The sequence below is a fragment of the Clostridium sp. genome, from assembly GCF_036642255.1.
In the GTDB taxonomy this organism is placed as follows: Bacteria; Bacillota; Clostridia; order Clostridiales; family Clostridiaceae; genus Clostridium_J.
Genome location: NZ_JAVWDJ010000016.1, coordinates 1 through 57,671, shown reverse-complemented (window position 1 = coordinate 57,671; position 57,671 = coordinate 1). Strand labels below are relative to the sequence as shown.

Annotated in this window: 64 protein-coding genes, 2 tRNA genes, 1 pseudogene and 1 riboswitch (1 of these 68 running past the window's edge); of the genes and pseudogenes, 57 read left to right on the top strand and 10 right to left on the bottom strand. The window is 30.9% G+C overall.

Features of this window, described 5'->3' with window-relative positions; translation table 11 throughout:
• Window positions 1–244, bottom strand: the 5' end (the start) of a protein-coding gene (locus RR409_RS10830) for a hypothetical protein (RefSeq protein WP_332557767.1). Its footprint begins 695 nt before the window's first position; only the first 244 of its 939 coding nucleotides appear in the window; it begins with the start codon at window positions 242–244; its stop codon lies off the left edge, out of view.
• A 405-nt stretch (window positions 245–649) separates the two neighbouring features.
• Here RR409_RS10830 and RR409_RS10825 point away from each other — a divergent pair, with 405 nt between their 5' ends.
• From RR409_RS10825 to RR409_RS10775, 11 genes are all read left to right on the top strand, one after another.
• The gene (locus RR409_RS10825; RefSeq protein WP_332557766.1) at window positions 650–1,045 is read left to right on the top strand and encodes a metalloregulator ArsR/SmtB family transcription factor; all 396 of its coding nucleotides are present in this window, start codon (window positions 650–652) and stop codon (window positions 1,043–1,045) included.
• A 50-nt stretch (window positions 1,046–1,095) separates the two neighbouring features.
• Complete coding sequence (locus RR409_RS10820) at window positions 1,096–1,509, top strand: arsenate reductase ArsC (RefSeq protein ID WP_332557765.1); 414 nt, start codon at window positions 1,096–1,098, stop codon at window positions 1,507–1,509.
• 35 nt (window positions 1,510–1,544) lie between these two features.
• Window positions 1,545–2,597, top strand: coding sequence for an ACR3 family arsenite efflux transporter (gene arsB / locus RR409_RS10815; protein WP_332557764.1), 1,053 nt, complete (start codon window positions 1,545–1,547; stop codon window positions 2,595–2,597).
• Window positions 2,598–2,849: 252 nt separating this feature from the next.
• Window positions 2,850–3,158, top strand: a complete 309-nt coding sequence (arsD, locus tag RR409_RS10810; protein ID WP_332557763.1) for an arsenite efflux transporter metallochaperone ArsD — start codon at window positions 2,850–2,852, stop codon at window positions 3,156–3,158.
• Window position 3,159: 1 nt separating this feature from the next.
• On the top strand, window positions 3,160–4,986 hold the full coding sequence (locus tag RR409_RS10805) for a TRC40/GET3/ArsA family transport-energizing ATPase (RefSeq protein WP_332557762.1): 1,827 nt from the start codon (window positions 3,160–3,162) through the stop codon (window positions 4,984–4,986).
• Window positions 4,987–5,264: 278 nt separating this feature from the next.
• Window positions 5,265–5,633, top strand: a complete 369-nt coding sequence (locus RR409_RS10800) for a metalloregulator ArsR/SmtB family transcription factor (RefSeq protein WP_332557761.1) — start codon at window positions 5,265–5,267, stop codon at window positions 5,631–5,633.
• Between the two features lie 28 nt (window positions 5,634–5,661).
• The gene (locus RR409_RS10795) at window positions 5,662–6,678 is read left to right on the top strand and encodes a permease (protein WP_332557760.1); all 1,017 of its coding nucleotides are present in this window, start codon (window positions 5,662–5,664) and stop codon (window positions 6,676–6,678) included.
• Between the two features lie 244 nt (window positions 6,679–6,922).
• Window positions 6,923–7,153 carry a thioredoxin family protein gene (locus RR409_RS10790; RefSeq protein WP_332557759.1) on the top strand — a complete coding sequence of 77 codons (231 nt, stop codon included), beginning with the start codon at window positions 6,923–6,925 and terminating at the stop codon, window positions 7,151–7,153.
• Window positions 7,154–7,306: 153 nt separating this feature from the next.
• Window positions 7,307–8,242: a CobW family GTP-binding protein gene (locus RR409_RS10785; protein WP_332557758.1), complete on the top strand. Its 936-nt coding sequence runs from the start codon at window positions 7,307–7,309 to the stop codon at window positions 8,240–8,242.
• Window positions 8,243–8,704: 462 nt separating this feature from the next.
• On the top strand, window positions 8,705–10,093 hold the full coding sequence (locus RR409_RS10780) for an MATE family efflux transporter (protein ID WP_332557757.1): 1,389 nt from the start codon (window positions 8,705–8,707) through the stop codon (window positions 10,091–10,093).
• Between the two features lie 56 nt (window positions 10,094–10,149).
• Complete coding sequence (locus RR409_RS10775) at window positions 10,150–10,353, top strand: DUF1450 domain-containing protein (RefSeq protein ID WP_332557756.1); 204 nt, start codon at window positions 10,150–10,152, stop codon at window positions 10,351–10,353.
• Window positions 10,354–10,454: 101 nt separating this feature from the next.
• Here RR409_RS10775 and RR409_RS10770 read toward each other — a convergent pair whose 3' ends face one another.
• Complete coding sequence (locus tag RR409_RS10770; RefSeq protein ID WP_332557755.1) at window positions 10,455–11,027, bottom strand: nitroreductase family protein; 573 nt, start codon at window positions 11,025–11,027, stop codon at window positions 10,455–10,457.
• 169 nt (window positions 11,028–11,196) lie between these two features.
• Here RR409_RS10770 and RR409_RS10765 point away from each other — a divergent pair, with 169 nt between their 5' ends.
• From RR409_RS10765 to RR409_RS10735, 7 genes are all read left to right on the top strand, one after another.
• The gene (locus RR409_RS10765; protein ID WP_332557754.1) at window positions 11,197–11,586 is read left to right on the top strand and encodes a hypothetical protein; all 390 of its coding nucleotides are present in this window, start codon (window positions 11,197–11,199) and stop codon (window positions 11,584–11,586) included.
• 122 nt (window positions 11,587–11,708) lie between these two features.
• Window positions 11,709–12,377 (top strand): NAD(P)/FAD-dependent oxidoreductase, encoded by a 669-nt coding sequence (locus tag RR409_RS10760; RefSeq protein ID WP_332557753.1) that lies wholly within the window; start codon window positions 11,709–11,711, stop codon window positions 12,375–12,377.
• 11 nt (window positions 12,378–12,388) lie between these two features.
• A complete protein-coding gene (locus tag RR409_RS10755) occupies window positions 12,389–12,622 on the top strand; it encodes a DUF2164 domain-containing protein (protein ID WP_332557752.1) in 234 nt (77 codons plus the stop codon).
• Between the two features lie 430 nt (window positions 12,623–13,052).
• A complete protein-coding gene (locus tag RR409_RS10750) occupies window positions 13,053–14,003 on the top strand; it encodes a DUF6263 family protein (RefSeq protein WP_332557751.1) in 951 nt (316 codons plus the stop codon).
• 121 nt (window positions 14,004–14,124) lie between these two features.
• On the top strand, window positions 14,125–16,041 hold the full coding sequence (gene cooS / locus RR409_RS10745) for an anaerobic carbon-monoxide dehydrogenase catalytic subunit (protein ID WP_332557750.1): 1,917 nt from the start codon (window positions 14,125–14,127) through the stop codon (window positions 16,039–16,041).
• A gap of 110 nt (window positions 16,042–16,151) precedes the next feature.
• Window positions 16,152–16,412 (top strand): cupin domain-containing protein, encoded by a 261-nt coding sequence (locus tag RR409_RS10740; RefSeq protein WP_332557749.1) that lies wholly within the window; start codon window positions 16,152–16,154, stop codon window positions 16,410–16,412.
• Window positions 16,413–16,863: 451 nt separating this feature from the next.
• Window positions 16,864–17,361 (top strand): protease complex subunit PrcB family protein, encoded by a 498-nt coding sequence (locus RR409_RS10735; protein ID WP_332557748.1) that lies wholly within the window; start codon window positions 16,864–16,866, stop codon window positions 17,359–17,361.
• Window positions 17,362–17,567: 206 nt separating this feature from the next.
• Here the strand turns inward: RR409_RS10735 and RR409_RS10730 are convergent.
• Window positions 17,568–17,990, bottom strand: a pseudogene (locus tag RR409_RS10730) (MBL fold metallo-hydrolase); the annotation flags it as partial.
• 69 nt (window positions 17,991–18,059) lie between these two features.
• Here RR409_RS10730 and RR409_RS10725 point away from each other — a divergent pair.
• The 30 genes from RR409_RS10725 (at window position 18,060) to RR409_RS10580 (ending at window position 45,633) form a co-directional block, all read left to right on the top strand.
• Window positions 18,060–18,254 carry a hypothetical protein gene (locus tag RR409_RS10725; RefSeq protein WP_332557747.1) on the top strand — a complete coding sequence of 65 codons (195 nt, stop codon included), beginning with the start codon at window positions 18,060–18,062 and terminating at the stop codon, window positions 18,252–18,254.
• Window positions 18,255–18,346: 92 nt separating this feature from the next.
• Window positions 18,347–19,345: an NADH:flavin oxidoreductase gene (locus RR409_RS10720; protein ID WP_332557746.1), complete on the top strand. Its 999-nt coding sequence runs from the start codon at window positions 18,347–18,349 to the stop codon at window positions 19,343–19,345.
• A gap of 602 nt (window positions 19,346–19,947) precedes the next feature.
• Window positions 19,948–20,742: a lipid II flippase Amj family protein gene (locus RR409_RS10715; protein ID WP_332557745.1), complete on the top strand. Its 795-nt coding sequence runs from the start codon at window positions 19,948–19,950 to the stop codon at window positions 20,740–20,742.
• A 385-nt stretch (window positions 20,743–21,127) separates the two neighbouring features.
• The gene (locus tag RR409_RS10710; RefSeq protein ID WP_332557744.1) at window positions 21,128–21,595 is read left to right on the top strand and encodes a protease complex subunit PrcB family protein; all 468 of its coding nucleotides are present in this window, start codon (window positions 21,128–21,130) and stop codon (window positions 21,593–21,595) included.
• A 579-nt stretch (window positions 21,596–22,174) separates the two neighbouring features.
• A complete protein-coding gene (locus tag RR409_RS10705) occupies window positions 22,175–23,017 on the top strand; it encodes a GNAT family N-acetyltransferase (protein ID WP_332557743.1) in 843 nt (280 codons plus the stop codon).
• Window positions 23,018–23,139: 122 nt separating this feature from the next.
• Window positions 23,140–24,492 (top strand): MATE family efflux transporter, encoded by a 1,353-nt coding sequence (locus tag RR409_RS10700; protein WP_332557742.1) that lies wholly within the window; start codon window positions 23,140–23,142, stop codon window positions 24,490–24,492.
• A gap of 1 nt (window position 24,493) precedes the next feature.
• Window positions 24,494–25,798 (top strand): GNAT family N-acetyltransferase, encoded by a 1,305-nt coding sequence (locus tag RR409_RS10695; RefSeq protein ID WP_332557741.1) that lies wholly within the window; start codon window positions 24,494–24,496, stop codon window positions 25,796–25,798.
• A 186-nt stretch (window positions 25,799–25,984) separates the two neighbouring features.
• The gene (locus RR409_RS10690; protein ID WP_332557740.1) at window positions 25,985–26,509 is read left to right on the top strand and encodes a GNAT family N-acetyltransferase; all 525 of its coding nucleotides are present in this window, start codon (window positions 25,985–25,987) and stop codon (window positions 26,507–26,509) included.
• Window positions 26,510–26,693: 184 nt separating this feature from the next.
• Window positions 26,694–27,323, top strand: a complete 630-nt coding sequence (locus RR409_RS10685; RefSeq protein ID WP_332557739.1) for an HD domain-containing protein — start codon at window positions 26,694–26,696, stop codon at window positions 27,321–27,323.
• A 72-nt stretch (window positions 27,324–27,395) separates the two neighbouring features.
• Complete coding sequence (locus RR409_RS10680; RefSeq protein ID WP_332557738.1) at window positions 27,396–27,911, top strand: AAA family ATPase; 516 nt, start codon at window positions 27,396–27,398, stop codon at window positions 27,909–27,911.
• Between the two features lie 136 nt (window positions 27,912–28,047).
• Window positions 28,048–28,764 carry a class I SAM-dependent methyltransferase gene (locus RR409_RS10675; RefSeq protein WP_332557737.1) on the top strand — a complete coding sequence of 239 codons (717 nt, stop codon included), beginning with the start codon at window positions 28,048–28,050 and terminating at the stop codon, window positions 28,762–28,764.
• A gap of 89 nt (window positions 28,765–28,853) precedes the next feature.
• Complete coding sequence (locus tag RR409_RS10670; protein ID WP_332557736.1) at window positions 28,854–29,375, top strand: nucleotidyltransferase domain-containing protein; 522 nt, start codon at window positions 28,854–28,856, stop codon at window positions 29,373–29,375.
• 3 nt (window positions 29,376–29,378) lie between these two features.
• Window positions 29,379–29,657: an aminoglycoside adenylyltransferase domain-containing protein gene (locus tag RR409_RS10665; RefSeq protein WP_332557783.1), complete on the top strand. Its 279-nt coding sequence runs from the start codon at window positions 29,379–29,381 to the stop codon at window positions 29,655–29,657.
• A 59-nt stretch (window positions 29,658–29,716) separates the two neighbouring features.
• Window positions 29,717–30,280 carry a nitroreductase family protein gene (locus RR409_RS10660; RefSeq protein ID WP_332557735.1) on the top strand — a complete coding sequence of 188 codons (564 nt, stop codon included), beginning with the start codon at window positions 29,717–29,719 and terminating at the stop codon, window positions 30,278–30,280.
• Window positions 30,281–30,302: 22 nt separating this feature from the next.
• The gene (locus tag RR409_RS10655) at window positions 30,303–30,782 is read left to right on the top strand and encodes an NUDIX hydrolase (RefSeq protein WP_332557734.1); all 480 of its coding nucleotides are present in this window, start codon (window positions 30,303–30,305) and stop codon (window positions 30,780–30,782) included.
• A 110-nt stretch (window positions 30,783–30,892) separates the two neighbouring features.
• A complete protein-coding gene (locus RR409_RS10650; protein ID WP_332557733.1) occupies window positions 30,893–31,429 on the top strand; it encodes an NUDIX hydrolase in 537 nt (178 codons plus the stop codon).
• A 1-nt stretch (window position 31,430) separates the two neighbouring features.
• The gene (locus tag RR409_RS10645) at window positions 31,431–31,913 is read left to right on the top strand and encodes an HIT family hydrolase (protein ID WP_332557732.1); all 483 of its coding nucleotides are present in this window, start codon (window positions 31,431–31,433) and stop codon (window positions 31,911–31,913) included.
• A 208-nt stretch (window positions 31,914–32,121) separates the two neighbouring features.
• Window positions 32,122–33,354, top strand: a complete 1,233-nt coding sequence (locus RR409_RS10640) for an ATP-binding protein (protein ID WP_332557731.1) — start codon at window positions 32,122–32,124, stop codon at window positions 33,352–33,354.
• Window positions 33,355–33,359: 5 nt separating this feature from the next.
• Complete coding sequence (locus RR409_RS10635; RefSeq protein ID WP_332557730.1) at window positions 33,360–34,235, top strand: DNA-binding domain-containing protein; 876 nt, start codon at window positions 33,360–33,362, stop codon at window positions 34,233–34,235.
• 419 nt (window positions 34,236–34,654) lie between these two features.
• A complete protein-coding gene (gltS, locus tag RR409_RS10630) occupies window positions 34,655–35,863 on the top strand; it encodes a sodium/glutamate symporter (RefSeq protein ID WP_332557729.1) in 1,209 nt (402 codons plus the stop codon).
• Between the two features lie 343 nt (window positions 35,864–36,206).
• The gene (locus tag RR409_RS10625) at window positions 36,207–36,695 is read left to right on the top strand and encodes a DUF4342 domain-containing protein (RefSeq protein ID WP_332557728.1); all 489 of its coding nucleotides are present in this window, start codon (window positions 36,207–36,209) and stop codon (window positions 36,693–36,695) included.
• A gap of 386 nt (window positions 36,696–37,081) precedes the next feature.
• Window positions 37,082–37,167, top strand: a riboswitch (cyclic di-GMP riboswitch).
• Between the two features lie 959 nt (window positions 37,168–38,126).
• Complete coding sequence (locus RR409_RS10620; protein WP_332557727.1) at window positions 38,127–38,990, top strand: DegV family protein; 864 nt, start codon at window positions 38,127–38,129, stop codon at window positions 38,988–38,990.
• Window positions 38,991–39,035: 45 nt separating this feature from the next.
• A complete protein-coding gene (locus RR409_RS10615; protein ID WP_332557726.1) occupies window positions 39,036–39,236 on the top strand; it encodes a hypothetical protein in 201 nt (66 codons plus the stop codon).
• 133 nt (window positions 39,237–39,369) lie between these two features.
• The gene (locus RR409_RS10610; RefSeq protein WP_332557725.1) at window positions 39,370–39,876 is read left to right on the top strand and encodes a DUF4342 domain-containing protein; all 507 of its coding nucleotides are present in this window, start codon (window positions 39,370–39,372) and stop codon (window positions 39,874–39,876) included.
• Window positions 39,877–40,364: 488 nt separating this feature from the next.
• Complete coding sequence (locus RR409_RS10605; protein WP_332557724.1) at window positions 40,365–40,946, top strand: RNA polymerase sigma factor; 582 nt, start codon at window positions 40,365–40,367, stop codon at window positions 40,944–40,946.
• On the top strand, window positions 40,936–42,213 hold the full coding sequence (locus tag RR409_RS10600; RefSeq protein ID WP_332557723.1) for a DUF4825 domain-containing protein: 1,278 nt from the start codon (window positions 40,936–40,938) through the stop codon (window positions 42,211–42,213). Before RR409_RS10605 ends, RR409_RS10600 begins: the two co-directional genes overlap by 11 nt.
• A gap of 195 nt (window positions 42,214–42,408) precedes the next feature.
• Window positions 42,409–42,897 (top strand): DUF4342 domain-containing protein, encoded by a 489-nt coding sequence (locus RR409_RS10595; protein WP_332557722.1) that lies wholly within the window; start codon window positions 42,409–42,411, stop codon window positions 42,895–42,897.
• Between the two features lie 381 nt (window positions 42,898–43,278).
• The gene (locus RR409_RS10590) at window positions 43,279–43,968 is read left to right on the top strand and encodes a response regulator transcription factor (RefSeq protein ID WP_332557721.1); all 690 of its coding nucleotides are present in this window, start codon (window positions 43,279–43,281) and stop codon (window positions 43,966–43,968) included.
• A complete protein-coding gene (locus tag RR409_RS10585; protein ID WP_332557720.1) occupies window positions 43,955–45,199 on the top strand; it encodes a HAMP domain-containing sensor histidine kinase in 1,245 nt (414 codons plus the stop codon). The genes RR409_RS10590 and RR409_RS10585 overlap by 14 nt, the downstream gene beginning before the upstream one ends.
• 230 nt (window positions 45,200–45,429) lie before the next feature.
• The gene (locus RR409_RS10580; RefSeq protein WP_332557719.1) at window positions 45,430–45,633 is read left to right on the top strand and encodes a heavy-metal-associated domain-containing protein; all 204 of its coding nucleotides are present in this window, start codon (window positions 45,430–45,432) and stop codon (window positions 45,631–45,633) included.
• Between the two features lie 211 nt (window positions 45,634–45,844).
• On the opposite strand, the gene RR409_RS10575 is transcribed toward RR409_RS10580, so the two are convergent.
• Both RR409_RS10575 and RR409_RS10570 read right to left on the bottom strand, forming a co-directional pair.
• Window positions 45,845–46,468 carry a DUF2278 family protein gene (locus RR409_RS10575; RefSeq protein ID WP_332557718.1) on the bottom strand — a complete coding sequence of 208 codons (624 nt, stop codon included), beginning with the start codon at window positions 46,466–46,468 and terminating at the stop codon, window positions 45,845–45,847.
• A gap of 305 nt (window positions 46,469–46,773) precedes the next feature.
• Window positions 46,774–47,214 carry a GNAT family N-acetyltransferase gene (locus RR409_RS10570; protein ID WP_332557717.1) on the bottom strand — a complete coding sequence of 147 codons (441 nt, stop codon included), beginning with the start codon at window positions 47,212–47,214 and terminating at the stop codon, window positions 46,774–46,776.
• A 361-nt stretch (window positions 47,215–47,575) separates the two neighbouring features.
• Here RR409_RS10570 and RR409_RS10565 point away from each other — a divergent pair, with 361 nt between their 5' ends.
• Window positions 47,576–48,187 carry a glycerol-3-phosphate acyltransferase gene (locus RR409_RS10565; RefSeq protein WP_332557716.1) on the top strand — a complete coding sequence of 204 codons (612 nt, stop codon included), beginning with the start codon at window positions 47,576–47,578 and terminating at the stop codon, window positions 48,185–48,187.
• Between the two features lie 201 nt (window positions 48,188–48,388).
• Here RR409_RS10565 and RR409_RS10560 read toward each other — a convergent pair whose 3' ends face one another.
• From RR409_RS10560 to RR409_RS10545, 4 genes are all read right to left on the bottom strand, one after another.
• On the bottom strand, window positions 48,389–48,724 hold the full coding sequence (locus RR409_RS10560; RefSeq protein WP_332557715.1) for a DUF2085 domain-containing protein: 336 nt from the start codon (window positions 48,722–48,724) through the stop codon (window positions 48,389–48,391).
• 30 nt (window positions 48,725–48,754) lie between these two features.
• The gene (locus RR409_RS10555) at window positions 48,755–49,123 is read right to left on the bottom strand and encodes a zinc ribbon domain-containing protein (RefSeq protein ID WP_332557714.1); all 369 of its coding nucleotides are present in this window, start codon (window positions 49,121–49,123) and stop codon (window positions 48,755–48,757) included.
• A 150-nt stretch (window positions 49,124–49,273) separates the two neighbouring features.
• Window positions 49,274–49,459 (bottom strand): hypothetical protein, encoded by a 186-nt coding sequence (locus RR409_RS10550; protein ID WP_332557713.1) that lies wholly within the window; start codon window positions 49,457–49,459, stop codon window positions 49,274–49,276.
• Between the two features lie 16 nt (window positions 49,460–49,475).
• Complete coding sequence (locus RR409_RS10545; RefSeq protein WP_332557712.1) at window positions 49,476–49,598, bottom strand: hypothetical protein; 123 nt, start codon at window positions 49,596–49,598, stop codon at window positions 49,476–49,478.
• A gap of 423 nt (window positions 49,599–50,021) precedes the next feature.
• On the opposite strand from RR409_RS10545, the gene RR409_RS10540 reads away from it, so the two are divergent.
• The 4 genes from RR409_RS10540 (at window position 50,022) to RR409_RS10525 (ending at window position 53,623) form a co-directional block, all read left to right on the top strand.
• On the top strand, window positions 50,022–50,462 hold the full coding sequence (locus RR409_RS10540; protein ID WP_332557711.1) for a MarR family transcriptional regulator: 441 nt from the start codon (window positions 50,022–50,024) through the stop codon (window positions 50,460–50,462).
• A gap of 73 nt (window positions 50,463–50,535) precedes the next feature.
• A complete protein-coding gene (locus RR409_RS10535) occupies window positions 50,536–51,705 on the top strand; it encodes a biotin/lipoyl-binding protein (protein ID WP_332557710.1) in 1,170 nt (389 codons plus the stop codon).
• 2 nt (window positions 51,706–51,707) lie between these two features.
• A complete protein-coding gene (locus RR409_RS10530; protein WP_332557709.1) occupies window positions 51,708–52,400 on the top strand; it encodes an ABC transporter ATP-binding protein in 693 nt (230 codons plus the stop codon).
• An 11-nt stretch (window positions 52,401–52,411) separates the two neighbouring features.
• Window positions 52,412–53,623: an ABC transporter permease gene (locus RR409_RS10525; protein WP_332557708.1), complete on the top strand. Its 1,212-nt coding sequence runs from the start codon at window positions 52,412–52,414 to the stop codon at window positions 53,621–53,623.
• 128 nt (window positions 53,624–53,751) lie between these two features.
• Here the strand turns inward: RR409_RS10525 and RR409_RS10520 are convergent, their stop codons facing one another.
• A complete protein-coding gene (locus RR409_RS10520) occupies window positions 53,752–54,357 on the bottom strand; it encodes a manganese efflux pump MntP family protein (RefSeq protein ID WP_332557707.1) in 606 nt (201 codons plus the stop codon).
• A 378-nt stretch (window positions 54,358–54,735) separates the two neighbouring features.
• Between RR409_RS10520 and RR409_RS10515 the strand changes: the two genes are divergently transcribed.
• The 4 genes from RR409_RS10515 (at window position 54,736) to crtI (ending at window position 57,442) form a co-directional block, all read left to right on the top strand.
• Window positions 54,736–54,811: transfer RNA gene (locus RR409_RS10515), tRNA-Lys, on the top strand.
• A gap of 8 nt (window positions 54,812–54,819) precedes the next feature.
• Window positions 54,820–54,895, top strand: a tRNA-Lys gene (locus RR409_RS10510).
• Between the two features lie 364 nt (window positions 54,896–55,259).
• Window positions 55,260–55,901 (top strand): undecaprenyl diphosphate synthase family protein, encoded by a 642-nt coding sequence (locus tag RR409_RS10505; protein ID WP_332557706.1) that lies wholly within the window; start codon window positions 55,260–55,262, stop codon window positions 55,899–55,901.
• 44 nt (window positions 55,902–55,945) lie between these two features.
• The gene (gene crtI / locus RR409_RS10500; RefSeq protein ID WP_332557705.1) at window positions 55,946–57,442 is read left to right on the top strand and encodes a phytoene desaturase family protein; all 1,497 of its coding nucleotides are present in this window, start codon (window positions 55,946–55,948) and stop codon (window positions 57,440–57,442) included.
• Window positions 57,443–57,671 lie beyond the last annotated feature (229 nt).

The window sequence follows — 57,671 nt, the reverse complement described above, 5'->3', positions numbered from 1 at the left end:
GTTTTTCCTTATTTAATTGCTCGTCTTTATTTCTAAGAATACTATGGAATAATGCAGTAACAGTCAACCCTTCTAATTTTTTTACGTCTAAGGCTTCTTTATCAAGTTGATTTTTTAAATCTTCAAGCTTTGAATTTTCTTTTCCTAAGTTTTCCTTTGTATTTTTCAACATAGTTTCAAGTCTTTCATATTGTCTTATTTTTTCTTTTGATTTAATGATTTCATTGGTAATCTCTGTAAACATATAAACCTCTCTTTTCTTAAGTAGATATAAACGTTACATCTATTTAAAAATTAATAAATATTTGGTAATTCCATATTAACTATTATAAATTATTATTTCTGTATTAGCTATTGAAAAGTTTAAGATTAACTAAGAGATAAAATTATAAAGATTTTCCTGTGATTTTATTAAATGCTTTAAAAATAAGGTGTTTTTATACCTACAATATGTGAAATGAATAAATAATTAAATAAATAAAAGTTATAAAAGGGTGAAGTTATAAATATTACTAAGATTATTTAATTTACCAATGTAAGTTAAACATTCTATTCTTTTTTCAAAATAATAGGTTTAATATTGAAAATTACTATAATTTCAGTTAACATATGATTATAAACGAATATGATAATATGAGAGGTGAAGAAATTGGACTTGTTACAAGTGATGAAAGCTTTATCTGATGAGACGCGGATGAGAATTCTCTACCTGCTAAAAGATGGTGATTTATGCGTTTGCGAGCTTGAATTATTGCTAGACATAAATCAATCAAATGCATCAAGGCACCTTAATAAATTAACAAATGCTAAGATATTAGAATATTATAAAGTTGCAAAGTATGTTTACTATAAAATGAATCCAGAAATAATAAATGAATTTCCATTTATAAAGGAAATTATAGATAACCATGGAAGTAAAATAAATCAGTGTAATTTAGATTATGAGAAACTTAAGAAATACAAGGAAAGTGGTCTAACTTGTGATGATTTAAAAGAAGGAAAAGTTAATTATGAATGTAATTGTGAAAACAATTGCCAGGTGTAAATAATAAAAGTAAAGATGCCATTAAAAAAACATTAAAATGGAGGGAAAACATGAAAACAAAAGTAGCTTTTATATGTGTACACAATTCTTGTAGATCACAAATGGCAGAAGCCTTAGGAAAACTATTTGCAGGAGAGGTGTTTGAAGCATATTCAGCAGGAACTGAAACAAAGCCACAGATAAATAAAGATGCAGTTAGAATAATAAAAGACTTATATAATGTTGATATGAATAAAACTCAAAAGTCAAAACTTTTAACTGATATACCAGAAGTTGATGTAGTAATAAAAATGGGCTGCAATGTAGTGTGTCCTATATTACCAGGAAAGCATATTGAGGATTGGGGTTTAGAAGATCCTACTGGTAAAAGCGATGAAGAGTTTATTAAAACAGCAAAAACTATTAAGGAAAAAATTAAGGACTTAGCTAAGAGAATTGAAAATAATGAGATATTGAATGATTAAATGCAATATTAGATAAATTTTTAGGAGGATTTTTTATGAGTAAAAAAGAAACCGCAGGAATTAGTTTTTTTGAAAAGTATCTAACAATTTGGGTAGCTGCCTGCATGATTATTGGAGTATTGATAGGAAAATTTTTACCTGCTATTCCTGAGGCTTTAAGTAAGTTCGAATATGCAAAAGTTTCTATTCCAGTTACGATTTTAATTTGGTTGATGATTTATCCCATGATGATAAAAATTGATTTTGGAAGTATTGTTCGTGTAATGAAAATGCCTAAGGGGTTAATAGTAACTTGCACAACAAACTGGCTTGTGTCACCTTTTAGTATGTATGCAATAATGTCATTATTTATGTTTGTGATTTATCGTAACATTATCCCTGGAGACTTAGCAAAAGAATATCTTGCTGGAGGAGTGTTACTAGCATCTGCCCCTTGTACTGCTATGGTATTTGTTTGGAGTACCTTATCAAAAGGTAATCCAGCATACACTTTAGTTCAAGTTGCTGTAAATGATATTATATTATTATTTGCCTTCACTCCAATTGTTGCATTCCTTTTAGGTATTAGTGGTATACAAATTCCTTGGGCTACACTTTTATTATCAGTAGTTTTATATGTTGTTTTACCATTAACAGCTGGTGCAATTACGAGAAGAACTGTGATAAAAAATAGAGATGAAGAGTATCTTAAAAATGTGTTTTTGAAGAAGTTTGATAATGTTACAATCACTGGTTTATTATTAACCTTAATTATTACAATTTCTTTCCAAGGGCAAACTATTCTTCAAAACCCACTTCATATATTCCTAATTGCAATACCAATGGTTATCCAAACTTTTTTAATATTCTTCATAGCTTATACTTGGAGCAGATTGTGGAAGTTACCACATAATATTGCTGCACCAGGTGGAATGATTGGTGCATCAAACTTCTTTGAACTTGCAATAGCTGTTGCAATTTCATTATTTGGTTTGAACTCAGGGGCAACATTAACAACTGTTGTTGGAGTATTGGTAGAAGTTCCAGTAATGCTCACTCTTGTTAAAATAGCAAACAATACAAAACATTGGTTTCCTAAGGAGAGTTAAGGAAACTTACATGGTTAATTAATAATTGTTATTTCCCAGTTGAAACTATGAAGGTTTCAACTGGGAAATTTGTATAAAATAAAAGTTATAGGGTTTAAATAGTATTACATAGATAAAGTTAATGGAAGTTTATCTATGTAGAGTTATTTGAATTTTATTAATCCATAAATAAAGTTTATTGCATAAGAGGTAATCTATAAAAACAATATATGTATTAGTATATAAATAAGATATTAAAAGGAGATATAAATTATGAAGTTAGAATTTTATGAAAAACCAATGTGTTGTCCTTCAGGAATCTGTGGGCCTTCCGTAGATGAAACTTTAGTGAAATTGCAAGAAAATATAAAAACATTACAAGAAAAGTATAGTGATTTACAAGTTGAAAGATATCAGCCACAGACTCATGGCCTTAAGTTTATGGTGGCAAGGGAAGTGTCTCAATTTGTTAAAGAAGAAAAGATGAAGGCACTTCCAATAACAATGGTAAATGGGAAAATAATAAAAAAAGGTGAGTACCCAACTTTAGAGGAAATTGAGAGTGCACTAAGGAGTGAATAAAATGAGCCCTAAGTTTATGTTTTTTTCTGGAAAAGGTGGAGTAGGTAAGACTTCTATGGCTTGTACTACATCAGTACATCATGCGGAAAAGGGACTTAAGACGCTGATTGTAACTACAGACCCAGCTTCAAATTTATCAGATGTGTTTGAACAGGAAATTGGGCATAAGGTAACTAAAATTAACAATATAGAAAACCTTTATGCTATGGAAATAGATCCTGATAAATCTACTGAAGAATATAAGGAAAGACTTTTAGCTCCTATGAGAGAATTGTTTTTCGATGAGGATATGATTAAAATTGCTGATGAACAGCTTAGTGGACCTTGTACAGCAGAGATGGCTTCCTTTGATAAGTTCATTGATTTTATGGGAGAAGAAGAGTATGAGGTAATAATCTTTGATACTGCGCCAACAGGGCATACCATAAGATTATTAGAGCTTCCTATAGATTGGAGCAAACATATTGAAGAGGCGTCAAAAGGAAGTGGGCAAACCTGTATGGGCCCAGTTTCTATGATTCAAGAAAGCAAGGGGAAATTTGATAGAGCTATAGAGAAGCTAAGAGATAAAAATCAAACAGAATTTATCTTTGTTATGCAGCCTGAAGCTACATCACTAGATGAAACTTTAAGATCTTCAAAGGAATTAGAGGAACTTCAAATTCATACCTCAAAGGTTATAATTAATGGATTCATACCTGAAGAAGAAGCAAAAAACCAATTCTTCAAGAGTAGATATGAAATGCAACAAAAACATTATGAAGAAGCCAAAGAAATCTTTAAGGGAATAACACTAGAGACTATGGAATTATTCCATACAGAACTTAAGGGGATTGAAAGGTTTAGAATTATTGGTGACGCGTTATTTAATGGAAAGTCTGTAAATAAGCATATTGATAAGTCTGAATTTGAAGATATCAAGGATGTAACTTCAAAAAAAGATGATGTAAGTAAGCTAATATATCCTGAGAAAAATCAGCATAAAAATATTTTCTTCTCAGGAAAGGGTGGAGTAGGAAAAACTGTAATGGCCTGTGTTACTGCGGTGAAAATTGCAGCACAAGGTTATAAAACCTTATTACTTACCACTGATCCCGCAGCTCATATTGGAAAGGTTCTAGATAAACCTATAGGGGATGTTCCTAGTAAAATAGAAGGAATGGAAAATCTTTATGCAGCTAAGATAGATCCAAAGGCTGCTTTTGAAGAATATAAGAAAAATGTGTTAGAGGAAGCTAGAAAAAGGTTTAATGAAAACACCGTGCGTACTATGGAAGAGGAGTTAAATTCTCCTTGTACAGAAGAAATGGCAGCTTTTCAAAAGTTTATAGCTTATGCAAGTGAATCAGAATATGAAGTTATAGTATTTGATACAGCCCCTACTGGCCACACCTTAAGATTACTAGAGCTACCTATGGATTGGAGCAAACAAATCCAAATTAAAGCAGGGGTGGATGCGGAAATAAGTGAAGAAGATAGAAAGCAAAAGGAAAGATTTGATAAGGTTATTTCCATGATGAAGGATAAAGATATAACAACCTTTGCCTTTGTAATGTATCCTGAAAAAACTCCAATAATTGAAGCTTATAGAGCATCTGAAGAACTAAAATCCACAGGAATACAAACTCAGCTTGTGGTAGCTAACCTAATAATTCCTGAAGAGCAGGTTACTACTGATTTCTTTAGAAATAGAAGAAATATGCAGGAAAAATACCTAGTTGAAATAAGAAATACTTTTAATTCTTCCAAGGTAATAAGAGTTCCTATGTATGATAAGGAAATTAAGGGACTTGAAATGTTAAAGGAAATAGGAGAAACTGTTTTGTAATATAAATTTAATTAGAAAGAGGTTGACATACAGCTAGGTTAAAAAACCACTGTTGCCAGCCTCTTTAAACTTTAAGAAAATGTTGAAAATGTATAAATTTATGAATATGTTAAATTTCAGTAACATCATTGACCAAAAATTAATTCAGGCATATAATGCTTATATACCCATATGCGTATATAAGCATTATGTTTTACATAAGGTCTTTGATAATTAACTGCTTTAATAGTTTATTATTTCATAGAACCTATATAGAATTTTAAAAAAGAGGTGATATTTTGGATAAGTTAACAGATTTTTTTAAATTAATGTCAGATGAAACTCGCTTAAGAATATTAGTTTTGCTTTATCATAAAGAGCTATGTGTATGTGAAATGTGTGGAATAATGGAAGAATCACAGCCAAAGATTTCAAAACATCTAGCAAAGCTCAGAGACATGGGTCTTGTTAGAGACGAGCGAAAAGAACAATTTATTTTTTATTATCTAAAGGCTGATAATGAGCTTTTTAAAGGAGTAATAGAGAAAATAGTAGATAACATAGAAGATTATACTGTGTTAAAAAATGATATTGAAAGAAGTATGGATGCTGAAAAGTATTTAGAGACTTGTAAAAGTAAAGCTATAGATTTGATTAAAAACAAGTAAACAGTTTTGATTAGGGGGGTGTCCTTTAGTGAGTATTCTTGAAGGAATATTTAATGGGTTAAATGATGTATTACTAAAGATGACTTGGCTTTGGGAATTAGTCAGATTACTTGTAGAAAAAGTTTTTGGACTTTCCATAAATGACAGATTGGGTGGAAGCATTCATTTTTTTATTTATGATGCTATAAAGATATTCATATTATTATCTGTATTAATATTTATAATATCTTATATTCAAAGTTATTTTCCACCAGAGAGAACTAAAAAAATTCTGGGGAAATTTAAGGGGATTAAGGGAAATATCATCGGTGCATTACTTGGAACTGTAACTCCATTTTGCAGTTGTTCCAGTATTCCTATTTTTATCGGCTTTACTTCTGCAGGACTTCCTTTAGGAGTAACTTTTTCCTTTCTTATTTCTTCACCCTTAGTAGATTTAGCATCTCTTTTATTGTTAATGTCTTTCTTTGGAGCTAAAATTGCCATTGCCTATGTGGTAGTAGGATTAATTCTTGCTATAGTAGGAGGAACTATTATAGATAAGCTCAATATGAGGGAATATGTAGAAGACTATGTTTTTGGAATACCTAGTGTAGATGGTGAACTTTTAGAAATCACAAAGAAAGAGAGAATAGCATACTGCAAGAGTCAAGTCCTAGAAATAATTCACAGAGTGTGGATATATATCCTTGTGGGTGTGGGTATAGGAGCCGCTATTCATAACTGGATTCCACAAGAAGTTGTAGAAAATATAATAGGTGGAGATAATCCTTTTGCTGTGGTACTTGCCACTGTTGTAGGTATTCCTATGTATGGTGATATTTTTGGAACACTACCTATTGCAGAAGCCCTTTTTGCAAAAGGTGTTGGTGTGGGTACAGTAATGGCCTTCATGATGGCAGTTACAGCTCTTTCACTTCCATCTATGATTATGCTTAGTAAGGTGGTTAAACCAAAGCTTTTAGGCATATTCATTACTATAGTTACCATTGGAATTCTAATTATAGGATATTTGTTTAATGGGTTTTCATATCTGTTTATGTAAGGTATTTTTAATAAGTAAGTAAATAGGTATTAAGTATAGTATATATGGTAGAGTCTTTGACCTTATAATTATTTCAAATAGATAAAGTTTAGAGAATAAGATTTTCGCTTAAACTGTTTGTTAAAGCGAAAGTATTAGTCACTGAATAAGAGCGAAAAATGTGGTTTATGCTTCAATATTACATGGTAAAAAGTTAATAAACTTGATGTAACAAAATAATATTTTGAATCATGGAGGGGATAAAATGGAAATAAAGATTTTAGGTTATGGTTGTGATAAATGTGATAAGGTGGAAAAAAACACAAAAAAGGCTATTGAAGAATTAGGAATTGAAGCTAATATCGAAAAGGTGGAAGATCTTAAAACTATATTAGGTTATGGAGTAATGAGTACACCAGGCTTTATGGTAGATGGAAAAATAAAATCTGTTGGAAGAGTACTTTCTATAGAGGAAATTAAAAAACTGTTAAAATAAAGGATTAAAGTTATTTTGAAAGGTGGATGTTCCAGGATTTGTAGGTGAAAGTACTTTGAAATAAATAACCTTCACTATGCCATGAAATCACATTTCAAAACCTTTTAGGAAAATGAATTTGTTAATTATTTAAAAGTTTAGGGGGAATTTACAATGACTAAGGAAAAGATTAATCTTTATTTGCTTACAGGATTTTTAGGTTCAGGGAAAACTACAGTGCTTTTAAGAATCTTAGATAAGCTTCAACAAGAAAAGGTTGGGGTTATTCAAAATGAGTTTGGGAAAATTGGTGTAGATGGAACTATATTAAAAAGAGATAATCTTGAAATGGTAGAAATAAATAAGGGGTCTATTTTCTGTTCTTGTCTTCAACTATCCTTTGCTCAGGCCATGGCAGAAATGTCAAAGATGGACTTAAAATATTTATTTGTAGAGAGCTCAGGCCTTGCAGACCCATCTAATGTGGAAGAAATATTAGGTGGAGTGGAAGTTCTAGTTGGAGATGTTTATGATTTTAAAGGAGTAATTTGTCTTATAGATGGTGTAAATTTCTTAGAACAATTGGGGGATTTAGAAACGGTTAATCGTCAGCTTAAGCACTGTCACATGGCGGTGATAAATAAGGTGGATTTAATAGATGAAGTTCACCTTGAGAGTGTGATTCAGGATGTAAGAAGTATAAACCCTAAATGTGATATTCAAATTTGCTCTCATGGACAAGTAGAGTTTGACTTTCTAGATAAAAATCTTTTAGAAAATAAATGGGTAGAAGGAGAAGAAACTACAAATTCTCCAGAAACTAAACCTAAGAGCTTATTTATGAATTTCAATGGCTCTGTAGAAAAGGAAAAGCTAGCTGAATTTTTAGATGTAATTAAGAAGGATTGCTACAGAATAAAGGGCTTCTTTAAATTAACTGATGGATGGAATCAAGTAGATGTTGTAGGAAAAAATATTGACTACAAGCCTTGTGAGGAAAAAGAAGTTTCTCAGTTAGTATTCATATCAAAGATAGGTCCAAAGATTATTAAACCAATTTTTGATACTTGGGAAGAATTTGTAGGAGAGAAAATGGAACTCAAAAACTAATACTTCCTTATTACTCCGTAAAACTTAAAACAAGAATTAATGGATGCACAAGTTCATTTTGGTAAGCTACTTCTGGAAGGAGATTTCACTCCTTCCTAAAGAGGGTAGATTTAAAATAAAACTCATGGTATATTTTCAGTGAGTTTAAATATAAATGTAAAAGTAAAAAATCTCTATGAAATTTTATATATTTCATAGAGATTTTTCATATATATGAAATAGGTACTTCATTTTTATGTTTTCTTTAAATTTCATTTTGAAAAGTTTGGAATTACAACAAAATTAATTATAAATTATTAAGGAAGTCCTGGTTATAAGATGGTATAATTTACATTATAGGCTGATTCATTTTATGGTGTGTTAATTAATCCACACTCATTGAGGGTAAATTCTCAGGAACCCACTTAATTAGTGAATTAGTTTATGAAAACACATATTTAATAATGATTCATGGGGGAAAGAATGGATAACAGTAAAAAAAGAACCTTCATATTAAATGAGTCTTTGTATAAAGTTATTGTCACATTGTCTTTACCAATTATGGTTAACAACTTAATTCAAACACTTTATAGTGTAATAAATGGGGTGTGGGTAAGTAAGCTTGGATCAACAGAATTTGCAGCCACATCTTTTGTATGGCCAGTGAATTTCTTGTTTATTTCTATAGGTATGGGACTTTCTATAGCAGGAACTTCTATACTTTCTCAGCTTATAGGTGCAGGGAGATATAAGGAAGCTAATAAATATGCAAGCCAACTTATTGTGGCATCTTTTTTATGTTCTGTAGTTTTTGCTATTGTAGGAGTTTTGATAAGTCCTTTAGCAATTAAACTAATGGGAGCCACAGGAGATTTGGCGGCATACAGCAATACTTATCTCAAATTAACTTTTTTAGAAATTCCATTTATGTTTTTATATTTTAACTTTAACTCCATAATGAATTCTCAAGGGAATACATTAACTCCAACAATCCTTAGTGGAATCAGTGCAGTGCTTAATGCAATATTAGATCCAATATTTATATTTACCTTTAACATGGGGATTGCTGGAGCCGCTGTAGCTACTATAGTAGTTAAGGCACTACTGGCTTTTGCAGGAATATATATCTTAATGAAGAAATCTACTTTAGTTAAGCCTAGTTTTAAGAATTTCAGTTTTGATAAAGAGATTATAAAAAGGCTAGTTCAAATAGCACTACCCTCTTCTATAGGACAATCAGGCTCTGCATTAGGGTTTATAGTTTTAAACAGCTTTATAGCCTCCTATGGAACTGCAACTTTAGCGGCCTTTGGTATGGTAAATAGAATTACCTCTTTAATAATGCAACCGGCCATGGGAGTTGGCGCAGCCTTGACTTCCATTGTAGGACAAAATTTAGGTTCAGATCAGCCAGAAAGAGTAAAAGAAGCTTTTATTAAATCCTTAAAGCTTACCATTGGATTTTCAGTGATTGGATCTATAATATTTTTCATGTGGGATAATGAGGTAATTAATTTCTTTATCCAATCAAGAGATGATGAAGAGGTTATAACTCAAGGAATAGTATTTTTACGATATATTTTATTATCTATGCCACTTATGGGGATATTCAGTGTGCTACAAGGAATATTTCAAGGATCAGGACACACAAAATATTCCATGGCTATGGAAGTTGGTCGTTTGTGGTTTGTAAGATTACCAATGATATTATTATTTAAATATCTAACAACTATCGGCTCCACAGGAATATGGATTTCCATGAGTTCTAGTAATTTGATAATTTGTATTTATGGATACTTAATTTATAGAAAAGGTCAATGGCAGAAAAAGATTATTAAGGAAGAAAAAAAACTAATTGCTTCTACTGAATAGATTTAGTAGTTTTGAGGAAACTATTTCTATAATCAGATTTTTAGGAGGAATTTTAAATGATAAGAGTTTGCCCAACTTGTTCTAATATTAACTCAGATAATTTAAAAAATATAATAGCCCTAGATGAGATAGAAGAAGGTTGCATCGGTGAGTGCAGTAAGCATGAAGGGAAATATTTTGGATATATTGAAGATAAGCTAGTTATAAAAGATTCAGAAGAAGATTTTATTCAAGAAGTTAAATTAAGTAGCAGCAAATAATAATAAAAATTCTATTATTAAATATTTTAAAGACAATGTTTGGTAATATAATTCAAAATAATTAAGGACACAATGTAAATTCATTGTGTCCTTAATTATTATTATAAATCTAATATTACGTCCTCTAATTTTCTCTTAGGTACATGGTGAACTTTATCTTCATCACGATAATATTTAATATCTCCAGTTTCATTGAGTTCTTCAAGAACCACTTCTTCTTTTGGTTTGCCAAGAGCAATAACTAAAAGTAACTCATATCTTTCAGGAATATCTAAAGCTTTTACAAGTTTTTCTCTATCAATAGACCCAAACATACAACCGCCTAAGCCTTTTTCGGTAGCGCCAAGAAGTATGCTTTGACAAGCTATGCCATGATCCCAAAAATAGTTTTTACTTATTGCTTTATCTAAAACCATCACAATATAACCAGTTGGTCTTTCACCTATTTCAGGACCATTCCAATCCTTTAGGTATCCAGCCCATCTTAAGTGAGGGAATATAGCATTGTTTTTCTCCTCAGTATAAGAAATAATGTATTTTAAGGATTGTAAATTAGCTCCAGAAGAAGACAAACGAGCTAAATCTACTAATTCTTTTAAAGTACTTTCATCAATTTTCATATCTTCATGAAACCTTCTATAGGATCTGTTTTTAAGTATAAGATCTTTAACCATATTAAAAACTCCCTTCAACGCTTATAATTATATTTTAATAAAAGTGTTAGCCACAAGCAACGGGACCTTACCAATAAAAAGTGTTGCTAACAGAACACCACAAAATGTAATATAATTAATATATGGTATTATTGAGAAAGAATAGGAAAAATGGTAAGGGGGTTGGGATATGGATTTTAATGCTTTTTTAAACTTTCCAATTTATAGTGGTAAATACTACCTTATTATGGGTATAATTTTAATTATGCTAGCAGTATTTAAAAATAGTGAAGTTTACAACCTTCCAAAACACATAAAAAGCTATGAGAAAAATAGAACTTTAAAATTATTATTTTGTATCTTGGTGGGGATGGTTATTATGGGGCTTACAGCAGCCATATCCCTTGCTTTTATTCAATACAACGGTTTATTCATTCATGAGATGGGGTTTAAGATGCTAGACTTAGGTGTTGAAAATAAACTCTCAATAGCTAAAAGTATACTTTTGTTTATTTACTCAAATGTAGCACCTATATGGATATTTATGGTGTTCCAAAAGAAATATTATAATTTAAATTAAAGAGAAGCAAGAAAAGTTTAATATCCCTTTATAAATGGTGAACTTATGATAAAAATAATGATTTACAGAAATTAATGTTATAAATTTACGAAGTAAAGTGAGAAAAAGGAGATTTTAATAAAATGAGTAACTATGGAAACTTACAGAAAATAAGAAATGGGAAAAGAAAATTTGGAATAACTCCACATATTCCAGGAGGTTTTATTAGTGCTGATAATCTTGAGAAAATAGCTAGAGTAGCTAAAAAATATGATGGAGTGTTAAAGCTAACCTCAGGTCAAAGAATACTTATAACTAATTTAGAAGAAAGTGATTTACCTGCTGTTTGGGAAGAACTAGGGATGTTACCAGCAGTAAAAACACAGAATTCTGTGAAAAATGTAGAGATGTGTCCAGCAGGTTTTTGCAAAAGAGCTAAGTACAATACTATTGGTATAGGAATGAAGCTTTCAAGAAAATATCAGTGGGAGATAATGCCTTGCAGAACAAAGATAGGGGTTGCTGGTTGCAGAAATGCTTGTGGAAGTGTTTATAGTAAGGATTTAGGAATTATAGCTGACAAAACAGGAATTATGGTAACAGTAGGTGGTTCTGCAGGATATAATCCAAGACTTGCAGATATTATAGCTGTGGACTTAGATGAAAAAGACACAGAAAAACTAGTGGATACAATATTTGATTATTATAAAGAAATTGCTGAAGATGGGGAAAAGTTAGGATTTTTATTGGATAGAGTAGGAGTAGAAAATTTTAAAAAGGTTGTGCTTGAGAGAGCTGGTTTAGAAGGTTAAGGGTGATAAACATGAAGAAAAATAATAAGATTAAATTAAGTAAAGAGAAAAAAGCCGAAATGGTAGATGAATTGAAAGAATACTTTTATAAAGAAAGAGAAGAGGAACTAGGAGATTTAGCTGCAAGTCTAATGGTAGATTTTATTGCAGAAAAATTTGGGCCAGAGTTCTATAATCAAGGTGTTTTTGATTCCTACGGATATATGATGGATAGAGTTGAGGACTTGTTAGGTATCCAAAAGTAAAACATAGATTATTTCAATAAAAATTGGAGAAATTCCTTAAATTTGAATATTAATTGATGCTTTGAGAGATTCTTTCTATATAAGGCATCCTAAAAATAGTTAGTAGAGATGCTAACTATTTTTTTCTTTGAAGTTTTGAGTATTGCTTTTAAGTTCACTTGTATCTTTGCAAGTTATCTTAGATTAAATCCTAGCAAGTTGCTTAAGGCTAACAACCCAGGATGCAGATTTGCACAAAATGAAGTACCTTTGTGAGTAAAAAGATTTTGTTTTAGCAATGGAATTTTCCTAGGCTTAAGATCTTCCACTTATAGAATTTGGGAGACTTGAAGCTTCTCAAATGTTTTTAAAGCACCATGAAAGTCAAAAACACTATAGTTTCTTTAATGAGTCATATATTTTTAAATCAAATTTAAGGAGGAGTTTTTTTATGAAATTAAAAAAAAGTACAATAACTTGCTTTCTTTTGGTATTATCAGTTTTAATTTTTACTTCTTGTACTACTAAGGAAACCAACTTAGGTTTTAATGTTAAAAAGGGAGAAAAGTATAAGATTGAGCAAAGTATTGAGCAGAAGATAGTTCAAACCTTAGAGGGTCAAAGCAGTGAGTCTAATCAAGTTATGAATATGGAATATACTTATGATGTAACTGAGGTTGACCAAGAAGGAGTAGCATCTATAACCACAACCTTTGATAAAGTAGTGGTTGACATTAAAGCTGACGGAGAAAGTCTTCAATATGATTCAAGTAAGGAAGGGGCTAGCAATGATCCATTAGGCAGTGTATACAAAGGTATCATAGGAAAATCCATTACTATGAGAATTGATAAACAAGGTAATGTTTTGGATATACAAGGTGTAGATGCCTTAATGTCAGATTTAGTTAATAGTTTAAATATACAAGACTCACAAACAAAGCAAAGTATAGAGCAGGCTTTTGAGCAAAACTTTGGAGATGAAGCACTAAAAGATTCTTTCTCAAAGGTTACAAAGGTGTACCCTCCTGAGAACACAAAAGTTGGGGATACTTGGGAAGACACTCAAACTATAAATATGGGTTATCCAATAACAGTTAATAATAAATATACATTGAAAGAAGACCAAAAGGAATTCTTAACTATTGATATGAATTCAGAGATTAAAACTAATGGTGATGCGGAGCCAATGGATATGATGGGAATAAAAGCAAGATATGATTTAAATGGTACTCAAACTGGAAGCTTTAAACTTAATAAGAATTCTGGGATGGCTGAGAGTGGAAATTCCACTCAAAAAATTGTGGGAAGTATAGTTTTTGAACCTAGTGATATTGCACCTCAGGGAATAACTATGCCTTTAACCATTGATGCAAAAACTTCTTTTCAGATGACAAAACAATAGGGAGGGGGATGTGCTTCTTCATCCCTGTTTTCTATTAATATAAACTTTCAATTAATCCTATACATAATTTAAACCCCAAAGGGAAAACTTATTATCAAAAGACTAAAGGAGTGAAATTTTAATGGGTGATTTAATATTAGAAAAAGCAGAAGGTCGTGGAAGTTATCATGACTCTGTTGAGGAAATGCTAGTAAGAATTAGAGAAGACGGTATGTCTAACGCCTTCGATAGATATCCACTTCAAGAGAAAATTCGTTGTAAATTCTGTCTTGAAGGATTAAGCTGTCAATTATGTTCTAACGGACCATGTAGAATAAGTGAAAAAGGCGGTCAAACTAAAGGCGTATGTGGTATTGGCCCTGATGCTATGGCAATGAGAAACTTATTACTTCAAAACATCATGGGAGCTGGTACATATAGCCATCATGCTTATGAAGCCTTCCGTACTTTAAAAGCAACTGCAGAAGGAAAAACACCTTTTAAAATAAAAGAAGTAGAAAAACTTAAATGGATGTGCGAAAAAGTAGGGATAGATACTAATCAAGATGTAAATGATATGGCAATTGAACTTGCGGTGTTATTAGAAGACCAACAAAGCATTGGGGTAGAAGAAGAAAACATAATGGTTAAAGCTTTTGCACCAAAGAAAAGACAGGAAAAGTGGAAAGAAATCGGAATTTACCCTGCTGGAACTGTTCATGAAGAACAAAACTGCGTAGCAAGTTGTCTTACAAACGTAGACGGAAACTATGCATCTTTAGCTATGAAAGCACTTAGACTTGGTATAGCTACTATATACAACACTCAAATAGGTCTTGAGATGGTTCAAGATATACTATTTGGAACACCAAAACCTCATGAAGTAACTGTAGATTTAGGAATAATGGACCCAGAATATATAAACATAGTGTTTAATGGACACCAACCTTGGGCTGGAGTTGCAACTATGGAAAAAGCACGAAGAATGGATGTTCAAGACAGAGCAAGAGCTGCTGGAGCAAAAGGTCTTAGAATAGTAGGTTCCATAGAAACAGGTCAAGAATTACTACAACGATTTGATGTTGATGATATATTTGTAGGACTTATGGGAAACTGGTTAGCAATAGAGCCTCTTCTTGCAACTGGTACAGTAGACGTATTTGCTATGGAAGAAAACTGTTCTCCACCAGACTTAGATATGTATGCTGAAAAATACCAAGCTACTTTAGTTGCTGTAAGCACACTTATAGATTTACCAGGATTAAAACATAAGATTCCTTATAACCCAGATGAAGTTGATGCTATGGCAGATAAGTTAATTGAGCTTGCTATAGAAAACTTTAAAAAGAGAAAAGATACAGTAAAACCAATGGTTCCAAAGATGACTACAAAAGCTATAGCTGGTTTCTCAACAGAAGCAGTTTTAGAAGCTCTTGGAAATAAATTAGAACCACTTGTAGATGTAATTGTTGCTGGAAAAATTAAAGGTGTTGTAGCTCTTGCAAACTGCTCAACTTTAAGAAATGGTCCACAAGACTGGAACACAGTAAATCTTACAAAAGAGCTTATTAAGAAAGATATATTAGTTGTTGCAGGAGGATGTGGAAACCATGCTCTTGAAGTAGCAGGACTTTGTTCTCTAGAAGCAGCTAATAATATGGCAGGAGAAGGTTTAAAAGAAATATGTAACGCATTAAATATGCCTCCAGTATTAAGCTTTGGAACTTGTACAGATACTGGAAGAATATCAATGCTCGTTACTGCACTAGCAGATCATTTAAATGTAGATGTACCAGACCTACCAATAGCTGTAACTGCACCAGAATGGATGGAGCAAAAGGCAACAATTGATGGTATATTTGCAGTAGCTTATGGGGCATATACACACTTATCACCAACCCCATTCTTAACAGGTGCTCCACAATTAGTGGACTTATTAACAGATAAGGTTGAAGGAGTAACTGGCGGTAAAGTTGCTCTTGGAGATGACCCTGTTCAAGTTGCAAATGATATAGAAGCTCATATAAATAGAAAGAGAAAAGGTTTAGGATTAAGCTAGTTATAAAGTTAGTAATAGAAAAACAAAGTAAAAGAAGCCTTAATATTTATCTTAAGGCTTCTTTTTTGCACCTAATGAGGTAAAATATACACTAGAGAGGAGTGAAGTTAATGGATTTAGAAAATATTAAAGCAGGTGTGATTACAAATGTTTATCATATTCATGCAGAAAAAAATGTGACACTTCACAAACATCCAAAGAATGATGAAATTTTCTATTGTATTAAAGGAGAAGGCTTTGGAGTTCTTGAAGATGGAGAGGTTGAATTAACTGTAGGTAAAGCATTTATAGTGCCAGCAGGAGTAATGCATTCCCTAAGAAGTGATAGTAATCTTTATGTAACATCTTTTTTAATCCCTTTAGTTGAATAATAAAAAGAGGTATAACACATTGGAAATGTTTTATACCTCTTTTCTATGTATAGGATGTATCTTTCACTTTAGGTTCTCTCATAAATTATGCATAAACAAAGATAAAGTATTAAAAACTAAAATGAACAAAATAATATAAACATTATATTTAACGACATTTTGTAAGGATAATTCACCCAGCATCTTTTGTGATAAAAATCAACCTTTGGTGGGAGTGGAATTTCATTCCAGAAGTGGTTTAACAAAATGAACTTGCTCATCATTTAAAAGCAATAAAATAAGCCTAGAGAGCTGAAATACGAGACTAATTTGTAATTTATAACGTATATATTTTAAAGAATAAAAATATATGGCAAAATAAATCACAAATATAAAAGATACATATTAAAAGTAAAAATAGATAAAAATGAAGATAAAGCACAATATAATATTTAAAGGGGAGTAGAGAAAAATGAAGAAGAAAATGTTGATTGTATTAGCAGCTGCATTAGTTATATCAATCCCTACCTATGTGGGAGCTATGGATAGAAAAATGCCTAAAACACAAGAACCGACTAAGGTTGAACGAAATCAAGGAATTACTGTGAATCAATTAGAAATAAACTATATAGATGAAAGTAAGGCTGAAGAAATTCTAGGAGAAAGATACACAAGTATAAGTCAAACCAAGGGATACAAAGTGATAAATATAAACAATGAAACCTATCTTTATATAGGTTTAGGTGAAAAACCAACAGGTGGGTATGGCATTGAGGTAACTAGATTAGAAGACAATGAAGGTATTTTAAATGTAGAATTGAATGTTATATCTCCAAAAGAAGGAGATATGGTAACACAAGTTATAACTTACCCACACAGGATTTTAAAGCTTAGTTTTAATCCAAGACAGGTTAATATTAAATCAAATAATACAAAGGATACCTTTTGTGAAATAAACCTTAAACCTTAAGTGATAAATAAGTTGATTTTTAAAGAGTTTGAAGTTGATTTGTGTATTAATCAAAGCCTACTTCAGAAAACAAAGATGAAAGTAAGAAATTAAAATTTACTTTAGTTATAAATTTTATCCTCCTAAAATGTATCTAAATAAAATAAGAAGTCTTCTTAGTTTAGAAGGCTTCTTATTCTGTTTCTAATATAAAGCTAATAGATAGGTTAGTCTACAAATTTACCTTGTTCTGGAACTGCAATTTCTTCAAAATGTTTTGCAAGCATATCTAGGTGTTCTGTGAGTTCTGTGCCTCTCATAGGCTTACCATGGCTTGGGATAACTAAGGATGGCTTTAAATCTCTAAGAAGTCTTACAGAGGTTTCTGCTGACTCCCAATCTGTAGTTAAATATGCTGGAGGGCCATTTATTTTTTCGTTTTGAGTAATAACAGAAAGCAAAGATTCTTGCTTTACAGTGGTGAAGGCATCTCCAGGAATAAGAATTCCATCTCTTTCACGGAATAGTGCAATATGACCTTCTGTATCACCAGGAGTATGCACCCATTTCCAACCAGGCATGCCTGGAACAGTACCATTAGAAGGAAGTTCTTTAGCATATTCACCTAAATCAATGCTTGTGTGTGGGAAAGGTTAATACATAAATTCTAGTTCAAAAATAGATAATAATATGTAACTAGAACTTTGGAGGTGTATTAAATGGAAAGAGATATTATGAGCAATAGAAAAAAAAGTTATACCATAAGAAAAGTCGAAGCTGGTTTGAATGGAGCACCAAATAACATTACTGAAGGTTCTGATGTAGGCAGTGAACCTTTTCCATTTACAGAGGAACAGCATATATCAAGAGAACAATTCCACTACGGAGCTATTCAAGATAATAGCGCATTATAGAAAAATTTAACATGTAATTGCCATGAATCTTGGTAAAATTGAGTTATAATATATTTATAGTTCAATAAAGTTAAAAAGCATGGAGGTTTCGAATGAGCAATTTACTTAAACCAATAGAAGTAGGAAAATTACAGTTAAATAACCGTTTAGTTATGCCACCAATGGCTACAGCTAAATCCCAAGGCGATGGCAAGGTAAGTGAAGAAATTTTAAATTATTATAAAGAAAAATCTGAGGGTGGGTATATATCATTAATCATCATCGAGCATAGCTTTATAAATCAACAAGGAAAAGCTAGTAATGGACAACTTTCAATATCACAAGATAGCGATATTGAAGGATTAAAAAAATTAGCAAAGGTTATTCAAGCTAATGGTTCAAAGGCTGTTATGCAAATTAACCATGCAGGTGGAGCGGCATCTAGAGAAGTTACAGGCACTAATCCTGTGGGACCATCAGAAGTGGAGAATCCTCGCTTCAAGGAAAGGGAAGTACCTCAAGAGCTTTCTAAGGATGAAATAAAAAAAATAATAAGAGATTTTGCTGAAGCTGCCCGTCGTGTTAAGGAAGCAGGCTTTGATGCAGTAGAAATACATTCAGCCCATGGATATTTACTTAATCAATTTTTCTCACCACTTTCAAATAAAAGAACTGATGAATATGGTGGAGATGTGAATAAACGTATTCGTATTCACCTTGAAGTAATTAAAGCTGTAAAGGAAGCTGTAGGAAATGACTTCCCAGTTCTTTTAAGATTAGGTGCAGCAGATTATATTGAAGGTGGAACAGTTGTCGAGGACAGTGTAATTGCAGCTATGGAATTTGAAAAAGCAGGAGTTTGCATTCTCGATATTTCTGGTGGGTTCCTTGGATATGTGATGCCAAACGCAGCAGAGCAGGGATATTTCTGGCCATTAACAGATGCTATTAAAAAAGTTGTATCTATTCCAGTAATTCTAACTGGTGGAATCACTGATGTTGAAGCTGCTGAGAGATTATTAGAAGAAGAAAAAACAAATTTAATTGGAGTTGGAAGAGCAATATTTAAGGATTCTAAATGGGCACAAAGAGCTATTGAAAGTCTTAAATAATTACTTGAAAAGATCCTAAGTTTAGATAAATAAAATTAATAATTTGTTTTATAACAGGATAAAAAATTACAGATAGTTTTATACAGAAGGGTGTGCTAATTAAATTGGCATACCTTTTTTTATCAAATTGAAAGCTTATTGGAATTGGACATAGGTGAATAATACTAGAATATAAAAAGTAATATTTATATATTTTTATAAATATAACAATATAAGAATATAAGAATATATAGCATTTAAGCCGTTTTGGGGGATTTACTTAAAGTAAGCTTATAAAAGTGGGGCAAAAATATTTGTTATTATAATCATAAAAAGATAAAAGAACCTTAGGCACAAAAATGGATTTAAATCATATTAAGATGGGATAATTATAATATTGTTGAATTGATAATATTTTTTAGTTAGATAATTTTATAAAAATAAAGTCATTGTTGAATTTGGTAATCTATACGCAAATTAAATAAATTAATCTTAATAGACAATTGTAAAGATGTAACTTATTGTTCACAGTAGTACATAAATAGGATAGAATACTTTTACAGTATTGTATGGTAAAATTTTATTAGCTTAATGAATTCATACATTATTTAAAGGAGAGTAAAATGATTTTAGGTTTTGATTTATTTATAAAATTAATGATTTTTACAGTTATCATCCATGTGGTTGATACTTTAGCTTATGCAGTTAGATTAAATTCAGTAAAAAGTGGGAACTTTGCATTATCCATGTCTCTATTTAACCTGATAGTGTTAGTTGCAAGAACTGCCAATATGTTTCAGGCACCTTTAATTGGACTTATGATTGATAAGAGCATCAAGCTTGCCTATGATCCTATTGTGGAAATTAGGTACATAATTTTTGCCACAACCATAGGTACAGTATTAGGAATTGTACTAATACCTACATTTTTAACCATATTTTCTAAGGCAGTTACAAAACTTGAGGAAACTGGTTCCGTTCCAAGTTTAGTAGTGCAATCCTTGAGTTTAGCAAATATAAAACGAGTGGCAAAAAGCACAGTGTCACCATCAAGAAGTATGATTAGGAATTTAAGATACAAAAATATCCCTAAAAGGTTACTTGTATTAAATATTTTAATAACAGGGATATATGCCATTGGGGTACTGGCAGCTTATTATGGATCAACCTTTAATCCTGACAATAGAGTAGCAATTTCCTCATCTTCGGGAATGATTAATGGAATTGCAAGTATACTTCTTACTATGTTTATTGACCCAAAGGCAGCGTTAATTACAGATGAAGCCACTAGGGGGAAAAGGGAATATGAAGATGTAAAAACTTTAGTAATTATGCTCATAGGAACAAAACTAGTGGGAACATTACTTGGGCAATTATTATTAATTCCAGCAGCTAAAGTAATAACCTATTTCTTCTAGATATTTACAATAAAAGAAACAGGTAAAGATGCAGCAACATTAGTGGTAATAGTAATATCAGTATAAGAAATAGTAGTAATGAATGAGTATATTTTAAGTAAAGAGAAATATTTAACGACATTTTGGAAGGATAAGTCTTCCAACCTCTTTAGTGGTTAAATAAGTTTAAATTGGGAGTCAAATCTCCTTCCAAAGTCGCTTAACAAAATGAACTTGTTCATTATTTAATAGTGTGAGAATTGGGATTTCACATTGTTTAAATAAATTGTATGTATTTGTAATGAGGGGATAAACTATTATCTTTGTATAAATTTTACCAATTAGTATAACTTTCAATTATTAGATTCGTATAGTAGATATAATCATTGAATAGGAGTGATAATTCATGAAGAATATTATGATTCTTTTATTGATAGCTGTAGGTGTGGGTGTTGGCGTACAACAACCAATAGTTAAGGAAACACCAAGAGCTGAGCAAAATCAAGGAATAACTGTTAATAAGCTTAAGGTAGAATACGTTGATACTGATAAGGCAAAGGAAATTATAGGAGATCAGTACTCAAATTTAATAGCTACAGAAGGATACAAACTCATAACAGTAGGGAACGAAAACTATCTTTATATCGGGTTAGGGGAAAAACCTAATGGAGGATATGATTTACAAGTTTCCTATATGGAAGATAATGAGGGAATTTTAAATGTAGAAACAAAGGTAACTCAGCCTAAAGCTGATGACATGGTGAGTCAAGTTATAAGCTATCCTCATAAGGTTGTTAAAGTTAGCTTTGGACCTAGAAAGATAAATGTTAATTCAGATATTAAAGAAATAAAATTTAAAGAAATAAAAAAATAGAATGAAATACAGAGAATGCAGTGAAGAAAATAGATTATTCTAGAGTCTTTACTGCATTCTTTTTAAAATAAGTTACTTTTGTTAATGTATTATTTCTTATTGTTCATTTCTGTGAAAGAAAATTTAGAAAATGCAGAAAATACATATTGATATAATTTCTAACATTGTATATAATTGTAATATAAGTAATAAGGAGGTTTTGTAAGATGATGAATACCGCTTACTAATAATTTTCATTGTTGAAAATTTAAAAGAAGTTTTTCATGCCTAGGTTGTTAGGTTTTTTGTGATGCTTCTTTGTGTAGTAAGTAGAAAGAGTCATTTTATAGAACCAAGATATTATATTGTTTTTCAACTGAGTAAATAAACTTAGCCAAGCTATGCTTATTTACGTATAATTAGTTTGCAAAAATAAGAAAGATATTTATGACTATAGGAAGGCGGTGCTTTCCTGTAGTCTTTTGTTTTATAGAGATATTGTAATAAACGCACAATGATTTTTAAGAGTTTCAAAGAAGCAGTGCAAAGATAAAGTGTCTAATAGAAAATATTTTTAAAAGGGTTTGGGGGAATTTTATTATGATAAAAAGAATGTCCAGGGAATATGAAGAGCAGTTAGTGGAGTTTTTATATAAGTATAATAATCTAAAGGAATATTCTGTGGCTTGGATTCCAGAAAACTATGGTGATATTTCTTCCTATGATAAAAGTAATTTCTTTCTATGCATAGAGAATGAGAAGGTTGTAGGGGCCCTTGGGACTTATATATCAAAGGAGCAAAACACAGTAAGACTTTTAGGTCCTATTATCGAGAAACAGTATTTTAATCAATATGCAAAGTCACTATATGAATTGTGTATGGAGGAATTGCCACAGGGCATGGAGGAGCTTAGAATAGCTTTCTTTCTAGATAATGAAGCCTGCACCAAGTGGTGTGAAGGTAATAACTTTGAACTATACAATGCAGAGAAAACAATGGTATATGATAGTGAAGGATTTTATGAGGCTAAGGTAAACAAGGAATGTAAGCTAGTGCAGTACAATCCAACCTATAAGGAAGGCCTGTCTCAAGTTCATCCTAAAGGAGTATTTTTTACTTTGGATGAACTAATTAATGAAATAAGTGATAATCATAAATTAGTTCTAGCAATAGATGATGAAGAAGTTGTAGGGTACATTTACTATGAGATATCTGAAGATAGAAAAAATGGTGATGTTGTATTACTACATGTAAAAGAAAACAGTCGTGGGAAAGGTTATGGCACTACACTTCTTATGGATACTATTAAAAAGCTGCTTAGCTTTGAGGTTGAACAAATTGAACTAAATGTTAGAGTAACGAATTATGAGGCTCAAAAGCTTTATGAAAGAGTTGGCTTTAAGGAGTATAGGACCATATATGCTTATAAAAAGAAAATATAATATAAGGAAAAATAGTAATTAGGATGTAGGAGCTAGATTGTATAAGCTTAGTAGGATAATAAGGATTTAATTTAATTATTAAGGAAAAAATCTAGTTTTCTATAGCAGAAGCGGGGGAGAAAATGATTCATAAAATAACAAATTTTAAAGTTACATCAGATTTAAAGAAAATATTTCAATTATCTTGGCCAGTAATGATAGGAATGATATTGCAAAGCCTACTTGGAACCGTGGACATGATGTTCATATCTATGCTAGGAACGGAGCCATTGGCATCGGCATCCATAGCAAATTCGGTGACCTCAGTAGTATTTGTGTTCTCAACTTTAGTTTCCGCAGGGATCATAGCACTGGTTTCAAGGAGCTATGGGGAAGAAGATATGGATTCTGTTAGAAAGTTTAGCGGAGAAGCCTTTCTAATTTCCATGATTATTGGAGGAATTCTCAGCGTAGTTTGTTTTGTTTATACAGTTCCTATAATAAAAGTAATGTTCAATCCAGAAGTCACAATAACTAATTATGCTAAAGAATATCTGTCTGTAATGTTTCTTGGAACTGTATTTGTATTTTTAAATTCCGCAGCAAGAACAATTATGCAAGCTCTGGGTGATACGAGAACGCCATTATATATTTTTGGGGCATCAAATATAATAAATGCAGTTTTTACACCTTTATTTATGTTTCCATTTAACATGGGCATAGCTGGAGCAGCTTTAGCTACTGTATTGTCTATGGTATTTTCATTGGTATTCATAGTTGCCATATTAATTAAAAGAATTTATGGTAATAGTTTTATAAGTTTTATCAAGTCTATGAAGCTTGAGATTGATAACAGTATAAGAATTTTAAAAATTGGAAGTTGGGCATGTATACAACAAATTGCAAGACCAATAACAGGAATGCTTATGGTGAGACTAGTTTATGAAGTTGGAGGAAACCCAGGTTCTGCAGCCTTTGGGGCAGGAGGTCAGCTCATAAATTACACCTTTATATTCTTAGTTGGATTATCTACAGCAATAGCAATTATGGTGGGTCAAAGTCTTGGAAGAAAAGATATTCATGGCTGTGATAGCATCATAAAAGAAGGAATAAAGCTGGCAGTGTTTAATATGGTTTTATTTGCAATACCGTATTTTATTTTTCCTGAGGCAATCATGAAAATTTTCTCTAGAGAATATGAAGTTATAAAAGTTGGAGCTGAGTATTTAAGGATAGTATATCTAGGATTAATATTTGTAATTTTTCCAATTATTTATGGTGGAGTTTTTCAAGGGGCAGGGGATACCTTCCCTCCAATGATTTCATCTCTAGTTGCTAATGTAGTGCTAAAATTACCAATTGCCTATGTATTAGCCAAGACTTTTAATATGGGAACAAACGGTGTATGGATAGCTGTTGCACTGTCGGTGGTTATAGAAGCTGCAATAATAATTATTTATTTTAAAAGAAACAAGTGGAAAGAGAAGGTAATATAAAATGTTAGCAAAAGTAGAAATGAATAAAGCTATAAGAGATTTCCTAGAAAGTGATCTTATTTATAATTTAAATATATTAGGAGTAATAGATAACGTACCAGATGCAGAGATATATGTAGATGATGAAAATTATCCAAAGGGAGTAATGGTTAGAAAGGATTATTTTAACTATATATATTCAGAAGATGATAATTTCATAGACGAAATGTTAGCCAGTTATTTTATGGAAGGATTCTTTGGGTTTTCGGGACTTAAAAAATCTGTAGCAGAAAAAATTAGAAAAAGATTTATGAATTCTTGGGAAAGTAAATGTACTCTTTATTATTTACCTGAAGAGAAGTTGGATCTAAGTCTAATAAAAAATCCTGTTAGTGATATAGATATAAAAGATGCTGAGATAGTAGACCAGTATTACACCTATAGATCACCATGGAGTCTTGAGGATATTAAGCTTGATATAAATAACAGACCATCCTCAGCAGTATATGTAGATGGAGATATTGCTTGTTGGGTATTAATCCATAAGGATGATTCCATGGGAATTATGTATACCAAAGAAGAATATAGGAAAAGGGGTTATGCAGTAGATGTAACCATTGATCTTGCAGAAAAAATTATTAAAAAAGGAAAGGTTCCCTTCCTTCAAATAGTACAAGGAAATAATATGTCCCCAGGACTTGCCCACAAGTGTGGATTCATTGAGCATGGAAAATGTGAATGGTTTGGAATAAATGCTGGGATCCCTAAGGAAACTGTAGAGGCAAGTTATAAGGGAAAAGAAATATTCTTAGAAAACCTTTTAGAATCTTTTAAAAACAGGTTAAGTTTAGATAGAATTACTGAGAAGCATATGTTTAACACTATGTTCGAATTAAACAAAATTTCTTGTAAGTTGGAAGATTTTAAGGTTGAGGAAGTCAAAGATAAAGAGGATATGGAGGTTTGGTGTGAAGTAGTTGCTTTAGCTTATTGCAACAATAAAGAAGAATTTAACGTATTCAAGGAGGAACTATTTGACACTGTGACTAAGGAAGAATCACCGTTTACTCTATATCTAGGGTACTTAAATAGAAGAGTAATTTCTGCAACTTGCACTATTAGGTTTGAGGAAGTGAGCTACTTCTACTTTACTACTGTGTTAGAAGAGGATAAAAATGAGGAAATGCAAAGGGCAACTGTAACTGAAGCTTCAAGATTAGAGATGGAAAACAATATGGAGTTAGTTGTACTTCAAACTTCAAAAGAAAGAGTGGAACTCTACAAAGAACTAGGCTTTGTTTTAATACCTGAGGAAAAGTTAATATAGATATTTAAATGAGGAATTAGATTACAAGAGTTTATTTAAAAGTTATTGAAGATGTTTGGGCACCTTTCTTTAAAGAAAGATGCTCAGAGTGTCGCCGTTCTACCTTTCGTCACTCTTTTTATGGGGGTTTCTTATTGAAGCTATAATGTGAGAATGAAGAAAATCTATATTTGAAGAGGTGAGATAGTGACAAATGAATTAATTATCATAAGGCCTTCTTTTGAATTAAAAGAAGCCATTTGGGAGTATAGACAGGAATATTTTGATTTTGGGGAAACTCATATTAATGGAAGTTGTGGCATAGCCCACGCTAATAATTTTGATGAATGGCTCGAACTTGTTCTTTCGATTGAAAAAGATAAGCTGAGAAATAATGTCCATGCAAGTACATTTTTTTCAGTGAGAAAAACTGATAATAAAATCATTGGAAGTATACAGCTACGCCATTTTTTAACTCCTGAATTAGAAGAGCATGGTGGGCATATAGGTTATGGAGTTCGTCCATCGGAACGAAGAAAAGGTTATGGGAAACAGCAACTTTTGCTTGCTTTAGACGAAGCATATAATTTGAAAATCCCAAAAGTTATGATTACATGTGATAAAGATAATATTCCTTCAATGAAAACTGCAATTAGTTGTGGTGGTATATTAACTTGTGAAAATATTTATGAAGGTAAGGCGCAGCAAATCTATTGGATTGACCTCTGTTAATAACCATTTTACGAATCTTAAATGAATGATATACAGTAAGAAAATTATCAAGGCAAAATATAAAACTAAGTTTAGAACCTTTAGTTTTTATATGAAGTACTAATATTGATGGAGGGTTATAATGGTTAAATTATTGAAATTGGGTAAAGAGGATTTTGAACATTATATATATTAGGAGGATAACATGTTTCCAAATAGAGAAATGGCTGAAAAGGAATTAGAAATAGCAGCACAATTAAACCATGGACCGTGGACAGAGCATTCTATCAATGTAGGATTAGCAGCTCAAATGATTGCTGAAAAATGTAGTAATCTTAACCCAGACAAGGCATATGTGCTAGGGCTTCTTCATGATATAGGTAGAAGATATGGTATAAATGCAAGAAGACATGGTATTGACGGATATAAATTCATGATGGAAAAGGGTTGGGATGAAGTGGGTAGAATTTGTTTGACACATTCATTCCCAGTTCCTGATTTTGATAAAGAAATAGGAAAGAACGATATGAGTGACGAAGAAAGCGAATTTGTTAGGAAGTATCTTAATGAAATAACTTATGATGACTACGATAAACTGTTGATTGTTTGTGATTCACTTGCAGATGATCAAGGCTTTTGTATGTTAGAAAAGCGCTTTGTTAATACAACAAGACGCTATGGAACATTTCCATTTACTGTGGAACGTTGGAATGAAACATTTGAAATAAAAGAGTATTTTGAACAACAAATGAATTGTTCCATATATGATATTCTTCCAAATGTAAAAGACACTACATTTATAGATGCACCATTATGGAAACCACCAGTAAGATAGAAATTCCAATTTTTAAAAGTTAAATTATAAGACTAAATTAATATTTAAAGGATAATCATAGGGGATAAGATTATGAAGAAATTAATTTTTATTAATGGACCAAATGGTGTAGGTAAATCTACATTATGCAAAACCTTAAATATGAAAATTGAAAATTCGGCTTGGCTAGAGAGTGAATGGTGCAGGATGACAAATCCATTTGCTTTTAATGATGAAATTATAAAAATGGTTGAAAAGAACATTTCATTTATGTTAAGGAGTTATTTAGAAAGCAGTACATTAGAATATGTTATATTCAATCATGGATTTCATGGTCCAAGGAAACAGATTTTTGAAAATGTAATAAAGAATATTAGGGATATAGACTATCAACTAATTCCAATATCAATAACTTGTAGTTATGATGAAAATAAATTTCGAATGCTCAAGGATGGTAGAGATGAGGAGCGTATCGGTAGAGCTTTAGCTGTAAGAAATATATATGAGGGTTTAGGCAATCCTAAAATTGATACCACAGACATGAGCGTTGAAGAAACGGCCTGTAAAGTATTAGAAATATTAAAAAGATATCAAATTACAACTGAATAATAGGAAAGTTTATAAGGGTAATTTCTAGTAAAAAGCTGGCTTAGACAGGAACAGAAATGTTGGCAGCACGAGACGTCTTGCGCTATCTGCATGTATATCTATTTAACAAGTAATTGAGGTTGGGGGATTGAGAAAAGTGATAAATAAAATTAATAATGAGATTATCAGAAGTGACGAAGATATATTTTTGATGTTGGACGATTTACTAGAGAAAAGAGATGCAGAGTGGTGGGGAAAATTCTACTCAAACAAGGATAAACCTATACCATTTTTTACGAATGATTCTGATGAAAATCTCGTTTCATATATAGATAGCAATATATTTAAGCCAGGTAAGGTTTTAGATATTGGGTGTGGAAATGGGCGAAATTCGCTTTACCTTGCAAAAAAACAATATGAAGTTCATGGAATTGATTTCTCACAAACCTCTATTGAATGGGCTCGTGAAAAGGCCTTAGAGAGTTCTTTGAATGTGAACTTTATTAATATGTCAATATTTGATTTTGAGACTCCAGATAATAATTATGACTACATATATGATGCCGGATGTCTGCATCATATAAAGCCACATAGGAGGAATAAATATCTTAGTAAAATATCTAAGATGTTAAAAGATGATGGCTATTATGCTCTTACTTGTTTTAATTTAAAAGGTGGGGCCAATATATCGGATTATGATGTATACCGTGAATATTCAATGCAAGGTGGGTTAGGCTTTTCAGAATTTAAACTAAAGACAATCTTAGAACAATATTTTTGTATACTTGAATTTAGAGAAATGAAAGAATGTAAAGACAACTCTTTATTTGGAAAAGATTTTTGTTGGGCAGTTTTAATGAGAAAGAAAAGGTGATTTACTAGCATTGCAAAGCACAGTTCTTAACCAAGTCAATTCTGGCTATTTTAACAAATACCTATTGATTATTTTGGGGAGTTTGATAAATGAAGCAATCAATTGAAATAATGAAAAATCATATAGTAGATATATTGTCTTTCAACAAACCTTCTATTTATATTATGGGTTCCATTGTACTGGAAGATTTTAAACTCGGATGGAGTGATATAGATATTCTTTGTGTAACTGAAAAAGCAATTACAGATAAACAAGCAGTAAAACTTGTTAATTTGAGACAGGAGCTTTTAAGTGAGTATAAAGATAATTTGTATTTTCGCTCATTTGAAGGTGGATTTATTAAATTAGATTCCTTTTTAAATGGAATTCCAGCTAAAGTGGTTTATTGGGGGACAAGTGGTGAAAGAGTAACATCACAATATAGTCTTGATCCTTTTTCAATGATGGAACTTATAGAAAATGGGCAGTTGCTCTTTGGTGAGGATGTAAGAAGTAAATTTAGTTATCCTACAGATAATGATATTAAAAAAGCAATTATTAGCCATTTTGATACAATAAGGAAGTATGCGGTTACAACAAATAGAAGTTTGTATTCAGCAGGTTGGCTTTGAGATATTTCAAGATGCATTTATACACTTAGAACAGGCAAAGTTATTTCAAAGACTAAAGCAGGTGAATGGGCTTTGGAAAATAACTTAGTACCAGATATTGAGATTATGAAAAAGGTCATTGAAATTAGGAAAGAACCAAATAAATATAAAGATAATGATGAAGTAATGAAGTGGACAGAAACACTGGGAGAATATATACAGAGGTTTGCTGATGTTTTAGAAAAAGAAATAGAAAATAAAAATTTGGAATCTAATGACAAAAAATACAACCTTATTTTGTGAAAGACTTTTTAGAAAAGTAAATTCTATTGAGAAAAAGAAAAGGGGAATGGGGAGTTAGCATGGACGCAATAGAAGCGATTTATAAAAGAAGAAGCATAAGAAATTTTTTGGATAAGCGTGTTGAAAAAGATATAATTATAACTTTATTGAAGGCTGCTACAGCTGCACCCACAGCGGCAAATTGCCAACCATGGGAGTTTATAGTTATTGATGAGGTTGAAAAACTTTCGAAGCTGAAAGATAAATTAGTTTTCGCAAGATACAATGCACCTGTTGCTATTGTTGTGTGCGGAAATATGAAATTATCTTTTAAGGGTCCTTCTCAAGAGATGTGGGTTCAAGATTGCAGTGCAGCCATAGAAAATATTTTGATTGCGGCAACGAGTATTGGTCTTGGTTCAGTTTGGATAGGCATATACCCTCTTGAAAACAATATAACGCCATTAAAAAAAATACTTAATATACCTGAATATGTTATTCCACTTGGTATTGTGTATGTTGGATATCCAGAAGAGGAGAAAGAAGCGAGAACACGGTTTAATGAGAAAAGAATATATTGGCAGGAGTATGAAACTAGTCGTAAACACAAGACTAAGGACAAGCCTGTTATAGGACATTATTAGAGGTTTTAGGGGGAGTGGTATTATGAATTATCCAGTACATATTGTGTCTGTTGGTGGGTTGATAGAAAATCATGAGGGGAAAATATTAATGATAAGAACTCCAGATAGAGGATGGGAAATTCCAGGTGGACAAGTTGAATCAGGAGAAACTCTTACAGATGCACTAAAAAGAGAGATAAAAGAGGAGACTGGAATAGATGTAGAGGTTGGAAGTTTGAGGGCAGTTCATTCTAATATTGGAAGGAGAGTTCAACCAGACGGGGTTAGTCCTATTGGGAGTATTGTAAGCATGATATTTACTGGCAAAGCAATATCTGGGGAATTGACCACCAGTGAAGAAAGTCTTGAAGTAAAGTGGTTTGATAGAGACCAAATACTAGATATAATTGATGAGGAATTCACTAGAGATAAGGTGAAACTAGTGCTGAATTATGATGGAAGAGTTGCATATGGCTCATTTTCGCGTAATCCATATATTCTTCATGGAGTGGAATATGTTTAATAATTAGATTGAAAGCTTCTTATATTATTAACTAAAAATTATTAATACTAAATATAATAAAGGCTATGTAAAAATTAAGTTACTAAAGATTTAAAATGGGGGTTGAAGATATGTTTCCTGAAAGATTAGATAGGACTGTAATTTATGAAAATTCGTGGGTAAATTTATATGTTGATAAAGTTTTATTTGCTAATGGAAAATTAATAGAAAAACATCATTACTTACACTATGATAAACAATCTGTAGGCATAGTAATAGAAAATAATGATGGTGAAATACTGCTTATTCATTCCTATAGATATGTAACCAATTCAATGGGATGGGAAATACCTGCTGGTGGAATTGAAGAAGGAGAAACGGCACAAGAAGCTGCTAAACGAGAAGTATTAGAGGAGACAGGTTATACAGTAACTGAACCTAAACTCATATACACATTTAATCCTTCAAACGGTATGTCTGATGCTGTTGCTAATATAGTGAGATGCAAAGCAATAACCAATATTGATGACTTTGATAAAAATGAGGTAAAAGAACTTAAATGGGTAAAAGTTAGTACCATTAAAGAAATGATAAATAAGAATGAAATAAAATGTGGAATTTCTATAATTGGATTATTACTCACTATATCCGGAATAGGAGAGGCTTAAAGTGATAATTAAAGATTTTTTAAATAATGAATGGACATGTAAATGTATAGGTTGTTCAATTGGAAGTGGAGAGACAATGCCGCCTGGAGGAATAATAGCTGAAACGAAAAACTTTGTTCTTCATCAAGATCCAGAGGTTCCTATTAAGGGATTCTTAATTATAGCATCAAAGGAACATATAAAATCTATAGCACAACTTACACAAGAGGAAGCAGCAGAACTTTTTGATTTAGTATACAGAGCAAGGTTAGCAATGAATAACATACCAGACATTACCGAAATAACTATTGTTCAAGAAGAACGATCAGGACATTTTCATTTATGGTTACTACCTAGATATGAATGGATGAAGGATAAATTTGAGAATTCATTAAGCAGTATAAGGAAAATCATGAGTTATTCCAAAGAAAATCTTAAATCAAAAGATAATCTGGAAGAAGTATTATTGGTGGTAGATAAGTTAAAGGATGCTTTTAAAATATAAAATTAAATAACAATGTTATAAAACAACACGTAATATGGACTTAGAACTAGTGAGTTAAAGTAAGCACTATCATCATTAAGAAATAGTAAGTATAATAGATTAATAAAATACTTAACTTATGAGTAATAATCTTTTAAATGATTAAGTATAACAATATAACTTTTTAACTAAAGTATATAAGACTTTATCAGCAAGTGAGGGAAGTCAAGTGAGAATTAAAAAGCTTTTTTTTATTGTATTAATGATAACATTATTTGCAGAAGTGTACTTTTATCCATTACAAAGTGACTTGAAACTTTCTGTAGGAGTTATTGTTTTTAGTTTTGTTCTTTTATCAAGTGAGGATTTTTCAGAGATTATTTTAGGTTTATATTGCGGAATAGGTGTATTCTTAGTAAGAAGCATTGTTGATGTGATTATCTTTAATTTTCAAGTTTATCAGGCGCTTAATTTTAATCTTCCTTCCTTCTTTTATTATTTAATTCTTGGAAGTTTAATCAAGGTAACTAATATAAGGAAACATAAAAATAATATTTTGTATAGTTTTTTACTTTTAGCAATTCTAGATTCAGGCAGTAATATTTTTGAAGCTTTAATAAGAAAAAATATTACCATGAGCATTTTCAAAGTTATTTTATTGGCTGCAATTATAAGAAGTTTAATAGTATATTTATTAACTTTAGCTCATGCAAAGCAAAAGTTATTTATTTTAAAGGAAGAACATCAAGAGAGATATTCTCAATTAAATTTATTAATTTCTAACGTTCAATGTGAAATGTTTTATTTAAAAAAATCTATGAAAGATATAGAAAAGGTCATGAGTGAAAGCTATAGTTTATATCAGGATTATAGGGATAACCCTGAATTAACTGAGAGAACTTTAAATATTGCAACAGAAGTTCATGAAATCAAAAAAGATTATTATAGAGTCATAATGGGATTAGAAACCCTAATAAATAATACAGAGAATGAAGAGAATATGACATTATCTACGTTGTTTATGATAATAAATGATAATACAAATAGATATATAAAGGCAAAGGGATTGTCAGTAAAATTAACATTTTCCTTTGAAAAAGATTTTAAAGTAATACCTTATTATAATTTATTTGCCATATTAAATAATTTAATTATAAACAGTATAGAAGCATGTGAAAAACAGTGTACCATTAGGGTTATAGAAGAGGAACGTGAAGACAATATATTCATAAAGGTAATAGACAATGGAAGTGGCATTGAAGAGGAGATATTACCATATATATTTAATCCAAGTTTTACTACAAAATTTGAGGAGAATACAGGTAAAGCTTCTACAGGGATTGGATTGTTTCATGTAAAAAATATTGTTGAGAGTTTAAATGGAATTATTTCTGTAAAATCAAATTTGAATCAAGGAACCACCTTTACATTAAAAATTCCCAAAATTTCATTGAGTAGGTGACAAATATGGAGAAGACATTTTTTATTATCGATGATGATATTAATATTAGAAAGATGCTTGGTATGATAATCAAAAAGAACAATTTAGGTAGAGTAATTTGTGAATTAGAAAATGGAGAACATGGAGAACAAGAAATTTTATTTTATAATCCTGATGTAGTGCTTATTGATTTGTTGATGCCCTTTAAAGACGGTATCGAGATAATTAATGGGGCTACTTCCAAGGGGTATAAAGGTAAGTTTATTATGATATCTCAGGTTGAAGATCAGGCTTTGATATCAAGAGCCTATGAAAGTGGGATAAAGTTTTATATTAGTAAACCAATAAATAATATAGAGGTTGTAAAGGTTATAAAAGGTATCTGTGAGAATATTGATTTAGAAAAATCATTAAATTTAATTAAAGATGCATTATTAAATTTAAAGGATATGGATAGTAATACTGTTGCAGAAGTTGATATAGATAAAAAGATAACGAATATTTTTACAGACATAGGAATTTCAGCAGTAGTTGGAAATAATGATTTGAGAAAAATAATTTACAAGATACTTGAATTAAAAAGAAAAAGTCCTGATTTAAATTATGTATTACAAAATATTTATGAAGAGATTGTTAGGGAAGAAAGTGGCGAGGAAAATATTATTGCTAACAAAAAGGCACTAGAACAAAGGGTGAGAAGAACAATTCAAAAAGCCTTCTTAACCTTGGCAGAGTTAGGTTGTGAGGATTATAGCAATAGTATTTTTATGGAATATAGCACCTTACTTTTTGACTTTAAGCAAATTAGGCAAGAAATTAGACATATAAATAATTCTGCAGAAGAACCAGGGAAGATTAATGTTAAGCAATTTATAGAAGGAACTATTACAAAATTAAGCTAAAGTAAAACTTTTTAGATAATACATAGAAGGCAATTAAGAAATTGCATAAACCTCTAGTTATGTTTTGCATTCTTTTAATATAATTTGTTTTAAGGTAAATTTATAATGTAGAAATAAGATTACAACTTAAATATTTAAAGTTACATAAATATAGGTTTCCATTATGAAAGTTTAATTTATCCATTCCCGGAAGTTTTAAGGGAATCAAGGCAGGTTCAGGCATAAGTTAAGCCTTCACTTTGGTTTCCTATACATATAAAAAGTACTAAAGGAATTTAAAATTGTTGAAATTTACAGATTATTAATAATAATTTTATAATTGCGAAATGTTTTCAGAAGTTTCTTGTAGTATTTTGTCATTATATGTAGTAACTATCTATAATTAAAGTTAAGCATGTAATTATAGAGGAGGTATGAAAATGATTTTCAAATTAGATATGGTTCAAACTGCAGCAATCGGAGTTATAGTATTGTTTATAGGACAATTTATAAAGAGTAAGGTGAATTTACTGGAAAAATATTGTATACCTTCCCCAGTAATTGGTGGATTATTATTTGCAATAATTACCTTAGTTTTAAGAGTAAATGGCATATTAACAATAGAAATGGATGCAACTCTTCAAAAACTATTTATGACTATGTTTTTCACAACTATTGGATTTACAGCAAGCTTCAAGCTCTTAAAAAAGGGAGGAGCCCATGTTATTATATTTCTAGTTATTTCAATAATTCTTGTATTGTTTCAAGATATAACTGGAGTATTCTTCGCAAAGCTTTTTAATTTAAATCCTCTTTTAGGGCTTTCAACAGGCTCTGTAGCGTTAGTAGGGGGACTGGGAACTTCAGGAGCCTTTGGCCCTGTGTTTGAAAAGGCTGGAGCAGCTGGAGCAACAACTGTAGCTATTGCAGCAGCTACCTTTGGACTAGTTGTGGGAAGTATGATTGGTGGACCTATTGCAAAAAGATTAATCGAAAAAAATAATATTTTGGGAAACAAGAAAAGCTCAACCAATTTAGAAGCTGAGGAAGTAGCAATTACACATGAAAACAGTAAAAAAGAGCTAATCCCTGACAATTTCATGAATGCTATGGCAATAATCTTTTTAGCTATGGGTATTGGAACAATAATTTCTACACTTCTTCAAAAAACAGGTATGACCTTCCCTGCATATATTGGTGCTATGGTTGCTGCCTGTATTTTAAGAAATATTTCAGATACTACAAATATGTTTAAGATTTATGAAGACGAAATTGATATTTTAGGAAATGTTTTCTTATCATTATTTTTAGCAATGGCGTTAATGTCATTACAATTATGGCTATTAGCAGAATTAGCATTACCTTTAATTATAATGTTATGTGCACAAACAATATTAATGATTTTATTTGCATACTTCATAACCTTTAACTTTATGGGTAAAGACTATGATGCAGCAGTAATAGCTTCTGGAATTTGTGGATTTGGAATGGGAGCTTCAGCAAATGCAATGGCAAATATGGAGACTCTTTCTAAGAAGTTCGGTCCATCACCAAAAGCATTTTTAATTGTACCACTTGTAGGAAGTTTGTTTATAGATTTCTTTAATGCTGGAATAATCACAGTATTTATGAACTTCTTCGGTAAATAGAAGTGTATTAAATTGTTATAAGGTTTGGGTAGACGTGAAAATTAATAACCTGAGACTTTAAATAAAAAATCTCCAAAGAGAAAAGACCTCTTTGGAGATTTTTTTATGACTTTTAAGATATAAAAGAAGAATTCGCATGATTTTTTGTGTGGATAATGAATTCACCAACGTCAATAGAAGAGGTATCTACAAAGTGTAATTAAAGAAATCAAGATAAGGCATCATTAGAGTTTAATTTCTAATCTAATTCTAATTTTTCATTAACTTTACTTTAATCATGGCCTCCTATAATAAGAGTATAAGGTTAAGACAAACCAATAAAAATATTTGGAGGAACAAAAAAATGACAGATAGATTAGAAAAAATTGATGAGTTAAGAAGAAGAACAAATGTGAGCTATGAAGAGGCAAAAGCAGCACTAGAAATGCACAATGATGATATGGTTGAAGCTTTAGTATATTTAGAAAGACAAAAGAAATTTAATAGTAATACTTCCTATGAGAATAAACCTTCTCTTTGGGATAAGTTTAAAGCACTTGTGAAAAAAGGTAACAATTCAAGATTTATGCTTAAGAAAAGAGATTCTGTAGTTTTAAGTATGCCAGTAACAGCTGCTGTAATTATCACAATAATTGCACCTTATTTAACTGTGATAGGTTTATTAATTGCCTTCTTTACAGGACACAGAGTTAAGTTCCAAGGTGAAAAGGGAGAATGCAGTGGGGTAAATAGTATTTTTGATAAAGTAGCTGACACTGTAGATAATGTTAAAAAAGATTTTACAGAGGAAAAAAGCTGTGAGAACAAAGATAATAACCCAAATAATCTTTAATATAAGTAAATCCCATATGTGTTTATTACATATGGGATTTGTTTGTATTTAGACTTTTAAAAGATTTGATTTTAAACTGAGAATAAAGAATTGTCACATGTAAGTGGAAAGATTGAAAATATAGGGCCAAGAAAAGATACAGGAGGATATCCATGGGAAGGATTATAAAAATATTAAAGCCCACTTTGAGTAAAATTGAACAATAAGTAAGAGCTAACTTGATATTAGGCATTTTAAGGGTAATTATGGCTTTAAGAGATATAAAGTTCGAAGTATTTTAGCGAAAAATTTAATGTGAATAAATTTTCAATTAAAGCTTTAAAATAAATCATTCAAAATAGTTGAAATTGTTAAAATAATCTATTATAATTAGGACAAGATATAAAACTCGATAAAGGCAAAGTTAGTGAAAGCTAATGACGCAAAGCTATAGGGACTAAAGTGGTTCACACTATGTCAGCCAGTTGCCGAAAGGTTTGGATAATGCCCAATTTAAAAGTGTTGGGGGTTTACTGCCCATACCTTTAAAAAGGGTTATTTTTTTGCCCTCAGGAGATGAATTTCACCTGATTTAAAAAACGTAACTGAAAATAACATAATTATAGTAACATCATTGTGACAAATAGTTTTTTTAAAAGGTTAAAAGGTCTTATATTCACAGATAAGCTTCCCCCAAAGCTGAAGACTTTTAATTTTTCCTTGTAGTGGAATACACACTTTTAATATGAACTACACAATCGACGTTTTATATCTTGAAATCAATTACTAAATCCTTTCCATTGATGAAAATATGGCACCTCGAAAAATCGGAGAGATTAGAAAAGGTGCTGTATGAGTAGTCTAGTTTAAATAGGGTAAGATAAGAGAAACTTCCATTAAAGATGAACAAAGTGTTTTCGTTGTAATCCTCGGATAGCAAAAATACAATTCTTATAAGGAATTTTAAAGTAAATGAATATTTAACTTAGTAGTAAAAGATTAGAAATAAAGAAAATCAGAATCATCCTAAAATTAAATTAGGATGATTTTTATTTATACTATTTTATCTTTTACTAGGATTACAATAAGTTTTGCAAGGAATTTTCTATTTTCTTTACTATTACTGTATACCCAAAATTGTTACGGGGTTTGGGGTGAAGTGCATAGTTAGTTAATTAGTTAGTTAAGTCTTTGAAGTCTAATTTATAACCTAATTCTAATAAATAGATGATAAAGTTCAAGGCTTAAGACTACTTCAACACCTAAAAGGGAAAACTATCTAAGGGAATTCATCACAAAAACCTAATGGAAAGTGTTGATGGAATAGTTCTTAAACAAGTTTTCTGTTATCTAGTAAATATTCCCAATATGTAATATAATGTATTAACTAGAATTTCTTAGATTGAGTCAATAGATAGGAAAAAATATTAACAATTTTATAGAGGTGAATTTATGAAAAAAATTATCATACTAACGGAAAGTGGATCTGATCTGCCATTAGACTTAATAAAGTTGCATAATATTGAGGTAGTGCCCATGCACGTAATAATGGGGGAGAAGTCTTATGCAGATGGATCTATACCAGTAACGGATGTATATGATTATTATGAAAAAACTAAAAAATTACCTTCAACCTCAGCAACAAATCCAGATGAATATGAATGCGCCTTTAAAAGTATAACAGAAGAAAATCCAGGATGTATTATTATCCATGTTGGGTATTCATCGAAACCATCCTGTTCATACCAAAATTCAATCATTGCTTCAGAAGGAATGGACAATGTTTATCATGCAGATTCACTCAATGTTACTGGTGGTTTGGGGGCAATTGTTTTGAAAGCAGTGGAACTTATAAAAGAAAATCCCGAAATGCTGCCTGCCGATTTAGTTAAAAATATTGAGCAGCATGCAGCTAGAGTAAGAGTATCTTTTATCCCTGGGGATCTTAAATATCTCAAGGCAGGGGGGCGCGTATCCAATGCAGCTTATTTAGGAGGAACATTACTACAACTGAAACCATTGATAGAAATTATAAATGGTCAGCTAGTTTCTACTCAAAAGTATCGTGGAAAAATAGGCAGTATTGTTGATAAATATTTAAATGATTATTTTGATAAATACAACATAGATAAAGAGCAGATTTATCTTTTACATTCATTGGGTCTTGAAGAACACATAAAAAAGCATATGTATGAAATTGTACTAGAAAAAGGCTTTAAAAAAATTACATGGATTCAAGCTGGATGTATGATTTCAGCACATAGTGGTCCAGGGGCCATTGGAATAGCAGGATTTGAAAATATGAGTTCAAAATAAAAAAATTGAAGTTCTATAAGTAAGGGGAAATAAGGGGAAGTAAGGATGAAAAATAATAATTTAATACAGGCAGTATTACTTACTATATTAATCTATTTTTTAACAATTTATGGGGTGTATGGTATAATGGCCATATTTCACAACCCATCTTCGGAGACTTTATACGTTTCATTTTTTATTGTCATTATTTTTGTTATACTTTATTGCACTTTAACAGTGTTAGAAAAGCTTGATAGTAAGAAATAATATAATTACTTGCATAATTAGTTTGTTTTCTAATGTAACTCTAATCTTTCATTAACTTTGCCTTAATCATGGCCTCCTATAATAAGAGTATAAGGTTGAGAGAAACCAATAAAAATATTTGGAGGACTGAAAAATGACAGATAGATTAGAAAAAATAGATGAGTTAAGAAGAAGAGCAAATGTTAGTTACGAGGATGCAAAAACAGCACTAGAGATGCACAATGATGATATGGTTGAAGCTTTAGTATATCTAGAAAGACAAAAGAAATTTAATAGTAATACTTCCTATGAGAATAAACCTTCTCTTTGGGATAAGTTTAAAGCACTTGTGAAAAAAGGTAACAATTCAAGATTTATGCTTAAGAAAAGAGATTCTGTAGTTTTAAGTATGCCAGTAACAGCTGCTGTAATTATCACAATAATTGCACCTTATTTAACTGTGATAGGTTTATTAATTGCCTTCTTTACAGGACACAGAGTTAAGTTCCAAGGTGAAAAGGGAGAATGCAGTGGGGTAAATAGTATTTTTGATAAAGTAGCTGACACTGTAGATAATGTTAAAAAAGATTTTGCTGAAGAAAAAAAATGCGAAAATGATGTTAATAACCAAAACAGCCAAAATAACTCAAATAACCTATAATAAAAATGACCTGCATAAAAATGTAGGTCATTTATTTTTTTGCGCATTAAATTTTTCTTTTTCATTATGTGCTAGCTTAGGTAACAGAAATGTGGGTGGAAAGTTTTCACTATAACTTAATGCAAAATATATATTTTTAGGTGTAATAGATTTTTAAAGCCGCAGCAAGTTACTTAGGGTTAACAACACAGGATGCAGATTTGGACTGCCATCAAAGCAATCTTCATATGTTGAGCAATTTTCACTTATAGGAGAAGGTAAACTTGAGCCTTCCAAATGTTGTTAAACCTCTGTAGAACCTTTTAAATTTCATATTCTATTTGTATAAAACTACATATAATTTTTATTCATGATATGATTTCTATTAAGACATGAGATTAAATTTAGTAGAATGTAAAAAAATATTACATAAAACCGTTACCTTTTAGAAAAAGTAGAGTCTAAAGAATATAAGTAACTAGCTAGTTATAATTTTGAGGTGATAATCGTTGGATATTAATAAGGATATGGATTTGGTTATAGTGGAAAGAGTCCTAAAGGGAGAAATGATAGCTTTTGAGCTACTAATAAAGAAGTATGAAAATATTATATTTAATTATATTTATAAAATAATTTTAAATAAAGAGGATTCAGAGGATATAGCACAAGAAGCTTTTATAAGAGCCTATAAAAGCCTTTATACCTTTCAAAGAAAATCAAGTTTCTCTACCTGGCTTTTTAAGATTGCATCAAATTGCATTAACTCATACTTTAAGAAAAAGAAAAACTACACTATTCAATATGATGAGATACTAACCAATGTGCAATGCAGTTCTTTAGATAAGCCAGAAGAAGCTTTAGAGGCTATTGAGACTAAAAAAGAAGTTGAAAAATTACTTAATTCCTTAGGAGTTGATCAACGAAGTTGTATTGTATTAAAGTATGTTGAAGGATTTTCACTGAGGGAGATTAGTGAAATTTTAGGTATTTCTGAAGATGCAGTTAAAATGAAAATATATAGAGCTAGAAAAAAATTGTGTGAGGGAAAGATAATTAATTTAGAGCAAAGAGGTGTATCAAATGAGGTGTAATGAAAATAAAATAATAGATTTTATAGATGATAATCTTACAGAAAAAAAGGCATTGGAAGTTGAAGAGCACTTAAAACAATGTAAGCACTGCATGGGTATATATAATAGGCTTATGACCTTAGAAAACTTAGAAAAAGATAAAGAAGTGTACAATGTAAATCTGTCAGGTAAAATCATGGCATCTCTTGGAGAAAATATCTATGCTGAAGATAAGCAATATGTTCTTAAAAGAACCTTTAATAATCATAGAAAAAGCTTCTTTAAATATGCAGCTGTAGCACTACTTGCAGTTGTTATTACAACTGGGGTTGTGATAGGTGGTAATGGAGAATTATTTAGTTATCTTAAAGGGATAAATAAAGGTGGAATTGAAGCTGTAAATAATGGTAAGGAAACAAAGCCAGAATCAAAGCCTGGTGAAGGTACTGATAAAGCAAATACACAGGTAATAAATATAGGTGACCTTTTAAAATACAAAGGAACCTATGTAGGAGATAATAGTGCAGTTGGGGGAATCCTTTCAAGCTTACCTGGTAGTAAGTTCATTGAGGAGTTTTCTCTTAAAACTGATAAAGAGCCATATGGAATAGAAGTAAACTATAAGCCAGGTAATACTGAGAAGTCAAAGGAGGAGTTTGCAAGGATTTTTAACGAAAAAACCACTAAGAATATCTTTGTTGATAATGCCATTACTCTATTTATTTTAGTTAAAAATGTAGATGAGGTTAAATTTAATTTAAATTCAGATGGTGAAACAAGCTTTTCTATTACAAGACAAGAAGTGGAGAACTTCTATGGTAGAGATATGAGAGAGTATGCAGGGGATAAGGCGCTTTGGGAAGTAGAAATTGCAAATAGTAAATCTAGGCCAAGGCAAGATGTAGTATATCCCACAATTCATATTAATTCTGAGGGAAAAGAAATTCCATGGGCAAGAGGAAATGCAAATTATGTTGGAGCTCCAGACAAATTTGTTGGAAATACAAATTTCGCAGATGTGGAAGCATGGAATGAGCTTATCCCTGTAGTGGTAAAACCAAATGCTGTTATTAACTTCAAAGCCGATGAGGTAGAAGGTCTTAATATTCCAATTTATAAAGTTTATTCCTCTGATGAAAAAGTGATTAGTCATAATGAGTATCCATCAAATAATGGATCAATGAAGGCACCAGCTGAGGAAGGTAATTATTATTTTGCAATTTTTTCAGAGTGGGGAAGAGGCGATAACAATATTGAGTATTTGATTAAGATAAAGGTAGAAAAGTAAACTAAGGTAAATGAAGAGTTAACAAGGAAAGCACTAACCTTATAAGGATTAGTGTTTTTCTATTTTCAAAAAAACCAGTAATTGTAAATTTCTAATCTAATTCTAATGTTTCATTAACTTTACCTTAATCATGGCCTCCTATAATAAGAGTATAAGGTTGAGAGAAACCAATAAAAATATTTGGAGGAATGGAAAATGACAGATAGATTAGAAAAAATTGATGAGTTAAGAAGAAGAGCAAATGTGAGTTATGAGGAAGCAAAGGCAGCACTAGAAATGTTCAATGATGATATGGTTGAAGCTTTAGTTTTTTTAGAAAGACAAAAGAAAGTTAACAGTGGATGCTGCCACGAAGAGAAAAATTCTTTTGGTAACAAAATTAAAGAAATGATAAAAAAAGGTAATAATACAAACTTTATGGTTAAGAAAGAAGAAAAGGTAGTTCTTAGTATACCAGTAACTGGAGCAACAATTATTACAGTTGTAGCACCATATGTAACTGTAGGCGGTTTATTAGTTGCTTTCTGTACAGGACATAGAGTTAAATTCCAAGGTGAAAAAGGGGAATGTACTCAGGCAAATAATATTTTCGACAAGGTAGCTGATACTGTGGATAGTGTTAAGAAAGATTTTACAACAGAAAAGAAATGTGAAAATCACAATGACAACCCAAATAATATGTAACTAAATTTAGTAAGAGTAAGTTTCACATCTAATTCATATAGATGCATCAGCACATAATAAAATTTGGAGGGAGTTAAGTCTTCTTCCAAAGTCATTAAGCAAAAGAACTCATTCAATAATTGAAATTATTTTAAGGGTAAGTATCCCTTTCCCATTGGAGTGGGGAATTCAAACATTAAATATGCTTTAAGTGCCAATAGTGCTCTTCTAGAAGCAGTTGAACAAAGTTATATTGTTCAAAATGAACTTATTCTAAAGGAATTTGTTCATTATTTAATATAAATGACCTACATGTAAAAATGTGGGTCATTTGCATATGTTCACTAGAATAAGTTTACAGTATAATTATATAAAGATAATACTGTAAATGGAGGAGTTAATTTGGCAGCACAAAGAATTCTAATTATAGAGGATGAAGTTAAGATAGCTCGTTTTGTGGAGCTGGAGCTTAAATATGAAGGTTATGTTGTGGAACAATCTCATGATGGTAGAGAAGGATTAGAAAAAGCAGTTGAAGGAAATTTTGATTTAATAATTTTAGATATAATGCTTCCATCTTTAAATGGTATAGAAGTTTTAAGAAGACTTAGACAAAGTTCAGAGGTACCTGTAATAATGCTTACAGCAAAGGATGATATTATGGATAAGGTTATGGGCCTAGATAATGGTGCAGATGATTATATCACCAAGCCTTTTGCAATAGAAGAATTGTTGGCAAGAATAAGGGTAGCTTTAAAGAGAAAAAAAGTTGAAGAAAATAATTCAAAGACTCTTCAATTGGGAAAACTGTGCCTGGACCTAGAAAAGCACACTGTAGCTTATAATAATAATCCAATAGATTTAACTAAAAGAGAATTTGATTTACTAGAGTACCTTTTGACAAACAAAAATATTGTAGTGTCAAGAGATAAAATTCTTGAAGCAGTTTGGGAGTTCGATTATTTTGGAGATACTAATGTTGTAGATGTGTATATTAGATATTTAAGAAGCAAGATAGATGATAAATTCAATGAGAAATTTATTCACACCGTTAGAGGGGTGGGATACATGATAAAACATGAAGAAAAATAATGAAGTAGCTATAATAATAAAAGAAATCCTTTTAGGTTTTTTAAAAATGCTAACAACTTTAATTAGTATACTTCCAAAGTTTTTTATAAAGGGTTTTGACTATATCAATGATAGGCTTCGTTTTTCCATAAGCTTTAAAATTACTACCTTTTATGTTTTTATATTTTCTACCTTGCTAATTCTTTCAAATATTGCGGTGGTAGGCGGATTCTTATACTTTATCCATAGTCATGCAGAAAATGTTACTACAGACAAAGGATTAGTATATATTGATTTTCTAAAAAACACTGTAGAAGTAAGCGAGAATATTGGTATCATAGGGCTTATTATAATTGTATCTGATATAATATTACTTCTTATTATGCTACCCATAGGCTCAAGAGTTAGTAAGAGACTATTGCTTCCAGTTAATAAAATGAATGAAACTATTAAGAGTATATCTGCTCAGGATTTAAATACAAGGCTTAATGTTAGAGGTTCTAAGGATGAACTTAAGGATTTAGCTAAAACCTTTAATGATATGTTAGATAGACTCCAAAAATCCTATGAAGTTCAAACTCAATTTGTATCTGATGCGTCTCATGAACTGAGAACCCCAATTGCAGTAATTCAAGGGTATGCAAATCTTTTAGATAGATGGGGTAAGGAAGATAAGGAAGTTCTTGAAGAATCTATTACCGCAATTAAGTCTGAGTCGGAAGCTATGAAAAAACTTGTGGAACAACTTTTATTCTTAGCAAGAAGCGATAAGCAGACTCAAAAGCTTGAAATGGTAGATTTTAAAATCAATGAATTAATTAATGAAGTAGTCAAAGAAACTAAACTAATTGATCCTAATCATCAAATTTTATGCCAATATAATGATGAAGTAACCATTAATGGTGATAGGAGTCTTTTAAAGGAAGCTCTAAGAGTTTTTGTTGATAACAGCATAAAGTATACAGAAAAAGATGGAGTTATTAAGATAAATTCCTATGTTAAAAATAATAGGTTAATCCTTGAAGTCGAAGATACAGGGGCTGGAATACCAAAAGAAGATTTACCATATATCTTTGATAGATTCTATCGCGCAGATAAATCCAGAACAAAAGAAAGTGGTGGAACAGGACTTGGACTTTCTATTGCAAAATGGATTATTTTAAAGCATAAGGGAAATATTGAAGTTCAAAGTAGAGTAGGCTCAGGAACTAAAATAACTATATTACTACCTATAAACAACGAGAGTCTATAGATATTTTCATTGTAGCAATTATAGAAGGTTACTGTGCTTTTCCCAAAAAAAATTTAACTTATTCAATTTAGTATTTTATTATTAATTATATAATTGCTTAGATCAGAGGATATATAGTTTGATGTTGGTGGTGCTTTATATTCTATTATTTATTTTAAATTGGATAAAAATCTTCCCTTAAATTCATACTATAATTGAGAAAATTATTGTATGGAAGGAGAGTTACTATTATGGAAAACGTACACTACAATGTTTCAGGAATGGCCAATTCACAAAGTAAAACTCAACTACACAATGCTTTAGAAAAATTGCAAGGTGTTCAACAAATTGCTATAGACATATCAAGAGGAACTGTTGAAGTTGGGTATAATGCACCAGCAAGTGAGAACAAAATAAAGGATTGTATTGAGCACACAGGATATACTGTTCAATAAATATCATAAAATAGAAAACCATACTGCTACATGTAGTATGGTTTTTTACACTGTAGAAAATTATATTTTGAAATTACTTATAAGGTGTTTAAAATTATTTCTCAGATTAGAAAATAACAGTAAATTTAACAGCTTAAACTTAAATTATCTAGGGTAATCCAGGTTGGTAAAATACTATAAAAGAATTCATATCAAAAATCACTTTAATTATTTAAGAAAGTATAAGCTGATTTTGAAAGGCAATAAAAATTGCATTCCATTTATTTTCATTTGGAAAATGAATAAGAAGAGCTCCATCATTCCAATGATTATTAGAGGAGGGAGCATTTTGTGAGATACATTGATTCATGTGAATATCATGAATTCCATCTCCAGGGGAAAAGTGAAAGATTTTATCTTTTCCTTCACAGTCCCACTTTTCTCCAAAGGCATAGAGGATTGAATCCTTGTCTTCCATTACCTCTTGCATAATAGAATATAGCTTTTCATTTACATCATTATCAGGTCCAGGTAGCTGATCAGGAATAGGTTGTAAACTGCTTATATCAACCATATCACCCTTAAGATAATCTATGCCATATTGGGTTTTCACATCTTCAGTAATTGCAGTGAAACCAAGAGGAAAGTCACAGATTTTGCTAGTTATATCATTGTGGAAATCTTTATCTATATAATATAAAACTTCATTGGGAGGTAATTGAGATTCTACATTAATTGAAATCCTATAATGAACTTTATCACCTAGAGTATGAATATGAAAATGTGGACAATCTCCACGATGTTCATGAATATCGATTATTTTAGATTTAAGCACACCATAGGAATTTTCATTCATAGCTTTGTCTCCCTTAAAATTATATTATAAAAAGTTTCTATAATTTTATTATTAATAATTACTAAAATTACATATTTTTATAAGTCATATACACAAGAATCAATAAAAATTTTTAAACAACGGTGATATATTAAAAGCTTTATTAATTATATTAAGTGTAGTTCCCATACTTTTTATACTTATTTTGTGTGGATGATAAAACAATGTAATAACAAAATATGTTTTATGCCAGAATGAAATTTTTACTAAGGTTAAAAGGGTGATTTTTTATCACCCTTTAAGACATTTTCTAAGAAGAATGTTGTTCATCTGTTTTCTCTGTTTAACATTTTTCTAAAGAAATATTGACTATAACCGTTAATGCAATTTTCAAGAACGCCAAAATTCTCATATCCCATTTTCAAATAAAATTCTGGTGCTTGAAATCCAAAAGTATTCAAGTAAATTGTAACGACACCTTTTTTTTCAGCTATAGATTCTATAAAATTCAAAAGCTTTGATCCAAATCCACTCCCCCTATAAGATTCATCCACCCAAAGATAATCAATAGTCAAACACTGATTTTCTCTTGATGCAACTATACCAGCAATAATATCACCATTTTCATCTTTAATGTTGTATCCAAAATCTTCGTAATCGGTAATATAATTTAAATTATGTTTTATCAACTTATTATGAATGAATTCCATGTCTTCCTCATTACATGAATGTAACGCTATACCTTTTTCCTCATTGTATTTTTTCATATTACTGCACCTCTCAAATAAATAGATTTTCACTTAAATTAGTAACAATTACTCCATAGAATAAAAAAGATTATTCTTATATAGGTCACATATATAGGTACTGCTCAAGTTTAAATTCTGTCACTGCAAATGCTGGCTCACCATTGCAATAAAATGTTTTACAATCGTATAATTATTTCAGCTATGCTACCATAACAATTTATTATTAATACGGTTTAAAGTTGAATTAGTGTACTTAAAGCTCAAATAAATAATATGAGTTTTAAATTAAAATGCAAGTGGCAATCAATAGGGGGTATATACTATAATATATAGTAAGTAACTATTGCTAATATATCAATTTATTGAAGGAGAAGTGAATATGGTTATTTATGATATTATTATTTCACTTTTAATTGGTTATTGTTTTGGATTAGTACATCCTGCTTACATCTTAGGAAAGGCCGTGAAAGGCATAGACATAAGAAGTGGAGGTTCTAATAATTCAGGAGCCTCAAATGCTACTATTGTCCTTGGATGGAAATATGGAGTTATTACTGCACTGATTGATATACTTAAAGGCACCTTTGCCATATTAGTTGGAAAATATATTTTAGACTACAATATGATATATCTATTTATTATTGGCTTTGGAGTAATAATTGGACATGACTTTCCTTTTCATATGAAGTTTAAAGGTGGTAAGGGCACAGCCTCTTTCATTGGGATATTCCTTGGAATTAATCCTATAATTGGACTTTTATTAGGAGCGACTATAATCCTTACAACAGTAATAACTGATTATATAGCTATTGGAACTATCGTTATGTATATAGCAGCTATTATTCTAACCTTTTTAAATTACCCTGTGGTTTGTACCATGATTATTTTCCTTCTTACTTTATTAACTATAAGTAAACACTGGAATAATATGATTAAGATTAAAAATGGAACAGAGATTGGGTTGAGATCAACTTTTAAAAGTAAAAAGTAAATTAAATAGAATTCATCATATAAAACAATAGCACTAATCTTTCATAACTAAATGAAAGGTTAGTGCTATTTATGTTTAAATAACAAGGAAGTTTATTCTCTCCAATAATTTTGGAATGAAATTTTAACAATTCAAAAGTTCGAGTAACAATGGGATATTCCAATAGATAAAAGCCGAAATAGTGCTACTTCCAAAAGTTCATCAAAGGCTAAATAAATTTCTTACAATCTTGCCATGATAATATCCCAAGGATATGACTAATTTTAGCAATAATACAGTGGCAATACCAGCTAAACTTCCTGTTATAAATCTTCTGGGATTATTACTAATCCACTTTCCTTTGTACTGGCCTAAACCGTCTACTAGCAGTGGAATAAAAAGTGAAAGTTGTATAAAAACATTATTAAAATAATCAGTAGCGAAGAAAAAAATACCTATAAAATAACCAATGAGAATACCAGTACACCGAGCGCATATGGGAAATTGTTTGCCATTTATGAAGAAAGACCTGTCCGGTATTCTATGACATAAAAACATATAGTGTAGCAATTTATCAATCATATGAATCTAATGGTAGCTAAAGTTAAAAGCTGCTATAAAGGATATTAAGTAAAATAATGCATATACAATTACTCCGCCTATCATCCAATAACAAACTAGCTTTGCACTATTAGGTTTTTCTTCTCTCCATATGAAATAAAGAATTAGACCTACCACAGGAAAACAACAGGAAGCAATCCCTGCAAGATGTGATGGATCATCATTTGAATTGTTTGGTGATGTATTTAAGTTATTAGAAAAACCTGAATTGCTAGATGAATTTCCAAATTGATTATATTCATTAAAAGAACTTGTCTCACTAGAGAACTTGAAACCACAATTACTACAGAACTTTGCATTATCACTTTGCTTAGCCCCGCACTTAGAACAGTACATAGGATACCCCCTATCTCAAATTAAATAATTCACATAGTTAATTATATAGAGATAAGGGGAAGAAAATTACATAAATTGTACAATATTAAATTTTATCTCTTGTAAAAGTGGTTAATTTAATTTAAGCTCAAAATTCTTTTATTCTTATTATTACAGTTCCACAAGTTCATAGTCTTTAGAACCTAGGCCAATTTCCTCTCCATATTCTAAAGTACGTCTACCTCTTTTGAAAACAGTTTTTCCGTTTATTTTATCTATAACATCAAGACTTGCTTTGTCTATGGTAAGGGGATCTCTAGAAGCAAATATTCCTACGTCATCAATGATTTTTTCCATCTTAGGACCTTCACAATCACAATTCCTTGTGATATTCATGGCAAAGGTAAATCAGAGTGTCTAAAAGAAAAGTTGATACTTCATTAATTTCCTCTGTATTGGAGTAGGATTTTATAGGTTTAAAATACACTTTGCTCATTGAACTGAGCCTCCTTAAATATAAAAATAATATTTATTGACTATATATTATAAACAATTATAATAGAAAATATATCTATGCAAAATATTCGCATACGAAATATTTTAATACAAAATATTTTAATATGAAATAGAAATTTAAAAAATATGTAATTATAAGAGTTTAACAGCATTTTGGAAGGATAAGTCTGTGTGCTTTTTTTTAGTGGGAGTACTCGGCAGAAAGAAAAACTTGGGTAAGAGTCAAGTACCCTTCCAAAGCCAATTACTAAAATGAACTTGTTCATTATTTAATGGTAAAAGTTATTTCAAAATAAAGCAATTAAATGAGTAGTTCAAAAGAAAAGGTGTAGCTCTTACAGTGAGCAAAATCCATAAATTAAGGTTTTAATTCATTTGTTTAAAAGGAGGTTTATAAGGAAAAATGATTAATAATGGAGAACTTATCTCTAAACTTTTAAGAGATGTAAACTCTTTGGTGCAAGATAATTTCAAGGAGTATTTTTGCGAAATAGGATTAACTCCACCTCAGATTATGGTGGCAGGGTTATTATGCAATAAAAAATCTATGAAAATAAGTGAAATCAGTGAAAAAATAAATTTATCAAATAGTACAGTATCTGGTATTGTAGATAGATTAGAAAAAGTTCATGCGGTGAAAAGAGTTAGAGATGAAAAAGATAGAAGAGTAGTTAGAGTTGAACTTACTGAGGAGTTTGAAAAGATTAATGTAGATTTTTATGGTAAGATAAAAAGTTATTTTGAAGATCTTTTAAGTGAATGCAGTGAAGAAGATTCTAAGAAAATAGTTGATGGATTGGAAACTTTAAAAGGAGTACTTCAAAAAGAAAGTAGTGAGAAGTAAAAAATATAACAAGGTATCAAAGAAATAAAATAATTAAAAATAGATTACAAAAACAAAGTGAGGTCAGTAAAAAATGAAGAAAAAAGGTGTAGTAATTACAGTTATTATCTTACTTTTAATAGTGGGTGGAATAGCTTTTAGTTCCAAGGGAAATAAGGAAAAGGGTGTTAATTTATACAAAGTTGAAAAGGGCGAGCTTAATGCCTATTTATCTACCACAGGTACAGTGAAATCAAAGAATGTTAAAGATTATTATGGTAGTGGGTTAAAGGTTGATAAGGTAAATGTGAAGCTTGGGGACACAGTTAAAAAAGGAGATGTTCTTGTAACTTATGACACTTCTGATTTAAAGCTTCAAGTAAAACAAGCAGAAATTCAACATAGCAATGCAGTATTACAAAAGCAAGACACTGTAAATCAAAAGAACAGCTTAAATGAAAAGATTTCGGACCTTGATAAAAAGATTAAGGAATTAGAAACTAGTACTAATCCTCAAGATATGCTCCAGGTGCAGACTTTAAAACAACAAAGAGATGCTATGCAAAGTATATCTCCTGAAAAGTTAAAGCAACTTGATAATTCAGTGGCTTTAGCAAAAGCTTCTTTAGACTCAATTCAAAATAAGTATAATACAGTTAAAGATGGAATAATAGCAGATTTTGATGGAGTAATTACAGCTTTAAATGGGGTAGAGGGAAGCATGTCCACTCCAACAGTGGCAGTAGTAACTCTGCAGGATTTAAACAATCTTAAGCTAACTATTTCCTTAAATAAGTTTGATACTGAAAAAGTAAAGTTAGAGCAAGTTGCCCAGATTAAGAACAATAACAAGGTTTATAATGGTAAGGTTACTTTTATAAGCCCCTCAGCTAGTAAACAAGGAAATCTTGCTATGGCCGCTGCTGGTGGAAGTACTGAGGGAAATCTAAGTGCTGAAATTGATGTTTTAGACAGCGCGCCGGAGCTTAAAGTTGACTTTGAAACAGATGTGGATATTTTAGTTGGAAATGTAACAGATGCCCTTAAGATTCCAATTGAGGCCTTAGTTTCAGAAAAAGATGGAAAGAATTTTGTGTTTGTAATTGAAAATGGAGTAGCTAACAAAAAGGAAGTAACTGTTGGACTTCAATCAGATATAGAAATACAAATACTTGAAGGTCTAGTAGAAAATGAAGCTATAATCTTAAATATCACTGATTTGAAACCTGGAGATAAGGTTGTAGAGGATTTAAAGGAGGAATAATTGTGGTTGAAGTTAAAGACTTAGTAAAAATCTACACCACAGGAGAACTAAAATTCACAGCTTTAAGAAGTGTGAGCCTTAAAATTCAGCAAGGTGAGTTCACCTCCATCATGGGACCTTCAGGTTCAGGAAAGTCTACACTTATGAATATTTTAGGTTGTCTAGATAAACTAGATGGTGGTAAATATCTTTTGAATAATAAGGATATATCTACAATGAAAGATGATGAATTGGCACATATAAGAAATAAGGAGATTGGCTTTGTGTTTCAAGCTTTTAACCTTTTACCAAGAATGACTGTGCTTGAAAATGTAGAGCTTCCAATGACTTATGCTGGTGTACCCCCTAAGGAAAGAAGAGAAAAGGCCCTTCTTGCTCTAAAAAGAGTTGGGCTTGAAGATAGGGTTAAACATAGACCTAATGAAATTTCAGGAGGACAAAAGCAAAGGGTAGCCATTGCTAGAGCCATCGTAAATAATCCTTCTGTTATCATGGCTGATGAGCCAACAGGAAACTTAGACTCAAAATCCACCGAAGAGATTTTAAGGATATTTCAGGATTTAAACAATGAAGGAGCTACTATTATCATGGTTACTCATGAACCAGATGTAGCTCAGCATACAAAGAGAATTGTACGTTTTCGTGATGGAGAAATTGTTTCTGATGAAGATGTGGAAAATAGGATATTATTGTAGGAGGGGATAACATGAATCTTATGGAAAATTTTAAAATGGCCTTAGATAGCATTATAGCAAACAAGATGAGATCCTTTCTTACAATGCTTGGGATTATTATAGGAATAAGCTCAGTTATAGCAATTGTATCTCTTGGAGAAGGGGGACAGAAAACTATAACTAGTGAGTTCGAGAAGATAGGTTCTTCTAGCATAACTATTAGTGTAAAAACAGCCAATGCAAGTTCTGGTGATTATATCACTCAAGAAGATGTGAATCAGATAAAAGAAAGACTACCCATGGTGAAGCATGCTACACCTTTACTTCAAAAGAGAGGGAACATATCTTCAAATAAAAAATCAAAGAGTGTTGTTCTCTTTGGAGGAAATGAGGATTTAAAATATCTTCAAAATATAGAAATACTTTATGGAAGATATTATAATGCCAGCGAAACATTAGAAGGAAAAGCTGTAATGGTAATTGACCAAATTTCTGCTAAAAGTTTATTTGGTTATGAAGATGCTGTGGGAGAAGTTGTCACAGTTGGCCCTAAAACTGCTCCTAAAAAAGCTACTATAATTGGTATAAGTAAAGGTCAGTTTGATACCTTTGGTATGGGAGATGTTGAAAATATGCCTGTGATGGCCTATGTACCAACGGGTTTTGTAATGCAACTCTTCCCTAATGATGCTCTAATTAGTAGTGTTATGATTACTTCTGATGATAAAGAAAACATAGAAGCTGCGGGAATTACCACTGTAAAGCTGCTAGAAAATAGGCATGGAAACAGAGGAAGAGATATATACAAACCAGAAAATGTTTTAAAACAACTTGACCAAATTAACAAGGTCCTTGGAATATTTACTGCCTTTATTGGAGCAGTAGCTGCAATATCTCTAATTGTTGGAGGTATAGGAGTTATGAACATAATGCTGGTTTCTGTAACAGAACGTACTAGAGAAATTGGAATTAGAAAAGCCATTGGAGCTACCACTAAAACCATTCTTCTTCAATTCCTTACTGAGTCAGTGATTATTACTCTTATTGGAGGAATAATAGGAATGATACTTGGAATTTTACTAGCTTATGGGCTTGGAAAATTTGCTAATATTACACCAGTGGTATCCCCTATGGTTATAGTAGGAACTGTAATTTTCTCCTCAGCAGTAGGTATTTTCTTTGGAATTTACCCAGCTAAGAAGGCTGCGGATTTAGATCCAATTGAAGCATTGAGATATGAGTAAATTTCAAGGCAGATGCATTTAGAATAGTTCTATAAAAAATATTATAAAATAATGCCCCTTGTAGGTAAGCTGCAAGGGGCATTAAAATGTTGATTTAGTAATATTTAAAAGTAAATATGTTATATAGTTTATTTTAGAAAGGTAAACACAGAAATTAAATTTGTATGTTCAGCAAAGATATTAAATCCTATAAGAATTAATACAACACCACCTACAAGTTCTGCATTCTTTTTTAAAAAGCTACCACAAATTTTCCCTATTAAAACACCAAGGGTACAGAGGATAAAAGTTATTAAGCCAATAATTGCTGAAGCTTTTAAGATTGATACCTTTAAAAAAGCAAAGCTTACACCCACAGCAAGAGCATCTATACTTGTGGCAATTGCCATTAATGTAAGAGTCTTATTACTTAGCACTTTAACTTCACAGGCATTACTATCACATTCTTCTATGGTCTCTTCTGGTTTAAGCGTTTCGTAAATCATCTTACCACCAATAAGCCCTAAAAGTATAAAGGCAATCCAGTGATCAATTTTTGTAATGTAACCTTCTAAATTTATTCCAACTAACCATCCAATTAGCGGCATTATTCCTTGAAAAAATCCGAAAAATAATCCAACTTTTAGTGCATTTTCTAGCTTCACATTCCTAAGCATTATACCATTTGTTACTGATACAGCAAAGGCATCCATAGACAATCCAAAGGCAGTTAATACAATAGTAATTAAGTTCAAAAAATCATCTCCTCATAAATTATAAATAAAAATAAAAAAAGACTCACGTATAGCAGAAAAATGCTATACATGAGTCTCATTATTTAATACAAGCCAGACCAAAGTCATTATGTTGACATTGTAACACAAGAATCTGTGCTAATTACTCCCTCATATATTAGTTAAACTAATACCTATGAAATTTTAATATCTTAAATACTTTATATGTAAGATATATAAAATTATAGTATAAATTATTTGAAAAAGCAATGAAAGAATAATGTTACAGAAAAAACATAGTTGAGTTTATAATAGTGATAAATCCAACTATTGGATTTTAAAATAGTTATTTACATATATGTATAATGGTAGTATAATAATCTTGTCTTAAAAGAATGTGTGCCATTAGCTCAGTTGGTAGAGCACTTGACTCTTAATCAAGGGGTCCAGGGTTCGAACCCCTGATGGCGCACCACAATTTATGTGTCATTAGCTCAGTTGGTAGAGCACTTGACTCTTAATCAAGGGGCCCAGGGTTCGAACCCCTGATGACGCACCAAAAAACCTTAAAGCTTTATAAAAGGCTTTGAGGTTTTTTTTATGTTCTCTTATATGATTAGCAACTTCAAATATGTCAATAATATAACATAGGAATTTAACAACATTTTGGAAGCTTCAAGTATGTAGGTTTATATAAGTGGAAGCTCATCAACTTAGGAAAATTGCTTTATTGAAACAAAATATTTTTGTTCACAAAAGTACTTTGTTGTAACAAATGAAATTTGTTCAGTATAAATATGAGCACTGAGTTGTTAGACCTAAGTAGCTTTTTGAGACTTTAATAGTCAAAGATAAAAATAAAGATTTGATTCTAATGAAAGATTTAACTCAAAAAGAATTTTCACAGAATTTAGGAGGAAAATATGAGAGTACCTAATCACATAGGAATAATTCCAGATGGTAACAGAAGATGGGCAGAGAATAAAGGTTTTGGTAAAGAAAAGGGATATGTAGCAGGTATAGACCCAGGGTTAATACTTTTTAAACTTTGCCAAAGTGCAGGGGTAAAAGAGATAACTTATTATGGGTTTACTGTAGATAACACTAAAAGACCTACTGAACAAAGAGAAGCTTTCACAGAAGCTTGCATTAATGCAGTTAAGATTCTTGCTAATGAAGATGCAGAGTTATTAGTTATTGGTAATACGAACTCCCCTATGTTTCCAGAAGAATTGCTTCCATATACCACAAGAAAAACCTTTGGCAAAGGTGGAATTAGAATAAACTTTTTAGTTAATTATAGCTGGAAATGGGATTTAGACGAACTAAAAAAATCAACCTCAAAAAGTAATAATATTGTAAATCAAATTCAATCTAATGATATTTCTAGAGTAGACTTAATAATCCGTTGGGGAGGAAGAAGAAGATTAAGTGGATTTCTTCCCGTTCAATCCATATACTCAGATTTTTATATAATAGATGATTATTGGCCAGATTTTAAGCCACAACATTTTTATGATGCTTTAAATTGGTATGATGAGCAGGATATAACTCTTGGTGGTTAAAAGGATTTAAATCCTATAAAAGCCTTTTAAGGAGATGTATTAATTTGAGGAACAAAGTGATAATTATAGGTGGAGGAGTTGGTGGACTAGGAGTTGCAGTTAGATTGGCTGGTAAAGGGTATAAAGTAGAAATCTATGAAAAGGAAGCTACTGTAGGTGGCAAGGTGAATTTCTTCGAAAGTGAAGGATTTAAATTTGATAGGACAGCTTCCATATTAATGACCCCTGAGATTTACAAAGAAGTATTTCAGTACATAAACAAAAATAGTGAGGATTATTTAGAATTTATTAAATTAGACCCTAATTACCGAGTTTTCTATGAAGACCACAGTAGTTATGATTTTTCAAGTGATTTACCTAAGCTTATAAGTACCTTAGAGGAAGTATCTCTAGAAGATAGTGCTTCTTATATAGAGCTATTAGGGGATTCTTATGAGAAATATCTTATAGCAGATAGATATTTTCTTAAAAAGCCTTTTACAAAATTCATAGACTTTTTTAACCCCGTAACCTTATCTAAGGCAATGCAAACTAAGACACTTTCTACAACTTATAATTATGTAAATAAATTTCTTAAAAACGATAAGCTAATTAGATACTTTTGTTTTCAAGCTATGTATGTTGGAATATCTCCCTATGAAGGTCCCAATATATATTCTCTTGTGCCAACAATTTCTCAGCTTTATGGATTATGGTACCTAAAGGGTGGCATGTATTCATATATTAGGGCTTTAGAAAAAGTTTTTTATGAATTAGGTGGTAAAATCCACAAAGAATGCGAAGTAAGTGAAATATTATTTTCAAGGGGAAGAGCTACTGGTATAAGAACTAACAAGGGAAAAGTTGAAGGAGATATAGTAATTTGCAATGCAGACTTTTCTTATTGCATGAAAAATTTAGTGAAAAATAAGAGGGCTAAGGGAAAATATAAGGATAATAAAATTGAAAATATGAAATATTCCTGTGGAACCTTTATGATTTATCTTGGGCTAAAGAAGAAATATCCTACACTTAAATTACATAATCTTTATCTTGGAGATGACTTTGAAAAAAACATTCAAGCTGCATTTAAAGGGGAAATTCCTGAAAAACCATCCTTATATATTTATTGTCCTAGTGCCATAGATGAGAGTATGTGTCCTAAGGACAAAGAAGTAGTTAATATCATGGTGAGAGTACCTAATTTGTTATTTGATAATATACATTGGGATTCTAATGACATAAGCAAGCTTAGAAATTTAATTGTGAATACAGTGAAGAAAATAAAAGGACTAAAGGATATTGAAGAAAATATTGAGTTTGAAGATTATTTTACTCCAATAGATATGAAAAAATCATATAATTCTTATGGTGGAGCTTCCTTTGGTCTTAGTCACACTCTTACTCAAACTAATTACTTTAGACCTAGTATAAAGTCACCTAAAATAAAAAATCTTTATTTTGTTGGAGATTCGGTTCATCCTGGTACAGGAGTTTCAATAGTTTTAAACTGTAGTAAAATAGTTGCTGATGAAATATTAAGAAATAATAACCCTATGTAGCTCAAGTACATAGGGTTATTTAAATGGATACTTTTACAAAAATATATCTAAGCTATATTTCTTATTGCCTAGAAAACTATAAGTTAAGGAGATAAAAAAGCATTTTATACATATACTACTAAAATCAAAATAAATAACCGGAATTAAAAGGAGTATGTATATGGACGCAAGAGTATATGTAACTAATGTACTAAACAATTTAGAAAGAGATAATCCAATGGAAAAGGAA

Bases quoted from the DNA above. Each gene is read 5' to 3' on its own strand.
- RR409_RS10820 (WP_332557765.1), top strand. From the start codon at position 1,096: ATGAAAACAAAAGTAGCTTTTATATGTGTACACAATTCTTGTAGATCA.
- arsB (WP_332557764.1), top strand. From the start codon at position 1,545: ATGAGTAAAAAAGAAACCGCAGGAATTAGTTTTTTTGAAAAGTATCTA.
- arsD (WP_332557763.1), top strand. From the start codon at position 2,850: ATGAAGTTAGAATTTTATGAAAAACCAATGTGTTGTCCTTCAGGAATC.
- RR409_RS10805 (WP_332557762.1), top strand. From the start codon at position 3,160: ATGAGCCCTAAGTTTATGTTTTTTTCTGGAAAAGGTGGAGTAGGTAAG.
- RR409_RS10790 (WP_332557759.1), top strand. From the start codon at position 6,923: ATGGAAATAAAGATTTTAGGTTATGGTTGTGATAAATGTGATAAGGTG.
- RR409_RS10785 (WP_332557758.1), top strand. From the start codon at position 7,307: ATGACTAAGGAAAAGATTAATCTTTATTTGCTTACAGGATTTTTAGGT.
- RR409_RS10780 (WP_332557757.1), top strand. From the start codon at position 8,705: ATGGATAACAGTAAAAAAAGAACCTTCATATTAAATGAGTCTTTGTAT.
- RR409_RS10775 (WP_332557756.1), top strand. From the start codon at position 10,150: ATGATAAGAGTTTGCCCAACTTGTTCTAATATTAACTCAGATAATTTA.
- RR409_RS10770 (WP_332557755.1), bottom strand. From the start codon at position 11,027: ATGGTTAAAGATCTTATACTTAAAAACAGATCCTATAGAAGGTTTCAT.
- RR409_RS10765 (WP_332557754.1), top strand. From the start codon at position 11,197: ATGGATTTTAATGCTTTTTTAAACTTTCCAATTTATAGTGGTAAATAC.
- RR409_RS10760 (WP_332557753.1), top strand. From the start codon at position 11,709: ATGAGTAACTATGGAAACTTACAGAAAATAAGAAATGGGAAAAGAAAA.
- RR409_RS10755 (WP_332557752.1), top strand. From the start codon at position 12,389: ATGAAGAAAAATAATAAGATTAAATTAAGTAAAGAGAAAAAAGCCGAA.
- RR409_RS10750 (WP_332557751.1), top strand. From the start codon at position 13,053: ATGAAATTAAAAAAAAGTACAATAACTTGCTTTCTTTTGGTATTATCA.
- cooS (WP_332557750.1), top strand. From the start codon at position 14,125: ATGGGTGATTTAATATTAGAAAAAGCAGAAGGTCGTGGAAGTTATCAT.
- RR409_RS10740 (WP_332557749.1), top strand. From the start codon at position 16,152: ATGGATTTAGAAAATATTAAAGCAGGTGTGATTACAAATGTTTATCAT.
- RR409_RS10735 (WP_332557748.1), top strand. From the start codon at position 16,864: ATGAAGAAGAAAATGTTGATTGTATTAGCAGCTGCATTAGTTATATCA.
- RR409_RS10725 (WP_332557747.1), top strand. From the start codon at position 18,060: ATGGAAAGAGATATTATGAGCAATAGAAAAAAAAGTTATACCATAAGA.
- RR409_RS10720 (WP_332557746.1), top strand. From the start codon at position 18,347: ATGAGCAATTTACTTAAACCAATAGAAGTAGGAAAATTACAGTTAAAT.
- RR409_RS10715 (WP_332557745.1), top strand. From the start codon at position 19,948: ATGATTTTAGGTTTTGATTTATTTATAAAATTAATGATTTTTACAGTT.
- RR409_RS10710 (WP_332557744.1), top strand. From the start codon at position 21,128: ATGAAGAATATTATGATTCTTTTATTGATAGCTGTAGGTGTGGGTGTT.
- RR409_RS10705 (WP_332557743.1), top strand. From the start codon at position 22,175: ATGATAAAAAGAATGTCCAGGGAATATGAAGAGCAGTTAGTGGAGTTT.
- RR409_RS10700 (WP_332557742.1), top strand. From the start codon at position 23,140: ATGATTCATAAAATAACAAATTTTAAAGTTACATCAGATTTAAAGAAA.
- RR409_RS10695 (WP_332557741.1), top strand. From the start codon at position 24,494: ATGTTAGCAAAAGTAGAAATGAATAAAGCTATAAGAGATTTCCTAGAA.
- RR409_RS10685 (WP_332557739.1), top strand. From the start codon at position 26,694: ATGTTTCCAAATAGAGAAATGGCTGAAAAGGAATTAGAAATAGCAGCA.
- RR409_RS10680 (WP_332557738.1), top strand. From the start codon at position 27,396: ATGAAGAAATTAATTTTTATTAATGGACCAAATGGTGTAGGTAAATCT.
- RR409_RS10670 (WP_332557736.1), top strand. From the start codon at position 28,854: ATGAAGCAATCAATTGAAATAATGAAAAATCATATAGTAGATATATTG.
- RR409_RS10660 (WP_332557735.1), top strand. From the start codon at position 29,717: ATGGACGCAATAGAAGCGATTTATAAAAGAAGAAGCATAAGAAATTTT.
- RR409_RS10655 (WP_332557734.1), top strand. From the start codon at position 30,303: ATGAATTATCCAGTACATATTGTGTCTGTTGGTGGGTTGATAGAAAAT.
- RR409_RS10650 (WP_332557733.1), top strand. From the start codon at position 30,893: ATGTTTCCTGAAAGATTAGATAGGACTGTAATTTATGAAAATTCGTGG.
- RR409_RS10635 (WP_332557730.1), top strand. From the start codon at position 33,360: ATGGAGAAGACATTTTTTATTATCGATGATGATATTAATATTAGAAAG.
- gltS (WP_332557729.1), top strand. From the start codon at position 34,655: ATGATTTTCAAATTAGATATGGTTCAAACTGCAGCAATCGGAGTTATA.
- RR409_RS10625 (WP_332557728.1), top strand. From the start codon at position 36,207: ATGACAGATAGATTAGAAAAAATTGATGAGTTAAGAAGAAGAACAAAT.
- RR409_RS10620 (WP_332557727.1), top strand. From the start codon at position 38,127: ATGAAAAAAATTATCATACTAACGGAAAGTGGATCTGATCTGCCATTA.
- RR409_RS10615 (WP_332557726.1), top strand. From the start codon at position 39,036: ATGAAAAATAATAATTTAATACAGGCAGTATTACTTACTATATTAATC.
- RR409_RS10610 (WP_332557725.1), top strand. From the start codon at position 39,370: ATGACAGATAGATTAGAAAAAATAGATGAGTTAAGAAGAAGAGCAAAT.
- RR409_RS10600 (WP_332557723.1), top strand. From the start codon at position 40,936: ATGAGGTGTAATGAAAATAAAATAATAGATTTTATAGATGATAATCTT.
- RR409_RS10595 (WP_332557722.1), top strand. From the start codon at position 42,409: ATGACAGATAGATTAGAAAAAATTGATGAGTTAAGAAGAAGAGCAAAT.
- RR409_RS10585 (WP_332557720.1), top strand. From the start codon at position 43,955: ATGAAGAAAAATAATGAAGTAGCTATAATAATAAAAGAAATCCTTTTA.
- RR409_RS10580 (WP_332557719.1), top strand. From the start codon at position 45,430: ATGGAAAACGTACACTACAATGTTTCAGGAATGGCCAATTCACAAAGT.
- RR409_RS10575 (WP_332557718.1), bottom strand. From the start codon at position 46,468: ATGAATGAAAATTCCTATGGTGTGCTTAAATCTAAAATAATCGATATT.
- RR409_RS10570 (WP_332557717.1), bottom strand. From the start codon at position 47,214: ATGAAAAAATACAATGAGGAAAAAGGTATAGCGTTACATTCATGTAAT.
- RR409_RS10565 (WP_332557716.1), top strand. From the start codon at position 47,576: ATGGTTATTTATGATATTATTATTTCACTTTTAATTGGTTATTGTTTT.
- RR409_RS10560 (WP_332557715.1), bottom strand. From the start codon at position 48,724: ATGTTTTTATGTCATAGAATACCGGACAGGTCTTTCTTCATAAATGGC.
- RR409_RS10555 (WP_332557714.1), bottom strand. From the start codon at position 49,123: ATGTACTGTTCTAAGTGCGGGGCTAAGCAAAGTGATAATGCAAAGTTC.
- RR409_RS10550 (WP_332557713.1), bottom strand. From the start codon at position 49,459: ATGGAAAAAATCATTGATGACGTAGGAATATTTGCTTCTAGAGATCCC.
- RR409_RS10545 (WP_332557712.1), bottom strand. From the start codon at position 49,598: ATGAGCAAAGTGTATTTTAAACCTATAAAATCCTACTCCAATACAGAG.
- RR409_RS10540 (WP_332557711.1), top strand. From the start codon at position 50,022: ATGATTAATAATGGAGAACTTATCTCTAAACTTTTAAGAGATGTAAAC.
- RR409_RS10535 (WP_332557710.1), top strand. From the start codon at position 50,536: ATGAAGAAAAAAGGTGTAGTAATTACAGTTATTATCTTACTTTTAATA.
- RR409_RS10525 (WP_332557708.1), top strand. From the start codon at position 52,412: ATGAATCTTATGGAAAATTTTAAAATGGCCTTAGATAGCATTATAGCA.
- RR409_RS10505 (WP_332557706.1), top strand. From the start codon at position 55,260: ATGAGAGTACCTAATCACATAGGAATAATTCCAGATGGTAACAGAAGA.